This window comes from Cellulosimicrobium sp. Marseille-Q4280, assembly GCF_943181405.1.
Classification (GTDB): Bacteria; Actinomycetota; Actinomycetes; order Actinomycetales; family Cellulomonadaceae; genus Cellulosimicrobium.
The window spans coordinates 573043-630500 of record NZ_CALPBY010000001.1; the positions used below are offsets into that span (position 1 = coordinate 573043).

General features: G+C 74.7%; 47 protein-coding genes, 1 tRNA gene and 1 pseudogene (2 of these 49 only partly in view). 34 read left to right on the forward strand and 15 right to left on the reverse strand.

Annotated elements, in window-relative coordinates:
* The 3 genes from NFS20_RS02550 to NFS20_RS02560 form a co-directional block, all read left to right on the forward strand.
* Positions 1–97, forward strand: partial view of a hypothetical protein gene (locus tag NFS20_RS02550; RefSeq protein ID WP_251150163.1) — the 3' portion only. 482 nt of this gene lie to the left of the window's left edge; only the last 97 of its 579 coding nucleotides appear in the window; its start codon lies off the left edge, out of view; its stop codon occupies positions 95–97.
* Between the two features lie 87 nt (positions 98–184).
* Entirely contained in the window at positions 185–1042 is an 858-nt protein-coding gene (locus NFS20_RS02555) for a DsbA family protein (RefSeq protein WP_251150164.1), read from the forward strand.
* A gap of 63 nt (positions 1043–1105) precedes the next feature.
* Positions 1106–1178: transfer RNA gene (locus NFS20_RS02560), tRNA-Thr, on the forward strand.
* 45 nt (positions 1179–1223) lie between these two features.
* Here the strand turns inward: NFS20_RS02560 and NFS20_RS02565 are convergent.
* Both NFS20_RS02565 and NFS20_RS02570 read right to left on the reverse strand, forming a co-directional pair.
* Positions 1224–2081 (reverse strand): SGNH/GDSL hydrolase family protein, encoded by an 858-nt coding sequence (locus NFS20_RS02565; protein ID WP_251150165.1) that lies wholly within the window; start codon positions 2079–2081, stop codon positions 1224–1226.
* Between the two features lie 235 nt (positions 2082–2316).
* Positions 2317–3018, reverse strand: a complete 702-nt coding sequence (locus NFS20_RS02570) for a uracil-DNA glycosylase (RefSeq protein WP_285821093.1) — start codon at positions 3016–3018, stop codon at positions 2317–2319.
* Between the two features lie 141 nt (positions 3019–3159).
* Here NFS20_RS02570 and NFS20_RS02575 point away from each other — a divergent pair, with 141 nt between their 5' ends.
* The 4 genes from NFS20_RS02575 to NFS20_RS02590 all read left to right on the forward strand — a co-directional run bounded on the left by NFS20_RS02575 (position 3160) and on the right by NFS20_RS02590 (position 6051).
* The gene (locus NFS20_RS02575) at positions 3160–3477 is read left to right on the forward strand and encodes a DUF3263 domain-containing protein (protein WP_251150166.1); all 318 of its coding nucleotides are present in this window, start codon (positions 3160–3162) and stop codon (positions 3475–3477) included.
* A 72-nt stretch (positions 3478–3549) separates the two neighbouring features.
* Positions 3550–4197, forward strand: coding sequence for a LytR C-terminal domain-containing protein (locus NFS20_RS02580; RefSeq protein ID WP_251150167.1), 648 nt, complete (start codon positions 3550–3552; stop codon positions 4195–4197).
* 102 nt (positions 4198–4299) lie between these two features.
* Positions 4300–4503: a cold-shock protein gene (locus NFS20_RS02585; RefSeq protein WP_251150168.1), complete on the forward strand. Its 204-nt coding sequence runs from the start codon at positions 4300–4302 to the stop codon at positions 4501–4503.
* A 45-nt stretch (positions 4504–4548) separates the two neighbouring features.
* On the forward strand, positions 4549–6051 hold the full coding sequence (locus NFS20_RS02590; protein ID WP_251150169.1) for a phytoene desaturase family protein: 1503 nt from the start codon (positions 4549–4551) through the stop codon (positions 6049–6051).
* 17 nt (positions 6052–6068) lie between these two features.
* Here NFS20_RS02590 and NFS20_RS02595 read toward each other — a convergent pair whose 3' ends face one another.
* Complete coding sequence (locus tag NFS20_RS02595) at positions 6069–7643, reverse strand: glycoside hydrolase family 15 (protein WP_251150170.1); 1575 nt, start codon at positions 7641–7643, stop codon at positions 6069–6071.
* Between the two features lie 313 nt (positions 7644–7956).
* Here NFS20_RS02595 and groL point away from each other — a divergent pair, with 313 nt between their 5' ends.
* From groL to uca, 16 genes are all read left to right on the forward strand, one after another.
* A complete protein-coding gene (gene groL / locus NFS20_RS02600) occupies positions 7957–9582 on the forward strand; it encodes a chaperonin GroEL (RefSeq protein WP_251150171.1) in 1626 nt (541 codons plus the stop codon).
* A 300-nt stretch (positions 9583–9882) separates the two neighbouring features.
* Positions 9883–10185 (forward strand): urease subunit gamma, encoded by a 303-nt coding sequence (locus NFS20_RS02605; RefSeq protein WP_251150172.1) that lies wholly within the window; start codon positions 9883–9885, stop codon positions 10183–10185.
* 41 nt (positions 10186–10226) lie between these two features.
* The gene (gene ureB / locus NFS20_RS02610; RefSeq protein ID WP_251150173.1) at positions 10227–10601 is read left to right on the forward strand and encodes an urease subunit beta; all 375 of its coding nucleotides are present in this window, start codon (positions 10227–10229) and stop codon (positions 10599–10601) included.
* Positions 10602–10604: 3 nt separating this feature from the next.
* On the forward strand, positions 10605–12323 hold the full coding sequence (locus tag NFS20_RS02615) for an urease subunit alpha (protein WP_251150174.1): 1719 nt from the start codon (positions 10605–10607) through the stop codon (positions 12321–12323).
* Positions 12324–12326: 3 nt separating this feature from the next.
* The gene (locus NFS20_RS02620) at positions 12327–13229 is read left to right on the forward strand and encodes an urease accessory UreF family protein (protein ID WP_251150175.1); all 903 of its coding nucleotides are present in this window, start codon (positions 12327–12329) and stop codon (positions 13227–13229) included.
* Positions 13222–14025, forward strand: coding sequence for an urease accessory protein UreG (gene ureG / locus NFS20_RS02625; RefSeq protein WP_251150176.1), 804 nt, complete (start codon positions 13222–13224; stop codon positions 14023–14025). The genes NFS20_RS02620 and ureG overlap by 8 nt, the downstream gene beginning before the upstream one ends.
* A 35-nt stretch (positions 14026–14060) precedes the next feature.
* A complete protein-coding gene (locus tag NFS20_RS02630) occupies positions 14061–14969 on the forward strand; it encodes an urease accessory protein UreD (RefSeq protein ID WP_251150177.1) in 909 nt (302 codons plus the stop codon).
* A gap of 1 nt (position 14970) precedes the next feature.
* Positions 14971–16008, forward strand: a complete 1038-nt coding sequence (locus NFS20_RS02635; protein ID WP_251150178.1) for an energy-coupling factor ABC transporter permease — start codon at positions 14971–14973, stop codon at positions 16006–16008.
* Positions 16009–16206: 198 nt separating this feature from the next.
* Positions 16207–19398 (forward strand): hypothetical protein, encoded by a 3192-nt coding sequence (locus NFS20_RS02640; protein ID WP_251150179.1) that lies wholly within the window; start codon positions 16207–16209, stop codon positions 19396–19398.
* A 217-nt stretch (positions 19399–19615) separates the two neighbouring features.
* Positions 19616–20878, forward strand: a complete 1263-nt coding sequence (urtA, locus tag NFS20_RS02645; protein WP_251150180.1) for an urea ABC transporter substrate-binding protein — start codon at positions 19616–19618, stop codon at positions 20876–20878.
* 203 nt (positions 20879–21081) lie between these two features.
* Positions 21082–21966, forward strand: coding sequence for an urea ABC transporter permease subunit UrtB (gene urtB / locus NFS20_RS02650; protein WP_251150181.1), 885 nt, complete (start codon positions 21082–21084; stop codon positions 21964–21966).
* A complete protein-coding gene (urtC, locus tag NFS20_RS02655) occupies positions 21963–23147 on the forward strand; it encodes an urea ABC transporter permease subunit UrtC (RefSeq protein WP_251150182.1) in 1185 nt (394 codons plus the stop codon). The genes urtB and urtC overlap by 4 nt, the downstream gene beginning before the upstream one ends.
* Positions 23144–24097: an urea ABC transporter ATP-binding protein UrtD gene (gene urtD, locus NFS20_RS02660; RefSeq protein WP_251150183.1), complete on the forward strand. Its 954-nt coding sequence runs from the start codon at positions 23144–23146 to the stop codon at positions 24095–24097. Before urtC ends, urtD begins: the two co-directional genes overlap by 4 nt.
* A complete protein-coding gene (gene urtE / locus NFS20_RS02665; RefSeq protein WP_251150184.1) occupies positions 24097–24789 on the forward strand; it encodes an urea ABC transporter ATP-binding subunit UrtE in 693 nt (230 codons plus the stop codon). The genes urtD and urtE overlap by 1 nt, the downstream gene beginning before the upstream one ends.
* Before the next feature lie 74 nt (positions 24790–24863).
* Positions 24864–25565, forward strand: a complete 702-nt coding sequence (locus NFS20_RS02670; RefSeq protein ID WP_251150185.1) for a GntR family transcriptional regulator — start codon at positions 24864–24866, stop codon at positions 25563–25565.
* A 98-nt stretch (positions 25566–25663) separates the two neighbouring features.
* Positions 25664–29440: an urea carboxylase gene (uca, locus tag NFS20_RS02675; RefSeq protein WP_251150186.1), complete on the forward strand. Its 3777-nt coding sequence runs from the start codon at positions 25664–25666 to the stop codon at positions 29438–29440.
* 26 nt (positions 29441–29466) lie between these two features.
* Here the strand turns inward: uca and NFS20_RS02680 are convergent, their stop codons facing one another.
* The 4 genes from NFS20_RS02680 to NFS20_RS02695 form a co-directional block, all read right to left on the reverse strand.
* Complete coding sequence (locus NFS20_RS02680; protein WP_251150187.1) at positions 29467–29760, reverse strand: WXG100 family type VII secretion target; 294 nt, start codon at positions 29758–29760, stop codon at positions 29467–29469.
* A 130-nt stretch (positions 29761–29890) separates the two neighbouring features.
* The gene (locus NFS20_RS02685) at positions 29891–30622 is read right to left on the reverse strand and encodes an HD domain-containing protein (protein ID WP_251150188.1); all 732 of its coding nucleotides are present in this window, start codon (positions 30620–30622) and stop codon (positions 29891–29893) included.
* 271 nt (positions 30623–30893) lie between these two features.
* Entirely contained in the window at positions 30894–32579 is a 1686-nt protein-coding gene (locus tag NFS20_RS02690; protein WP_251150189.1) for a sensor histidine kinase, read from the reverse strand.
* Positions 32576–33319, reverse strand: a complete 744-nt coding sequence (locus NFS20_RS02695; protein WP_251150190.1) for a response regulator transcription factor — start codon at positions 33317–33319, stop codon at positions 32576–32578. The genes NFS20_RS02690 and NFS20_RS02695 overlap by 4 nt, the downstream gene beginning before the upstream one ends.
* A gap of 93 nt (positions 33320–33412) precedes the next feature.
* On the opposite strand from NFS20_RS02695, the gene NFS20_RS02700 reads away from it, so the two are divergent.
* On the forward strand, positions 33413–34660 hold the full coding sequence (locus tag NFS20_RS02700; RefSeq protein ID WP_251150191.1) for a winged helix DNA-binding domain-containing protein: 1248 nt from the start codon (positions 33413–33415) through the stop codon (positions 34658–34660).
* Between the two features lie 21 nt (positions 34661–34681).
* Here NFS20_RS02700 and NFS20_RS02705 read toward each other — a convergent pair whose 3' ends face one another.
* Positions 34682–35284 (reverse strand): NYN domain-containing protein, encoded by a 603-nt coding sequence (locus tag NFS20_RS02705; RefSeq protein WP_251150192.1) that lies wholly within the window; start codon positions 35282–35284, stop codon positions 34682–34684.
* A 101-nt stretch (positions 35285–35385) separates the two neighbouring features.
* On the opposite strand from NFS20_RS02705, the gene NFS20_RS02710 reads away from it, so the two are divergent.
* Positions 35386–36189, forward strand: a complete 804-nt coding sequence (locus NFS20_RS02710; protein ID WP_251150193.1) for a type 1 glutamine amidotransferase — start codon at positions 35386–35388, stop codon at positions 36187–36189.
* A gap of 505 nt (positions 36190–36694) precedes the next feature.
* On the opposite strand, the gene NFS20_RS02715 is transcribed toward NFS20_RS02710, so the two are convergent.
* A complete protein-coding gene (locus NFS20_RS02715; protein WP_251150194.1) occupies positions 36695–37501 on the reverse strand; it encodes a PspA/IM30 family protein in 807 nt (268 codons plus the stop codon).
* A gap of 646 nt (positions 37502–38147) precedes the next feature.
* Between NFS20_RS02715 and NFS20_RS02720 the strand changes: the two genes are divergently transcribed.
* Positions 38148–38342 carry a hypothetical protein gene (locus tag NFS20_RS02720; protein ID WP_251150195.1) on the forward strand — a complete coding sequence of 65 codons (195 nt, stop codon included), beginning with the start codon at positions 38148–38150 and terminating at the stop codon, positions 38340–38342.
* 993 nt (positions 38343–39335) lie between these two features.
* On the opposite strand, the pseudogene NFS20_RS22235 reads toward NFS20_RS02720, so the two are convergent.
* From NFS20_RS22235 to NFS20_RS02745, 5 genes and pseudogenes are all read right to left on the reverse strand, one after another.
* A pseudogene (locus NFS20_RS22235) lies at positions 39336–39902 on the reverse strand (TPM domain-containing protein); the annotation flags it as partial.
* A gap of 191 nt (positions 39903–40093) precedes the next feature.
* Positions 40094–41773: a DNA repair helicase XPB gene (locus NFS20_RS02730; protein ID WP_251150196.1), complete on the reverse strand. Its 1680-nt coding sequence runs from the start codon at positions 41771–41773 to the stop codon at positions 40094–40096.
* Positions 41774–41824: 51 nt separating this feature from the next.
* Positions 41825–44380, reverse strand: a complete 2556-nt coding sequence (locus tag NFS20_RS02735; RefSeq protein WP_251150197.1) for a helicase-associated domain-containing protein — start codon at positions 44378–44380, stop codon at positions 41825–41827.
* Positions 44381–44611: 231 nt separating this feature from the next.
* Entirely contained in the window at positions 44612–45589 is a 978-nt protein-coding gene (locus tag NFS20_RS02740; RefSeq protein WP_251150198.1) for a type IV toxin-antitoxin system AbiEi family antitoxin domain-containing protein, read from the reverse strand.
* Positions 45590–45857: 268 nt separating this feature from the next.
* The gene (locus NFS20_RS02745) at positions 45858–46790 is read right to left on the reverse strand and encodes an NAD-dependent epimerase/dehydratase family protein (RefSeq protein ID WP_251150199.1); all 933 of its coding nucleotides are present in this window, start codon (positions 46788–46790) and stop codon (positions 45858–45860) included.
* Positions 46791–46910: 120 nt separating this feature from the next.
* Between NFS20_RS02745 and NFS20_RS02750 the strand changes: the two genes are divergently transcribed.
* The 4 genes from NFS20_RS02750 to NFS20_RS02765 all read left to right on the forward strand — a co-directional run bounded on the left by NFS20_RS02750 (position 46911) and on the right by NFS20_RS02765 (position 52215).
* The gene (locus tag NFS20_RS02750; RefSeq protein WP_251150200.1) at positions 46911–47654 is read left to right on the forward strand and encodes a TetR/AcrR family transcriptional regulator; all 744 of its coding nucleotides are present in this window, start codon (positions 46911–46913) and stop codon (positions 47652–47654) included.
* A 93-nt stretch (positions 47655–47747) separates the two neighbouring features.
* Entirely contained in the window at positions 47748–48131 is a 384-nt protein-coding gene (locus NFS20_RS02755; protein ID WP_251150583.1) for a cold-shock protein, read from the forward strand.
* Positions 48132–48133: 2 nt separating this feature from the next.
* Positions 48134–49030 carry a DUF3027 domain-containing protein gene (locus tag NFS20_RS02760; protein ID WP_251150201.1) on the forward strand — a complete coding sequence of 299 codons (897 nt, stop codon included), beginning with the start codon at positions 48134–48136 and terminating at the stop codon, positions 49028–49030.
* Positions 49027–52215 carry a sacsin N-terminal ATP-binding-like domain-containing protein gene (locus NFS20_RS02765; RefSeq protein WP_251150202.1) on the forward strand — a complete coding sequence of 1063 codons (3189 nt, stop codon included), beginning with the start codon at positions 49027–49029 and terminating at the stop codon, positions 52213–52215. Before NFS20_RS02760 ends, NFS20_RS02765 begins: the two co-directional genes overlap by 4 nt.
* A gap of 22 nt (positions 52216–52237) precedes the next feature.
* Here NFS20_RS02765 and NFS20_RS02770 read toward each other — a convergent pair whose 3' ends face one another.
* Complete coding sequence (locus NFS20_RS02770) at positions 52238–52546, reverse strand: DUF2530 domain-containing protein (protein WP_251150203.1); 309 nt, start codon at positions 52544–52546, stop codon at positions 52238–52240.
* A gap of 379 nt (positions 52547–52925) precedes the next feature.
* Here NFS20_RS02770 and NFS20_RS02775 point away from each other — a divergent pair, with 379 nt between their 5' ends.
* From NFS20_RS02775 to NFS20_RS02790, 4 genes are all read left to right on the forward strand, one after another.
* Positions 52926–54443: a sugar transferase gene (locus tag NFS20_RS02775; protein WP_251150204.1), complete on the forward strand. Its 1518-nt coding sequence runs from the start codon at positions 52926–52928 to the stop codon at positions 54441–54443.
* Positions 54444–54460: 17 nt separating this feature from the next.
* Positions 54461–55144, forward strand: coding sequence for a hypothetical protein (locus NFS20_RS02780; RefSeq protein WP_251150205.1), 684 nt, complete (start codon positions 54461–54463; stop codon positions 55142–55144).
* A gap of 67 nt (positions 55145–55211) precedes the next feature.
* Positions 55212–56687, forward strand: a complete 1476-nt coding sequence (locus NFS20_RS02785) for an NCS2 family permease (RefSeq protein WP_251150206.1) — start codon at positions 55212–55214, stop codon at positions 56685–56687.
* A 503-nt stretch (positions 56688–57190) separates the two neighbouring features.
* On the forward strand, positions 57191–57458 hold the 5' portion of the coding sequence (locus NFS20_RS02790) for a MarR family winged helix-turn-helix transcriptional regulator (protein WP_251150207.1). The gene runs 191 nt beyond the window's last position; only the first 268 of its 459 coding nucleotides appear in the window; it begins with the start codon at positions 57191–57193; the stop codon falls past the right edge of the window.

Here is a 57458-nt window from a genome sequence, read left to right on the forward strand (position 1 = left end):
GCTGCCGCGGCCCGACGTCGTCCCCGCCGCGCTGCACCACCTCGCCGACGCCGTGGTGCGCACCCGGCGCGGACCCCCCGTGGCCGCCCTCGCCTGACGGCTCCCGCACGCCGAGCCCGACGGCGGCACGCCCCGCCCTCCGTCGTCCCCGCACGACGACCGCACCGCACCCGAAGGACCCACCATGCCCAGCAACGAACCCCAGACCAAGGCCCAGCGCCGCGACGCCGCGCGCGCCGAGGCCCTCGCGCTCCGCGAGGCGCAGGCCAAGCGCGACCGCCGCAACCGGCTCATCACGATCGGCGCGCTCGTCGCCGGTCTGGCCGTCCTCATCGGCGTGTTCCTCTACTTCTTCATCCCCGCGCTGAACGACCAGAACGAGACCATCGACGCCGTCACCGCGGGGAACCTCAGCGAGGTCACGAACCCCGAGAACTCCACCGACGGCGGCATCCCGATGGGGGCCGACGGCGCGGCCGGCACCGACAACGGAGCGGACGCCGTCGAGGTCGCGGTCTACCTCGACTACATGTGCCCCATCTGCGGCGACTTCGAGGAGGCGAACGGCGCGCAGCTCGACGCGCTGCGCGAGTCCGGCGACATCACCGTCGTGCTGCACCCCGTGTCGATCCTCGACCGCTACTCGCAGGGCTCGCAGTTCTCCACGCGTGCGGCGGCTGCCGCCGGCTTCGTCGCCGACCAGGCCCCCGAGGCCATGAACGAGTTCAACAGCATCCTGTTCGCCAACCAGCCCGCCGAGGGCTCCGAGGGCCTGACCGACGAGCAGATCGCGGACCTCGCCGAGCAGGCCGGCGTCCCCGCCGACGTCGCGGCACAGATCGCCGACGGCACGGCCACCGAGGAGTTCGCCGACTGGGCCGCGACGGCCACGAACCTCGTCACCCAGGACGAGTCGCTCGCCAACCCGCAGTCCGGCGGGTTCGGCACACCGACGATCGCGATCGACGGTGAGCGCTGGGACGGCAACTGGTCCGACCCGAGCGCGCTGCCCGCCGCGGTCGAGGCCGCACAGCAGGGCTGACGTCCGACCGGGTCGCGCCGGACGAGCGGGTATCCTGCTCTCTCGTCCGGCGCGAGCCGGTGCGCCGCCTTAGCTCAGCTGGTAGAGCACTCGCCTTGTAAGCGAAAGGTCGTCGGTTCGAACCCGACAGGCGGCTCCGCGCGAGCCCCCGACCTCCACGAGGTCGGGGGCTTCGTCGTCCTCAGCCCTCCGCGAGCGGGACCGGCTGGAGCTCGGGTGCCTTCGGCAGCCTCCCGTCGCCCGACGACGTCCCCGTGAGGCGGCGCTGCACCCACGGCCCGACGTGCGCGCGCACCCACTGCCCGTGCTGCCGCGCGCGGTCGATCGCGGGCGACGGCGGCAGGGGGGTCAGCGGGTCGTCCCAGGCCGCGTCGTCGGGCGCCTGGCCCAGCCCGACGAGCGCCGCCTGCGCGACGCGCCGGTGCCCCTCGGGCGTGAGGTGGATCCGGTCGTCGGACCACATGCGCCAGTCCTGCAGCGCGCGCAGACCCCAGAGGTCCACGACGTACGCGCCCTGCCGCCGCGCGATGGCCCAGATGTGCGCGTTGTAGACCCCGACGCGCGATCGCGTCAGCCCGACGAGCGGCGAGTGCGACGCGTCGAAGCCCGTGCCCATCAGCACGTCGATCCCCGCGGCCCGCAGTCGGGCGACCGCGTGCTCGAGGTTGCGCGCGAGGCGGTCGACGTCGGCGTTCGGACGCAGGATGTCGTTCCCGCCACCGATGACGCTCACGAGGTCCGGCTGCAGGGCGAGGGCCGCGGGCACCTGCTCCGTGAGGATCGACCGGAGCTTGCGGCCGCGGATCGCGAGGTTGGCGTACCGCAGCGGCTCGTCGCCCGCGGCGACACGGCGCACCGCGAGGTGCTGCGCGAGGAGGTCGGCCCAGCCGCGCTGGTGGTCGTCCTGGCCGGGGTACGGGTCCCACAGCCCTTCGCTGAACGAGTCACCGACCGCGACGTAGCTGTTCCAGCGCGGTGGGGCGGTCTCGGGGGCGGGCGTTCCGGCGGACGGGGAGGTCGTCGGGTTCGGCGTCGTCACCCGACCATTCTGCTCCTACCGCTCGCGTGGTCCCGGCAGCTCAAGGGGTCGCGGTGAGGGGCAGTTCCGCGGTGGTTCCCGGGACGCGCGCGCGGTCTACCATCCGCCGCTCGTTCCTCGCGGCTCCCGCCAGACCCACCACGACCGCGCGCGCGTCCCGTCCACCACCGCTCGTCCGTCGCCTCGCCACGACCTGCGGTACGGCCAAGACCCAGGACTCTCGCGGTCCAGGCCCCTAGGTGGTCGGCAGGTGCCAGTCGACGGGGGCGGCGCCTTGCGCGACGAGGAGCTCGTTGACGCGCGAGAACGGGCGGGAGCCGAAGAAGCCGCGGCGGGCCGAGAGCGGACTCGGGTGCGCGCTGGCGACGACGGGGGTGTCGCCGAGCATCGGGCGCAGCGTCGCGGCGTCGCGGCCCCAGAGGATCGCGACCAGGGGGGCGTCGCGCGCGACGAGCGCCCGGATCGCGGCCTCGGTGAAGGCCTCCCAGCCCTGGCCGCGGTGCGATCCCGGCTCGCCGGGACGCACGGTCAGGACCCTGTTGAGCAGCATGACGCCCTGGTCGCTCCACGCCGACAGGTCGCCCGTCGCGGGGGTCGGGGCCCCGACGTCGTCCGCGAGCTCCGCGAAGATGTTCTGCAGGGAGCGCGGCACGGGGCGCACGTGGGGCTGCACCGAGAAGGACAGGCCCATCGGGTGGCCGGGCGTGGGGTACGGGTCCTGCCCGACGACGAGCACGCGCACCTCCGCGAGCGGGCGCGAGAACGCGTTGAGGATGGCCGACGGCGCGGGCAGGTACTCGCGGCCGGCGGCGACCTCCGCACGGAGGAAGTCGCCCGTCGCGTGCAGCTGCGCCTCGAGGGGCGCGAGCGCCTCGGCCCAGTCGGGAGCCATGACGCTCGCGAGCGGGGGACGGGTCGTTCCGGGTGCGCTCTCCACGAGCACCGAGCGTAGCCCGCGCCCGGCGAGGACGAATGACACCGGTGTGGTTCGCTGCGTACCCTGGGGACGGTCCGACGGTCGCGACGCGATCGGGGCGGACGGTTTCGGTGACGAGAACGTGCACGACGGGAGGGAACCATGAGCGAGGCGGCACACGTCCTCGAGGGGCCCGGCGCGACCGCGCCCGACGGCAGCGACGACGCGGCGTCGGGACTGAGCGCGCGCGACCGGGAGATCCTCGACTTCGAGCGGCAGTGGTGGAAGTACGCGGGCGCCAAGGAGCAGGCGGTGCGCGAGCTGTTCGACCTGTCCGCCACCCGGTACTACCAGGTGCTCAACGCGCTCATCGACTCGCCGGCCGCGCTCGCGCACGACCCGATGCTCGTGAAGCGCCTGCGGCGCATGCGGTCCACGCGCCAGCGCGCCCGGACCGCGCGCCGTCTCGAAGGTCTCTGAGGCGGGGCGAGCCGTGGAGAACCGGCGAACCGGACGTTTAGCCATCGGCCTCGACCGGGCTACCCTGTCGCCGTGACGAAGAGCCGCTACCCCTACGCGCCCGACGAGTTCGACGCTCCCGCGCCGCAGGGTGCGCCCGTCGGCGTGCACCGCTCACCCCGCACCCGGTGGAGCAAGACCTGGCCGTTCCTCCTCGTGGCCGTGGTCTTCGCCGGGCTCGCGTACGGCGGCTTCACGCTGCTGTCGGACGGGAACGGCGAGGCGCCGCCCCAGGCGGAGTCCACCGATCCCGCCGGGGAGTCCACGGAGACGCCGGGCGACGGCGAGACCGAGGCGCCCGCCGAGACGGAGGAGCCCCCGGCCGAGACCGAGGAGCCCCCGGTCGAGGAGACCCCGGCCGCTCCGGACATCGACGGTCTCATGGCGGTCGCCGACCCGAGCGCGCTCGTCCGCGTGATGAACGACGGCGGTCCGACCGGCTCCGCGGGGACCGGCAAGGACGCCCTCGACGGGCGCGGCTTCACGAACACCACCGCCGAGGACTTCCCCGGAGAGTCGGGCGCGACGGGCAACGTGGTCTGGTACACCGAGAACCGCAGCGACACGGCGGCCGCCGTGGCGGCCATCCTCGGCATCCCCGCGGAGCAGGTGACCCAGGAGACGCTGCGTTCCGGCGACGTCATGGTCGTCATCACGACCGAGCTCACGCCCGCGGGCTGACCGGGCCCGCGTTCTCCTTCCGCCGGCCCGCCGTCGCCGCTAGGCTCGCCGTACCACGAGGCGGCGGTCGCCCCGTGGGTGACGACGCACGAGGAGATCTCGATGGCTCAGGGCACCGTGAAGTGGTTCAACGCCGAGAAGGGCTACGGGTTCATCACCCCGGCCAGCGGTGGTCAGGACCTGTTCGTCCACTTCAGCGCCATCCAGTCCGACGGCTACCGCTCCCTCGAGGAGGGGCAGCAGGTCGAGTTCGAGCTCGGCCAGGGCACGAAGGGACCGCAGGCCGAGGCGGTGCGGCCGCTCTGACCGTGCTGACGACGGTGCGGCCGAGGGACTGAGCAGGCGGGCGCGGTGGAGAACCTCGACGCGGTCGTCGTGGGCTCGGGCCCGAACGGTCTCGCGGCAGCGGTGACGCTCGCCCGTGCCGGGCTGACGGTCCGCGTGCTGGAGGCGCAGCCGACGGTCGGCGGCGGTGCGCGGACGCTCGACCTGGGCCTGGCCGACGGGGTCGTCCACGACGTGTGCTCGGCCGTCCACCCCATGGCCTGGGCGTCGCCCTTCTTCGAGGCGTTCGACCTCGGCGGGCGCGGGGTCGACCTCCTCGTCCCGGAGGTCTCGTACGCCCAGCCGCTCGACGGCGGTCGGGCCGGCATCGCCTACCGCGACCTCGACCGCACGGCCGAGCGGCTCGGCGGTCCCGACGGCGCGGCCTGGCGTGCGCTGCTCGGGCCCCTCGCGCACGGGTGGCGGGACGTCGTCGCGCTCGCGCTGAGCGACAAGCGCTCGGTGCCGGCCCGCGTGCTGCGGCCGAAGGGCGCCGCTGTCGCGGCCCGGTTCGGCGCGGCGGTGCTCGAGCAGGGCAGCCGTGCATGGGACCGTCGCTTCTCGACCGAGGAGGCCGCGGCGCTGCTCACGGGCGTCGCCGCGCACGCCATCACCCCGCTGCCCTCGCTCGCCGGTGCCGGGACCGCGCTGCTCCTCGCGGGGCTCGGCCACGCCCCGGGCGGCTGGCCGATCCCGCGCGGCGGGTCCGGTGCGATCGTCGCGGCGCTCGTCGAGGACCTGCGCGCGCACGGGGGTGACGTCGTGACCGGTCACCGGGTGGCGTCCCGCGCCGACCTGCCCCGGGCCCGGGCCTACGTGTTCGACACCGTGCCGCGCGTCGTCGCGGACGTCTTCGCCGACCGACTGAACCCGCATGCCGCGGCCTCGTTGCGGCGGTTCCGGCACGGCGACGCCGCGGCGAAGGTCGACCTCGTGCTCTCGGGGCCGGTCCCGTGGGCGGACGCGGAGGTCGGCCGGGCGGGCACGGTGCACGTCGGGGGATCGCGCGCCGACATGGCTTTCGCCGAGTCGGAGGTCGCGGCCGGCCGCCACGCGGAGCGCCCGATGCTGCTCGTGAGCGACCCGACCGTCGTCGACCCCGGGCGCGGGGCCGGCGGGCTCCGGCCGCTGTGGACGTACGCGCACGTGCCCGCCGGGTCGACGCGCGACGTCACGGAGGACGTCGTGGCCCAGATCGAGCGCTTCGCCCCGGGTTTCCGCGACGTGGTCGTGGCGTCGCGCTGCGTACCGGCCGCGGAGATGAGCCGGCACGACGAGAGCTACGTCGACGGCGACATCGCGGGCGGCGCGGTGACGATGTGGCAGATGGTCGCGCGCCCCAGCCTCCGCCCGGACCCGTACGCGGTCGGGCTGGAGGGCGTGTACCTCTGCTCCGCGTCGACGCCGCCCGGACCGGGCGTGCACGGCCTCGGCGGCTGGTACGCCGCGCGCCGGGTGCTGCGCCGCGAGTTCGACGTGCGCGACGCCCCGGACCTCGCGCCGCGGGAGGACCGCAGTCCGGCGACGTAGTGCCGCAGCTCAGCGAGTCAGCCAGCGGCGTCGAGCTCGACGAGTGCGAGGACGACGAGCGCGGAGCTCCACGACAACGGTGCGACCGCCGCGGGGGACCCGTCGGCCAGCACCTTCTCCGGGATCGCGCCGGACGCCGTGCGGTGCTCGTCGACCCAGCGCAGCCACTCGCGGGCGTCCGCACGGTCCTCGGCGTCGGACGACGACGCGGCGGTCAGGGCGTAGAGCGACGTCTGCGGCGTCCACGAGATGCCGTCCTCGCGCCACCCCGCACCGGGGGCGAGCCCACCGGCCGGCCGCAGCATCTCGGTGACCGAGGCCTGCCAGGCCTGTTGCGCGCCGTCGAGCGGCTCCGGCTGGAACGGCGGGAGGACGAACGCCGTCGAGGCGTCCCGTGGGCCACCGGTGACGTGCCGCGGGTACCCCTGGCTGCCGAACGCGTCCTCGACGGCGGTACGCAGACGCTCCGCGGCGCGCGACGTCTGCACCACGCGGGTCCACGGGCCCGCCGTGGCGCTCGCGTCGAGCACGACCTCCGCCGTGCTGCCTGCCGTGCTCTCGGCCGTGCCGGCTGCCTCCGCCGTCGTCGCCGGCCGGGGGACCCTGCCGAGTCCCGCGCCGTACACCGTCGCGCGGCGCGGGTGCTCGAGCGTCGCCGCGGTCCGGTAGAAGTCGGACGCCGCCTCGAGGCCCGCGAGGAGAGGCCCTGCGGTGCCGAGCGTGAGCGACGTCGGCTCGACCTCCCAGTAGTCGCTCGACGCCGGCGGCAGCGCGCCGGCTCCGGCGACGAGCGACAGCGCGTGGGCGGTGGACGCGTCGACGAGGGGACGCAGGCGGGCGACGACGTCGGCCCGGTCCGCCTCGGGAGCCTCGGCGACCACGACGGCCGCCGCCCACAGCGCCCAGCCGGTCCCGTCGGACTGGAGCCCGCGGTCGTCGGGGACGCCGGTGCCGTCCGGCAGGTACCGCGCGTGGAAGGACCCGTCCTCCTCCTGCACCTGGCCCAGGAACCCGAGCACGTCGAGGGCCTCGTCGACGTGACCCGTGCGGGCGAGCGCCGCCGCGGTGAACGACGCGTCGCGTGGCCACACGTACCGCCACTTGGGCGAGGGCGCGGCGAGCGACGCCCCGTTGTCGAGCACGAGGGCACGCAGGTCGAGCAGCGCGTCCTCGCCCAGGTCCGCGTACGGCCCGCCCGCCCCGGGGACCGTGCCTGCTGCGAGCCAGGCGCGCGAGGCGGCGGCGGCGTCGGCCGCGGCGGACGCGTCGAGGAGTGCGGCGGCGTCGATGGGTGCGCCCGCGACCTGCGCGAGGCGGTTCGCCTCGCCGTCGGCGGGGTCGACCCCCGCGGCGAGCACGGCGGCGTCCAGGCTCGCCGGGTCGAGGACGCGGCTCCCCTCGAGATAGGTCGCGGCGGTCCCGGACGGCAGGCGCAGGAGCGCGCCGGAGGTGACGGCGACACCGTCCTGGTAGAGGTCGATGTGCTCGCCCACCGGTTCGGCGGAGGCGGTCGCCGCGCTGAGCCCCAGGCTCGGGACCAGCACGAAGCCGGCCACCGCACCGAGGCGCCACGTCGCTGTTGCGCGGATCACACCGCGCATCCTAGGGGAGCGCGACCACGGCGGGGACCGGGCGCCGGATTCCGCCCGGCGCGATACCGCGAGGACGGGGGCGGCACTGTCTTGCACTCGCAGGGTGAGAGTGCCAATAATGGCGTTAGCACTCTCCTCGTGAGAGTGACAGAAGTGACCAGCGCAGGCAGCCGTCCAGGCGGGTGCCGCGCAACAACACCAGGTCGACAGGTGAGGCCCGCCCCGGCGGCGTGACATGAACGCCGCCCGACGCGGGTCGTCCGTCGCGGGCGCCCGCCGACCGCCGAAAGCCACCAGCGGAGGATCATTCCCCATGGCAAAGATCATCGCCTTCAACGAGGAGGCCCGTCGCGGGATGGAGCGCGGGCTCAACGTCCTCGCCGACACCGTGAAGGTCACCCTCGGCCCCAAGGGCCGCAACGTCGTGCTCGACAAGAAGTGGGGCGCGCCGACGATCACGAACGACGGCGTCTCCATCGCCAAGGAGATCGAGCTCGAGGACCCGTACGAGAAGATCGGTGCGGAGCTCGTCAAGGAGGTCGCCAAGAAGACGGACGACGTCGCGGGTGACGGCACCACCACCGCGACTGTGCTCGCCCAGGCGCTCGTGCGCGAGGGTCTGCGCAACGTCGCCGCCGGCTCGAACCCGATCGCTCTCAAGCGCGGCATCGAGAAGGCCGTCGACGCGGTGACCGAGCAGCTGCTCAACGCCGCCAAGGAGATCGAGACCAAGGAGGAGATCGCCGCCACGGCCGCCATCTCCGCCGGCGACCCCGCGATCGGCGAGCTCATCGCCGAGGCCCTCGACAAGGTGGGCAAGGAGGGCGTCATCACGGTCGAGGAGTCGAACACGTTCGGCCTCGAGCTCGAGCTCACCGAGGGCATGCGCTTCGACAAGGGCTTCCTCGCGCGCTACTTCGAGACGGACCCCGAGCGCCAGGAGGCCGTGCTCGAGGACCCGTACGTCCTCATCGTCGAGTCCAAGATCTCGAACGTGAAGGACCTGCTCCCCGTCCTCGACCAGGTCATGAAGCAGGGGCGCTCGCTCCTCATCATCGCCGAGGACGTCGAGGGCGAGGCCCTCGCGACGCTGGTGCTCAACAAGATCCGTGGCACGTTCAAGTCCGTCGCCGTCAAGGCCCCGGGCTTCGGCGACCGCCGCAAGGCCATGCTCCAGGACATCGCGATCCTCACCGGCGGCCAGGTCATCACCGAGACGGTGGGCCTCAAGCTCGAGAACGCGACGCTGGACCTGCTCGGCCAGGCGCGCAAGGTCGTCGTCACCAAGGACGAGACCACGATCGTCGAGGGTGCGGGCGACGCCGACCTCATCGCGGGTCGCGTGAACCAGATCCGTGGCGAGATCGAGAAGTCGGACTCCGACTACGACCGCGAGAAGCTCCAGGAGCGTCTCGCGAAGCTCGCGGGCGGCGTGGCGGTCATCAAGGCCGGCGCGGCGACCGAGGTCGAGCTCAAGGAGCGCAAGCACCGCATCGAGGACGCCGTGCGCAACGCGAAGGCTGCCGTCGAGGAGGGCATCGTCGCCGGTGGTGGCGTCGCGCTCATCCAGGCCGGTGCCGTGGCGTTCGAGAAGCTCGAGCTCGAGGGTGACGAGGCGACCGGTGCCGCGATCGTGCGCGCCGCGATCGACGCCCCGCTCAAGCAGATCGCGATCAACGCCGGTCTCGAGGGCGGCGTCGTGGCCGAGAAGGTCCGCAACCTCCCGTCGGGTCACGGCCTCAACGCCGCGACCGGTGTCTACGAGGACCTCCTCGCCGCCGGCGTGAACGACCCGGTCAAGGTCACGCGCTCCGCGCTGCAGAACGCCGCCTCCATCGCGGCGCTCTTCCTCACGACCGAGGCCGTCGTGGCGGACAAGCCGGAGAAGAACGCGCCGGCGCCGGGTGGCGACGGCGGCATGGGCGGCATGGACTTCTGATCCACGCCTGACCCGTCCGGCCCGTCCGGACGCACCAGCAGCACCGAAGGCCGTCGGCCGGGTTCGCCCGGTCGGCGGCCTTCGTCGTGCCGTCCCTGCGCCGAGCCCGGGGTTGCGGGCCGATGCTGGCCGCTGGTGGCGCACAACCCGGGGTTCGGCGGCATCCTGGGAGCGTGGTGGCCGCGTGTGGCCCGCGAAGGCTCGGTCCCGGCACGTGGACGACGCCGTCAAGGGTGCGGTACACACGCGTATAACGCCGCGTATACACATCGGACACATGCGACGGGCAGGATCACCGCCATGCACCTGACACCTGGTGACACCGAGAAGCTGCTGCTCGCCGTCGCGGGCATGGTCGCCCGCGACCGGCGCGAGCGCGGCGTGCTCCTCAACTATCCCGAGACGGTCGCGCTCCTCACCACGTGGGTGATCGAGCGGGCGCGCGAAGGCGTGAGCGTCGCCGAGCTCATGGTCTCCGGCCGCGAGGTCCTGGGCCGCGACGAGGTCATGGAGGGCGTCGCCGAGATGCTCCCCGACGTGCAGGTCGAGGCGACGTTCCCCGATGGTCGCAAGCTCGTCACCATCCACCAGCCGATCGCCTGACCGGCGACCCGTACGACCAGCAGCGCAGGACGGAGCCGACGATGGCGGGTATCAGCACGAGCGGGCCGGGCGCGATCCGGCTCAAGCAGGGCGCGGAGGACGTCCCGGTCGTCCTCAACGCCGACCGCACCGACGACGAGCGGATCACGCTCGTGGTGACGAACACCGGGGACCGGCCCGTGCAGATCGGGTCGCACCTGCACCTGCCTGACGCCAACGCCGCGCTCGACCTCGACAGGACCGCAGCGCACGGCTTCCGGCTCGACGTCCCGTCGGGAACGTCCCGCCGGTTCGAGCCGGGCGCGTCCGCCGAGGTCGAGGCCGTCGCTCTCCGCGGCCGACGCCGCGTGCCCGGCCTCCAGCGCGGCAAGCCCGACGGCGGTCGGCTCGACACCACGACGACCCCGGAGGACTGAGCGATGGTCGCGATCTCGCGCGAGCGCTACGTGGCGCTCTACGGGCCCACGAAGGGCGACCAGGTGCGCCTGGGCGACACCGACCTCTGGATCGAGGTCGAGGAGGACCGAACGTTCGGCGGCGAGGAGGTCGTCTTCGGCGGCGGCAAGTCGATCCGCGAGTCGATGGCGCAGGGGTCGACTACCCGTGCCGAGGGCGCGCTCGACACCGTGATCACCAACGCCGTCGTGCTCGACTGGTGGGGGATCGTCAAGGCGGACGTCGGGATCCGCGACGGCAGGATCGTCGCGCTCGGCCGGGCCGGCAACCCCGACGTCGCGGACGGCGTGCACCCGGACCTGCACATCGGGCCGTCCACCGACGTCGTCTCGGGCGAGGGAAAGATCCTCACCGCGGGCGGGATCGACTCGCACGTGCACCTCATCTCGCCGTCGCAGATCCACGAGGCGCTCGCCACGGGCATCACGACGGTCGCGGGGGGCGGTACCGGGCCCAGCGAGGGCACGAAGGCGACGACCGTCACGCCGGGTGCGTGGCACCTCGAGGCGATCCACCGCTCGCTCGACCGGCTGCCCGTCAACGTGCTCCTGCTCGGCAAGGGCAACACCGTGAGCGCCGAAGGGCTGCGCGAGCAGGCGATGGCGGGCGCAGGCGGCTACAAGGTGCACGAGGACTGGGGCTCGACGCCCGCCGCGATCGACGCGGCGCTGCGCGCGGCCGAGGACTGGGGACTGCAGGTCGCGCTGCACTCGGACTCGCTCAACGAGGCCGGGTACGTCGACTCGACGCTGCGCGCGATCGGCGGCCGGTCGATCCACGCGTTCCACGCCGAGGGCGCGGGCGGCGGGCACGCACCCGACATCCTCACGGTGGCGAGCCACCCGAACGTCATCCCGGGGTCGACCAACCCCACGCTGCCGCACACCGTGAACACCGTGGCCGAGCACCTCGACATGCTCATGGTGTGCCACCACCTCAACCCCGCCGTCCCGGAGGACCTCGCGTTCGCCGAGTCGCGCATCCGCGGCACGACGATCGCCGCCGAGGACGTGCTGCACGACCTCGGGGCGATCTCCATCACGTCGTCGGACGCGCAGGCGATGGGCCGTATCGGCGAGGTCGTGACGCGCACGTGGCAGGTCGCGCACGTCATGAAGGCCCGCCGCGGCGCCGATCCGGGCGGCGGCCGAGGCCCCGCGCTGCCGGCCGACAACCTGCGCGCGCGCCGCTATGTCGCGAAGTACACGATCAACCCGGCCGTCGCGCACGGCATCGACGGCTACGTCGGCTCCGTCGAGCCGGGCAAGGCGGCAGACCTCGTCCTGTGGGAGCCCAAGCTGTTCGGCGTCCGGCCGAGCGTCGTCATGAAGGGCGGCGCGCTCGTGTGGGGCGCGCTCGGAGACCCGAACGCGTCGATCCCGTCGCCCCAGCCCGTGCTCATGCGCCCGGCGCTCGCGGACGCGATCGGCGCGGACGTGTCGATGTCGTTCGTGTCGCCCGCCGCGCTGGACGACGGTCTCGAGGAACGGCTCGGTCTCGCGCGCCAGCTCCTGCCCGTCGCCGACACGCGCGGTGTCGGCAAGGCCCAGATGAGGCTCAACGACTACCTGCCGCAGATCCAGATCGACCCGGAGACGTTCGCGATCGAGGTCGACGGCGAGCTCGTCGTCCCCGCGCCCGCCGAGCGGCTGCCCCTCGCGCAGCTCTACTCGCTGTTCTGAGCCATGAGCGACACGGGAGAACCGGCACGCCGTGGACGCGGCGTCGAGGGCGGTGACACGGGGGGTGACGAGGGGGGTGGCCGGGCCGAGCTCATGCTCGCGCTGCTCGCGGACGCACGCCTCCCGACCGGCGGGCACACGCAGTCGGCCGGGCTCGAGCCCGCGCTGCGAGCGGACATGGACCCGACGCGTGCGCCCGACTACGTGCGAGCGCGCCTCGCGACCGTGACGCGCGTCGAGGCGGCGACGGCCGTCGTCGCGCGGCACGCGGTGCTCGCGGGTCTGCCCGACGCCGCGTGTGCGCCCCGCCGGCCCGCCTCGCCGTCGTCCGGGCCCGACGACGCGTGGTCGCCCACGTCCCGCGCCCTCGCCGACGCATGGCGCGCCTGGGCGGCGCGGACGCCGTCGCCCGCGCTGCGCGAGACCTCGCAGCGGCTCGGCCGCGGCTACCTGCGGCTCCTGCGCCGGCTCTGGTCTGGGCACCCGGGCGTCGTCGGGCTCGACGACGCGTCCCGCCTCCTCGCGGGCGACCGGGCGACGTCGGGCATGCCCGCAGGAGAGGACGTCCGGGCGACGTCGGGCCGGACGATGCGCGCGCCGTCGCCACCGCGCCCCGTCGTGCTGGGCGTGACGGCCGCGTGTGCAGGCCTGTCCGCGCTGCAGGTCGCGCGCCTCGTCGGCTACGAGGACGTGCAGACCGTCGCTGCGGCGACGCTCAAGCTCGCTCCGGTCGACCCGGTCGACGCGACCGGCTGGGTCGTCGCCGCACAGCCCGCGATCGACGCGCTCGCCCGCGACGTCGCCCACCTGACCGACCCCCGCGCGATCCCCGCGCACGGCGCACCGCTCGTCGAGCAGTGGGCCGAGATCCACGCCCGCACCACCGAGAGGCTGTTCAGTGCCTGACAACCTGACCGACCCGAGCACCGCCCCCGTCGCGACGTCCACGAGGTCCCTGCGCCTCGGCGTCGCCGGCCCTGTCGGCACGGGCAAGAGCTCGCTCATCGCGCTGCTGTGCCGCGAGCTGTCCGGAGTGCTGCAGCTCGGCGTCATCACCAACGACATCTACACCGACGAGGACGCGCGCTTCCTGCGGTCCGCCGGCGTTCTCGACCCCGAGCGCATCCGCGCGGTCGAGACGGGCGCGTGCCCGCACACCGCGATCCGCGACGACGTCACGGCGAACCTGCTCGCCGTCGAGGACCTCGAGGAGGACTTCGCGCCGCTCGACGTCGTGCTCGTCGAGTCCGGCGGCGACAACCTCACCGCGACGTTCTCGCCCGCGCTCGTCGACGCGCAGATCTTCGTGCTCGACGTCGCGGGCGGCGGTGACGTCGCGCGCAAGGGCGGCCCGGGGATCGCGCGCGCGGACCTCCTCGTCGTGAACAAGACCGACCTCGCGCCGTACGTCGGCGTCGACGTGCCGCAGATGGTCGCCGACGCGACGGCCGCGCGCGACGGCGGCCCCGTCCTCGCGCTCTCGCGGCTCGACCAGGACTCGATCGACGCTCTCACCGGGTGGCTCCACGGCCTGCTCGCCGAGCACCGGGCCGGCAGCCACGTGCCGCAGGACCCGGGGCCGATGGCGCCGCACTTCCACGCGGACGAGGACGCCGAGAACGGGATCGGGTTCCTCCACACGCACGAGGACGGCGACGCCGGTCACGACCACGACCACGCGCCGACCGGCGCGCGCGGCTGAGCTCGGCACGACAGCAGAGGACCGGAGAGGACCGGATGGACGGCACGACGCGGGTCGGGGTGACCCGGGCGGCAGGGCGCGTACGATGCGACCTGCGCCCCGGGGCGCTCAGCGCGCGCGTGCTCTCGACCGGCCCGGGCGTCGCGCGGGTCGCGCTCGTCGCCACGCGTGCCCTCCTCCTCGGCGGCGACCACGTGCGCGTCGAGGTGCACGTCGGGGAGGGCGTGGAGCTCGAGCTCGTCGAGGTCTCGGGCACCGTCGCCTACACGGGGCGCGGCCGGGCGGCGTCGTGGACGGTGGACGTCGTCGTGGGGGACGGCGGCCTCCTCGTCTGGGACGCGCTGCCGTTCGTCGTCGCGGAAGGGGCGGACGTCACGCGAAGCACCGACGTGCGGCTCGGTGCGGGAGCCGTCGCGCTGCTGCGCGAGACGCTCGTCCTCGGCCGGACGGGGGAGACCGGCGGTCGACTGCGGTCGAGCACACGCGCCGAGCACGTGTCAGGACGACAGGTCACCGGGGTGATCCATGACCCTGACACGGCGACACCGCTTCACCGCGTGTCAGGGTCACCGACCACCGGGGTGATCCCTGACCCTGACCCGTTGCGCGAGCTGTTCGTCGAGGACCTCGACCTCGGTGCGCACCGCGCGCTGCCCGGGATCCTCGGGACGGCGCGCGTCGTCGACTCGGTGCTCCTCCTCGGCACGCGGCCTCCGGCCGCCCGCCCGGACGACGCCGTCGCCACCGTGCGGCACCCGTTGCGCCTCGACCTCGACGGGCCGGGCGCCGTAGCGCGCCACCTCGGGGCGAGCACGCACGACGCCGGCCTCGACGCCGTCGTCGCCACGTGGGCCGCGGCGGCGCGTGCCGCCCGAGCGGCCGTCGTCCCGGACCCCGGCAACGACCCCGATCAGAGCATCATGCTGCAGACGACAGGAGCCTGACATGCACGTCCCCGACCACTTCCTGAACGACCCCACGTCGGCGACGACCGCCGTCGTCTCCCTCGCGGCCGTCGGGTACGCCGCGTACCGGGCGCGGGCCGACCTCACACCCGGCCGCGTCGCGCTGACCGCCGCGACGACGGGCTTCGTGTTCGCCGTGCAGATGCTGAACTACCCGGTCGCGGCGGGCACGAGCGGGCACCTCATGGGTGGGGCGCTCGCGGCGGCGCTCGTCGGGCCGTGGCTCGGCATGCTGTCCGTGACCCTCGTCCTGCTCGTGCAGGCGCTCGTGTTCGCCGACGGCGGGCTCAGCGCCCTCGGGACGAACGTGCTGCTCATGGCCGTGGTCGGCACGCTGGTCGGCTGGGCCGTCACGCGCGGCGTCCTGCACCTGACCCGCGGGCGCTGGTCGCCCGCCGCCGCGGGAGCGGGTGCGCTCGCGAGCGTCCCCGTGTCGGCGGCGGTGTTCGCCGGCCTCTTCGCCGTCGGCGGGACCGTTCCGGTGCCGGTCGGCGAGCTCGTCGGGCAGATGCTCTCCGTGCACGTGCTCATCGGGCTCGGCGAGGCCCTCATCACCGCCGGGGTCGTAGGCCTCGTGCTCGCGGTCGCACCGGGCGTCGCGGCGATCGAGCAGGTCTCCCGCGCCGCGCGCGGTGTCGGCGTGCCCGACGGCGCAGGGTCGGCCTCTCCGGCCCTGTCGCCGTCGGGTGTCGCGACCGCCGCTCCGGCGGGTGGCGTCCGCCGGGCCGTCGCCGCGCTCGGCAGCGGCGCGCTGCTCGCCGCCGTCGTGGTCTCGTCGTTCGCGGCGGCGACGCCCGACGGGCTCGAGGCGACCGCCGAGGCCGTCGGGTTCGCCGGCGCCGCGCGCGACCACGCCTTCGCCGAGATGCCGCTCGCGGACTACGGCGAGGTCGGCGGGATCTTCGTGGGCGTCGCCGGGTTCGTGGGCGTCGTGCTCGCCGTCGTGGTGACGTGGGCGCTGCTCGCGGGTGCCCGTCGGGCGCTCGGTGCGCGGGCGGTCGCCGCACCTGCTGCCTGACGCCGGTCGACGACGGCCCGTCGCACCCGGAGGGTGTGCGGCGGGCCGTGGCCGTCGGGGCGGGCAGGTCGGAGCAGCACGTGCGCGAGCGTGCTGCCGGTCCGTCGCCCGCCCCGGCACGGCCGTCGCCCGTCGTTGCCCGGGGCCGGGGACGACGCTCCGTTCAGCGCGGCAAAGCCGGGGGCCTACGCTGTCGCCGTGCACGACGACGTCACGTCTACCCGCCGTCCCTGGTACGCCGGCGCCGCCCTCGCGGTGCTCCTCGCCCTCGGGCTCGGGGTCGCGGCGGGTCTCGACGATGTGCTCGCCGTCGAGGCGACGCCGTCGGTCGCGGCGCCGGAGCACGCCGTCGCGGCCCCCGCCACAGCCGCCGCCGCTGCGCCCGCGGTCACGACCGTCGTCGTCCCCGACGACTCGCTGCGGCTCTCGCTCGCGGCCGACGCCGTCGTGGACGCGCTCGCCGCGCGCGGTGCCGCGACGACGGTCCGGGTGGACCCCGCCGGGACAGACCCCGCCACGCCCGCCCCCGCACCGGGCGAGCTGCGTGTGGACACCGACGCCGACCTCGGCTCCGACGACCTGGAGGCATACCGCGTCGTGGCGCTCGGGGACCCGACGGGTGCCGGCGCCTGGCGGCTCGACGCGGCCGACGTCGCGGGCGCGGCGCACGGGCTCTACGAGGTGGCGGACCGCATCCGCACCGGTCGTGACGCCCTGCCCGCCAGACCCGGCGAGCCGGGCGAGGGCGTCGTGCAGGAGCCCGCGCTCGGCATGCGGCTCGTCGACAAGGGCGCGACCGGCATCGAGCCCGACGCGCAGGAGTGGCGCGCGGGCGACCCGTACTCGCACAACGGCGGGTCGTTCGCCGACGCGATCCTGTCCGACGCCCCGTACGTGGACCAGGCCGAGCTGGCCGACGACGACGCGGACTTCCGGGGCTACGTCGCCTCGCAGCTCGCGCAGGGCTTCACGGGCGTCGTGATCCCGGGCTTCCTCGAGTACGTGACGTTCGACGAGGTGGGCGACGGTCAGGAGGTGTACGCGGGCGACGACGAGCACGTCGCGCGCGCGGAGGCGATGCGCTCCGGGTTCGGCCCGATGTGGGAGTACGCCGACGACGCCGGTATGGACGTCTACCTCCAGACCGACATGCTCATGCTCAGCACGCCGCTGGAGGAGCACCTGGCTGCGCGGGACCTCGACGTGCACGACCCCGAGCTGTGGGACGTGTACGCCGCAGGTCTCGACGAGCTCTTCACGGCGATGCCCGCGGTCGACGGCCTGATGGTCCGGATCGGCGAGGCAGGGCGCATCTACGACCTGCCGGGCTGGGACTACTGGTCCGAGCTCGCGGTCACGGACGACGCCGCGGTGCAGGCCATGCTCGCGGCCTTCACGCGCGTGGCGGAGGAGCACGGCAAGGACGTGATCTTCCGGTCGTGGTCGGTCGGGGTGGGCGCGGTCGGCGACATGCACACGAACCCTGATTCCTACGAAGCCGTGCTCGCCGGGATCGACTCGCCGTCGCTCGTCGTGTCGACCAAGCACGTCGCCGGGGACTTCTACTCGTGGCTGCCGCTCAACCCCACGCTCGAGGTGGGGGACCAGCGGCGCCTCGTCGAGCTGCAGTCACGGCGGGAGTTCGAGGGCTTCGGGGCGCTGCCGAACGATCTCGGCCCCGCGTACGCCGGCGCGCTCGAGCACTACCTGGCCGCCAACCCGCACGTCGAGGGCGTGTGGGCGTGGGCGCAGGACGGCGGACCGTGGAAGGCCGGCCCGATGAGCCTGTACCGCAAGTCCGGGTTCTGGCAGCTCTACGACCTCAACACGTACGCCGCGGCGCGCCTCGCCGTCGACCCGGCCACCGACCCGGGCGAGATCACCGCGTCGTGGGCGCGCGCCACGTTCTCCGACGACCCGGCGACGGTCGCGGCGGTCGGCGAGGCGATGGCGCTCTCGCGCGACGCGGTGACCCACGGCCTGTACATCGGCGCGTTCGCCCGGAACCAGGTGAAGGCCCTCGGTCTCGAGCCGCCGCCCATGATGTGGATCTTCGAGTGGGACATCGTCTCCGGCGACGCCGCCGCGCTCGACTCGATCACCTCGATCGTGGGGGACCGGCCCGAGGACGTCGAGGCCGCCGTCGCGGAGGGCCGCGACGCCGTGCGGACCGTCGGCCGGATGCGCGACGCGATCGCCGGGACCGACCCGGCGACGTGGCGCGACCCCGCGCTGCGCGAGCAGCTCCTCGACGCGATCGACTACGAGGCGGACCTGCTCACGGTGCTCGCGGACTATCGCGAGGTCGTGCTGCAGCACGGCCGCTGGCTCGCGACCGACGACGGCGCGGCCCGGGCGGCGTGGGCGGACGCCCGGGACCGTTTCGAGAGCTCGCGGTCCGCGCACGTCGCCACCTACGGGGACGACCTCTACCTGCCCGCCTACACGTTCACGGCCGCCGACCTCGGGCTCCAGCGTGCGGAGCGCGACCTTCCCGTCGCGTGGGCCGCCCGCGTGCTGGGGCTCGTGCTCGTCCTCGCCCTGGTCCTGGGCACGGCGCCGGGGCAGCGTCTTCTCGGGCGGGCCGCCCGCACCCGCACCCGCGTCGGTGCCGGCGACGGTGCCGGCGACCGCGACGCGCCGAGCAGGCAGGTGCCCGGTGCCCTCGCCCTGCGCGCGCTGTGGCTCGGCGCCACGCGGCCCTGGCGCGTCGCCTCTCTCGCAGGGGACGCCGGTCGCGCCGACCGCGTGCTCGTCTGGGCGCTCCCGGTGGGCGCCGTCGTGCTCAGCCGGGTCGCGTACACGTGGGCGCTCTCCTGGGTGCACCTCGTCGTCGTGCTCGGAGCATGGGCGCTGTTCGTCGGGGTGCTGCGGCTGACGGTCGGGCGTGCCGGGTCGTTCGGCCTCGCGGGCGCGGTGGGCGGCGCCGCGATGCTGCGAACGGTGGTCCTGCTCGCCGCGCTCTCGCCGACCGGGCCGGGCGGCTACTGGTACGGGCTGTGGGCGGAGCCGGGTGCGCGGACGGCGTACGTCGTGCTCGCGTTCGCCGGCTTCGCGTGGGTCGGCGTCGCGTCGTGGTTCGCGCTGCGGTCACTCGGCGCCGGCGTGCTCGGCGCGACGGGGCGGGTGCTGGTCGCCGCCGCGGCGCCGCTCGTCGTCGGCGGGCTGGCCGTCGCCGCCGTCGGGCTCGAGACGACGCTCACCGCCTGGAACGACCAGATGATGGTCCTGCCGTGGGGGTTGTCCCGGATCCTCGGGCTCACGGTGCACCTGGGCGTCCCGGCGGCTCTCCCGCTCGCGGTGGCGGTGCTCGGTGCCGTCGTCGGCGTGCTCGGTGCCGCGGCGTGGTGGTCCGGTCGCGCGCGGAGAGCGACGGGTCCGCCTCGCTGAGACCTCGGATCGCAGGCGGGAGTCGGCGTGACCGGATCGTGACCCTCCGACACGCAGCGTTAACACGAGGGTGAAACCGCCCGAAACACGGCCTCTCTAGCGTCGACACCAGTGGGCACGGTTGCGGACACGCTCTCGTATACATCCGCGTACACCTGCCCGCGGCACGCGGTCCTCCCGCCCCGGAGGCCGCGCCGACCCGCTGAAAGGACCTCCGGTGACACCTTCACGCGCCACGACCCGCCTCGCCCCGGCAGCCGCCCTCGTCGCCCTCACGCTCGTGCTCACCGCGTGCGGCGCGCGGACCGAGAGCGGCGACACCACCGGCGAGACCACCGCCGCCGAGAGCTGCGTCGACACCTCGGGCGACACCGTCAAGATCGGCTTCCTCAACTCGCTGTCCGGCACCATGGCCATCTCCGAGCAGACCGTCGCCGACTCGCTCGCCCTCGCGGCCGACGAGATCAACGCCGACGGCGGCGTCCTCGGCAAGCAGCTCGAGATCGTCCAGGAGGACGGCCAGTCCGAGCCCACGGTCTTCGCCGAGAAGGCCGAGAAGCTCATCACGAGCGACTGCGTCGCCGCCGTGTTCGGCGGCTGGACCTCGGCGTCGCGCAAGGCCATGCTCCCCGTGTTCGAGGCGCAGGACTCGCTGCTGTTCTACCCCGTCCAGTACGAGGGCCTCGAGTCGTCGCCGAACATCTTCTACACCGGCGCGACGACCAACCAGCAGATCGTCCCCGCGCTCGACTACCTCAAGGAGCAGGGCACCGAGTCGATCTTCCTCGTCGGCTCCGACTACGTCTTCCCGCGCACCGCGAACAAGATCATCAACGCCTACGCCGAGGCCAACGGCATGGAGGTCCTGGGCGAGGAGTACGCGCCGCTCGGACACACCGACTTCTCGACGATCGTCAACAAGGTGAAGTCCGCCGGCGCCGACGCGGTGTTCAACACGCTCAACGGCGACTCCAACGTCGCGTTCTTCAAGGAGTACAAGAACGCGGGCCTCGGCCCGGACGCGATGCCGGTCGTGTCCGTGTCCATCGCGGAGGAGGAGGTCGGCGGCATCGGCGTCGAGAACGTCGAGGGCCAGCTCACCGCCTGGAACTACTACCAGACCATCGACAGCCCCGAGAACGCCACGTTCGTCGAGGCCTTCCAGGCCGAGTACGGCGACGACCGCGTGACGTCCGACCCGATGGAGGCCGCGTACACGTCGCTGCACCTCTGGAAGGGCATGGTCGAGAAGGCCGAGTCGTTCGACGTCGCCGACGTCCAGGAGGCAGCGGGCGGCGTCACGTTCGACGCGCCGGAGGGCTCGGTGACCGTGAACGGCGACAACCACCACATCGCCAAGACCGCGCTCATCGGGAAGATCGGCGCCGACGGCCTCATCCACACCGAGTGGAGCTCCGAGGAGCCCATCGAGCCCGACCCGTTCCTCGAGGGCTACGACTGGGCCGAGGGCCTCTCCTGACGGTTCCGCTCGTCCCGCCCTGCTGAGTCCGGCGGGGGCCGGGGGTGCGCGCGCCGGGTCTACCATCCGCCCGCTCGTTCCTCGCGGGCTCCCGCCAGACCCACCACGACCCGGCGCACGCACCCCCGGCCCCCACCTCGTCTGGCCGGTCGCCTCAGCCCTCGTCCACCTCCCGCACGCACCCACCGGAAGGCGCGCCGCCCATGGATGTGCTGTTCTCCCAGCTGTTCGCGGGACTGAGCCTCGGCTCCGTCCTGCTCCTCGCCGCCCTCGGGCTGGCGCTCACGTTCGGCCAGATGGGCGTCATCAACATGGCGCACGGCGAGTTCATGATGGCGGGCGCCTACACGGCGTTCGTCGTGCAGGGGGTCGTCGGGAGCGCCGGCGTCTCGCTGCTCGTGGCGCTGCCGCTCGGGTTCCTCGTCGGCGGGCTGCTCGGTCTGCTGCTCGAGGCCACGCTGATCCACAGGATGTACAAGCGGCCCCTGGACACGCTGCTCGTCACGTGGGGCGTCGCGCTCGTGCTGCAGCAGGTCGCGCGCGACGTGTTCGGCGCGCCGAACGTCGACGTGCGGGCACCGTCCTGGCTGAGCGGGGCCTTCGACCTGTTCGGCCTCGCGGTGCCGAAGACGCGCCTGTTCATCCTCGCGCTGGCCGTCGTCGCCGTCGTGGCGCTCGCGGTCGTGCTCAAGGCGACGCCGCTCGGGCGCCGGATCCGCGCCGTCGTGCAGAACCGCGACCTGGCCGAGGCGAGCGGCGTGTCCACCCGTGCCACCGACCGGCTGTCGTTCTTCATCGGCTCCGGTCTCGCCGGCATCGCGGGCGTCGCGCTCACGCTGCTCGGGTCCGTCGGCCCGACGCTCGGCACGAGCTACATCGTCGACGCGTTCCTCGTGGTCGTCGTCGGCGGCATCGGGCAGATCAAGGGCACCGTCATCGCGGCGTTCGCGCTCGGGCTGCTCCAGGCCACCTTCGAGTACTCGACGACCGCGAGCATCGCCAAGGTGCTCGTGTTCGTCGCGATCGTCGCCTTCCTCCAGGTGCGACCCCAGGGCCTCGTGTCGGTCCGGACGAGGAGCCTCGCATGACCGCCGTCACCGAACGGGCTCAGACCCTGTTCCGCTCGTCGCGCGCCCGCGTGATCATCGGGTTCGCCATCGCCGCCGTGCTGCTCTTCGCGGTGGCACCCGCCACGCTCTCGACGTTCCGCCTCGGGCTGCTCGGCAAGTTCCTGTGCCTCGCGATGGTCGCGGTCGGCATCGGGCTCGCCTGGGGCCGCGGCGGGATGCTCACGCTCGGGCAGGGCGTGTTCTTCGGCCTCGGCGCGTACATGATGGCGATGCACCTCAAGCTCGCCGACGCCGCGCAGGTCGAGGGGTCGGGCGGCGTGCCCGACTTCATGATGCTCTACGGCTCCGGCGTGGTGCCGGGGTGGTGGGAGCCGTTCCGGTCGCCGGTCGTGACGATCCTCGCGATCCTCGTCGTCCCGGCCGGGGTCGCCGCGCTGCTCGGCTGGGCCGTGTTCACGCGGCGGGTCCGCGGCGCGTACTTCGCGATCCTGTCCCAGGCGCTCGCGGCCGCGTTCGCGATCCTGCTCATCGGTCAGCAGGCGACGACGGGCGGCACCAACGGCCTCAACGGCTTCCGGTCGTTCTTCGGCTACGACCTCGCCGACCCGGTGAACAAGCGCATGCTCTTCTTCATCGCCGCCGGGGCGCTGCTCGTCATGGTCGCGATCGCGCGCCAGCTCATGGTCTCCCGGTTCGGCGAGCTGCTCGTCGCCGTGCGGGACCAGGAGAACCGTGTGCGGTTCCTCGGCTACGACCCGGCGAAGGTCAAGGTCGTCGCCTACGCGGTCGCCGCGCTCATGGCGTCCGTCGGCGGGGCGCTGTTCGTTCCGATCGTCGGCATCGTCTCGCCCGCGGACGTCGGCGTCGTCCCGTCGATCGGGTTCCTCATCGGCGTCGCGATCGGCGGCCGCGCGACGCTCCTCGGGCCGGTGCTCGGGTCGATCGCCGTGAGCTGGGCGCAGACCACGCTGTCCGAGCAGTTCCCGTCCGGGTGGATCTACGCCCAGGGGGCCCTGTTCATCGTCGTCGTCGCGTTCCTCCCGGGCGGTCTGGCAGAGCTGTTCACCCGGTGGCGCCGCTCGCGCGGAGCTCCGGAGCCCGACGCCGGTCCCGCCCCGGGCGGCGACGTCACCTCCGGCGCCGGTCCCGACGAGACCGAGCGCACCGCCGTCGACGCACCCTCGGGGAGGGCCTCATGACCGAGCAGCACACCGCACCCGAGGCCCTCGAGGAGGGGGTCGCGGGAGACGGCCTCGACCTGGAGGCGGCCCAGGCCGTCCTCGGCGTCGACGACTCCCGGTTCCGGCACGACTATCTCGAGATCCGCGGCCTTCGCGTCGAGTTCGACGGTTTCGTCGCGGTCCAGGGCGTCGACCTCACGGTGACGGCGGGCGACCTGCGCTTCCTCATCGGGCCGAACGGTGCCGGGAAGACGACGATCGTCGACGCGATCACCGGACTCGCGAAGGCGTCGGGCTCCGTCCAGTTCGGCGGCGTCGAGCTGCTGGGGAAGAAGACGCACCGGGTCGCCCGCGCAGGAGTCGGGCGCACGTTCCAGACCGCGAGCGTGTTCGAGGAGCTCAGCGTCCTGCAGAACCTCGACATCGCCGCAGGTTCCCGGCGCGGGCCGCTCACGCTCCTGCGCCGGCGCGGACAGGTGCCCGAGTCCGTCGAGCAGGCGCTGGAGACCGTCGGCCTGACCCACCTGCGCGACACGCAGGCAGGGATCCTCGCGCACGGGCAGAAGCAGTGGCTCGAGATCGGCATGCTCCTCGTCCAGGACGCGCGCCTGCTCCTGCTCGACGAGCCCGTCGCGGGCATGAGCCAGGCCGAGCGCGAGCAGACGGGCGAGCTCCTGCAGCGCATCGGCGCCAAGAGGACGGTCGTCGTCGTCGAGCACGACATGGAGTTCCTGCGGGCGTTCGCCTCCTCGGTGACGGTGCTGCACCTCGGCCAGGTGCTCGCCGAGGGCACGTACGCCGAGGTCCAGGCCGATCCGCGCGTCCAGGAGGTCTATCTCGGCAGCGCCGGGGCGACCCGCGGCGCGCGACGACCCGGGCGGGACGCACCGGAGGGCGGGCCCGCGGCGTCGGGCACGCGGCCGACGGCGGGGCCGCAGGGCGCCGCGAGACACGAGGAGGAGGCGTGATGCTCGAGCTCACGGGACTGCACGCCGGCTACGGCCGGACCATGGTGCTGCACGGCGTGGACGTCACGGTGCCCGCGGGCGGCGTGGCCGCCGTGCTCGGCCACAACGGCGCGGGGAAGACGACGCTCCTGCGGACGGCCCTCGGCCTCCTCAAGCCGCGCTCGGGCACGGTCGTGCTCGACGGCGAGGACGTCACCCGGCTGCCGACGTACCAGCGGGTGCGGCGCGGGCTCGCGTACGTGCCGCAGGGCCAGCAGTCGTTCGGGGACCTCACGGCCCGCGAGAACCTGCAGCTCGTCGCCGACACGTCGCGCGAGGGGTCGCGCCGGCTCGACGAGGCGCTCGACCTGTTCCCGGCGCTGCGCGGCCTGCTCGGGCGACGCGCGGGACTGCTCTCGGGCGGGCAGCGCCAGCAGCTCGCGATCGCCCGCGCGCTCATCACCGGGCCGCGCGTCCTCGTGCTCGACGAGCCGACCGAGGGCATCCAGCCGTCGGTCGTCACCGAGATCGAGGACGCGATCCTCACGCTGACGGACGCGGGGGGGCTGTCGGTGCTGCTCGTCGAGCAGCACGTCGGGTTCGCGCTCGGCGCGGCGAGCGACTACGTGGTCCTGCAGTCGGGACGCGTCACGAGCCGCGGAACCGGCGGCGAGGACGCCGAGGCCGGGGTCCGTGCGGCGATGGCGGTCTGACGGCGTACGGCGGGCGCACGGTGCGGGAGGATGGGGCAGGGGACGCAGTGGCCGGACGAGCCGGGAGAGCCAGCATGGACATCGTGACCGCGACGCCCGGCTCGGCCGCGCGCTCCCTCCGGGACACCGTCTACACCCGGCTGCGCGCCGAGATACTCAACGGGCGCGTCGACCCGCGCGAACGGCTCACCGAGCCCAAGCTGAGCAAGCTCTTCGACGTCTCCCGCACCCCGGTGCGCGAGGCCCTGTCCCGCCTCCTCTCCGACGGGCTCATCGAGCGGACCGACTTCGGCTACGCCGTCGTCGTGCCGAGCCTGCCCGAGCTGCGCGACCTCTACGAGCTGCGCGTCACGCTCGAGCTGCGCGGGGTCGAGCGGATCATCGAGAACCCCGAGCTCCGCTACGACACGGGCGCGCTGTCCGCCGAGCTCGAGCACTGGCTCGGGCTGCGCGCCGACGTGCCCGAGCCCGACCCGAGCTTCGTCATGCTCGACGAGCGCTTCCACACGGTGCTGTCGCGCGCGGCGGGCAACGAGCGGCTCACCGAGGCCCTCGTCGCGGTCAACGAGAAGGTCCGCGCGGTGCGGATGTACGACTTCGTCGAGCCGGAGCGCATCCGCATCACGATCGACGAGCACGTCGAGATCCTCGAGCTCGCGCTCGCGGACCGGCTCCCCGAGGCCCGCACGGCCCTGCACAAGCATGTCGGGGAGTCGCTCGCCGTCGTCATGGAGCGCGCGGCCCGGGCGCTGTCACGCATGGCTCTCGCCGTCTGAGACCCGCGTCCGGCGGGGGCTCGGCGGGCCTAGAGTGGCGTCGTTCGACCCGACGGCGAGGCGCGCTCTCGCCCGCCCGCACGGCACCCGGGAGGGCGATGACCGCCACGCTCCTCGTCGCGAACCGCGGCGAGATCGCCTGTCGCATCCTCCGCAGCGCCCGTGACCTGGGGTTGCGGACGGTCGCCGTGCACTCCGACGCCGACCGCGGGGCGCGTCACGTCGGCCTCGCCGACCAGGCGGTGCGCATCGGGCCGGCGCCCGTCGCCGCGTCCTACGACGCGGCGGACCGGCTGCTCGCCGCGGCGGCGTCCGTCGGCGCCGACCTCCTCCACCCCGGGTACGGGTTCCGCTCCGAGGACGCCGTGTTCGCCGCAGCCGTCGAGGCCGCGGGCGTCGCGTTCGTTGGCCCGACCCCCGAGCACCTGCGCGCGCTGGGCGACAAGGCCCGGGCCCGAGAGCTCGCCGCGGCCTGCGGGCTCCCCGTGCTCCCCGGGTCGCCGCTGCTCACGGGCCCCGAGGACGCCGCCGCGCACGCCGCGGCGGTCGGCTATCCCGTCGTCCTCAAGGACGCGGCCGGGGGCGGCGGCACCGGGGTCCACGTGTGCCAGGACCCCGACGAGCTCGCGGCCGCGTGGCGGCGCGAGTCGTCCCGGCCCGGAGCCTCCGGCCGGCTGTTCGTCGAGCGCCACGTCGCCCGCGCGCGTCACCTGGAGGTCCAGGTGTTCGGTGACGGCGCGGGACGCGTCGTCACGCTGGGCGACCGCGACTGCTCGGTGCAGCGCCGTCACCAGAAGGTGGTCGAGGCCGCACCCGCGCCTGGGCTCGCCCCGGAGGTCCGGGCCGCGCTGCACGACGGCGCTCGCCGTCTCGCGGAGGCCGTCGCGTACCGGTCGGCCGGGACCGTCGAGATGCTCCTCGACGTCGACACCGGCGAGACGTGGTTCTGCGAGGTGAACCCCCGCATCCAGGTGGAGCACACCGTCACCGAGGAGGTCACGGGCGTCGACCTCGTGTCGTGGATGCTCCGGCTCTCCCTCGGCGACGCGAACGTCCTGGACGGGGTGGCAGCGTCCGGACCGTTGCCGGTCGGCGTCGCGGTGCAGGCCCGCGTGTACGCGGAGGACACCCGGCACGGACGACCCGCCGCGGGCACGCTCACGCGGCTCGAGCTGCCCGACGGCGTGCGGGTCGAGACCGGCGCGCGGGCAGGCGACGAGCTCGGCGGCCACGCCGACGCGCTCGTCGCGAAGCTCGTCGCGCACGCACCGACCCACACCGGGGCCCTGGACGCCCTCGGCACGGCCCTCGCGGCGACGCGCGTCGAGGGCGTGCCGACGAACCTCTCGCTCCTGCGGGCCGCGGTCGTCGACCCGGCCGTCCGTGGCGGGACCGCGACGACGAGCACGCTCGCCGGGCTGCAGGACCCGACGCCGTGGGTCGACGTGCTCGACCCCGGCGTGCTCACCACGGTCCAGGACTGGCCCGGTCGCACCGGGTACTGGGCGGTGGGCGTGCCGCCGTCGGGACCGATGGACGACCTCTCGTTCCGTGCGGGCAACCGCGCGCTGGGCAACCCCGAGGGCGCGGCTGGGCTGGAGTGCACGCTCTCGGGCCCGACCCTGCGGTTCTCGCACGCCGCGACGGTGTGCGTGACCGGTGCGCCGGCGCCGGTCACCGTGGACGGCGAGCCGGTGCGCCAGTGGGAACCGGTCGAGGTCCCGCCCGGGGGCGTGCTCGCGGTGGGCGCGCCGCACGCCGTCGGGCTCCGGACCTACGTGCTGGTGCGCGGCGGGCTCGACGTCCCGGCGTACCTCGGGTCGTCCGCGACGTTCCTCCTCGGGGGTGTCGGAGGCTACGCCGGCAGGGCCCTCGCCAGGGGCGACGTGCTGCACCCGCGTCGACCCGCGGACGCCGGTGCCGACGCCGACGACGAGGGCGTGGGCCTGGGCGACGGGTGGCCGAGGCCGCGGGCCGTGCCCTCCGACGAGCGCCCGCGCATGGGTCACTCCTGGGAGATCGCCGTCGCGACCGGGCCGCAGCCGACGCACCTCACGGCAGCTGCGCTGCGCCGGCTGCGCACCGCGTGGTGGCGTGTTCTGCCGCACGCCGACCGCACCGGGATACGGCTCTCCGGGCCGCCCCTCACGTGGGTGCGAGCCGACGGCGGCGACGCCGGGCTGCACCCCTCGAACGTGCACGACAACCCGTACTCCGTCGGCGCGCTCAACGTCAGCGGCGACACCCCGATCCTGCTCGGCCCGGACGGTCCGAGCCTGGGCGGGTTCGTGTGCCCGCTGACCGTCGTCGTCGGTGCGCGCTGGAAGCTCGGACAGCTTCGACCGGGCGACGTCGTCCGGTTCGTCCTCCTGGACGCCGACGAGGCGCGTGTCCTGCGCACCCGTGCCGCGGCGCGTGCCGTGGCGCGGGTCCCCGCCTCGCGGCGTACGGTCCCGGACGACGGGGTGCTCGCGCGCCGCCACGGGAGCGGGCCCGCCGGACGGCCCGCGGTGCGGTACCTTCGCGGCGCCGAGGACAACGTGCTCGTCGCGTACGGCGACGACGAGGGTGACGGGAGCAGCGGCGACCCGCTCCTCCTGCGGCTGCGCGTGCACGCCCTGGCGCAGGCGCTCGCGGCGCACGCCCCGCGCGGCGTCGTCGACGTGACGCCGGGCGTGCGGACGCTCCACGTCCACGTCGACCCGGACGAGCTGCCCGTCCGGCGCCTCGTGGGGCTGCTCGGCGAGCTCGAGGACGACCTCCCGCCCGCCGCGGAGATCGAGGTCCCGAGCCGCGAGCTCCACCTCCCGCTGAGCTGGGACGACCCCGCGATCCACGAGGCCGTCGAGCGGTACGCGGCGGCCGTCCGGGAGGACGCGCCGTGGCTCCCGTCCAACGTCGACTTCGTGCGGCGTGTGAACGGGCTCGGTTCGGTGGACGACGTGCGCCGCACCGTGCTCGACGCGCAGTACCTCGTGCTCGGTCTGGGCGACGTGTACCTCGGCGCGCCGCTCGCCCTGCCCGTCGACCCGCGGCACCGCCTCCTCACCACGAAGTACACGCCCGCGCGGACCTGGACGCCCGCGGACACCGTGGGCCTCGGTGGCACGTACCTGTGCGTCTACGGGATGGACAGCCCCGGGGGATACCAGCTCGTCGGCCGCACGGTGCCGATCTGGGCGCCCCACGCCCAGCGCGGCCCGTTCGAGCCGGGCGTCCCGTGGCTGTTCCGTGCGTTCGACCGCATCGTGTGGGACCCGGTCGACGCGACGGAGCTCGCGGAGCGGCGGGCCGCCGCACGGGCAGGGGTCCTCGACGTGCCGGTGACCCCGGGAACCTTCTCCGGGCGCGCGCATCTCGACCTGCTCGCGGAGCACGCCGACGAGATCGCGACCGTCGCCCGGTCGCGCCGTGCCGCGTTCGACCGCGAGCTCGAGGCGTGGACGGGCGCGGGCGAGCTCGTCGGTGCCCCCGGGCGCCGTGACCGACGGCGCCGCGGCGCCACCACGGACCCACCGCCTCCTGACCGGGCCGTGGAACGACGGGCCGCTGCCCGCACCACGGAAGGCAGCCCGAGTATCGTCGTGGAAGCGTCCCGCCACGCCGACGCGTCCGAGCCCGGAACGGGCCCGGACGGACGACCCGGCCGGGGACGGACAGTGCTCCGGGCCCCCCTCGGCGGCGTCGTCTGGCGGGTCGAGGCGCAGGCGGGTGACCGGGTGCCCGCGGGAGGCGCCGTCGTCGTGCTCGAGGCGATGAAGCTGGAGCTGCCCGTGACGACGACCGTGCCGGGGCGGGTGACCGAGGTCCTGGTCCGCCCCGGCGACCACGTCGCACCCGGGGAGGGGCTCGCCGTCGTCGTCACCGACGCGTGAGCCGCAGCCCACCGCGACCGCCGCCGCTAGCGGGCCACGAACAGGCGCGACGCCTGGGCCTCGGCGTCCGCGTACGTCTGCGCGGCCGACCCGAGGGCGGCCGTGATCGCGTCGAGCGCGGACTCGACCTGGACCTGCGTGCCCTGCCACTGGGCCATCACGCCCGTGAAGGCGTCCGCGGCGCCGCCGCGCCACGACGCCTGCAGGTCCGTGAGGTGCCGCATCATCGCTGCGACCTCCGTGCGGATCGCCGTCACCGACCCGCTCACGGCCGTGCTGGCCTGCGCGACGCGCGCGCTGTCGACCTCGTACCTGCTCATCGTCGTCCTCCGTCGTGTCCGGCGGCTCGTCAGGGCCGCGTGGCCCGGGCGTCCGCCGGGCTCGTCGAGGACGCTAGGGGAGCTGGTCGGTGGCCGGGCTCGAGGAGGCGGTGCGCCTGTGGACGGCCGCTCAGGCCGTGGAGGGTGTGGACGGCGCGGACCGTTGCGCCAGCTTGATCTGCTCCTTGCGCAAGCGCTGGAGCTCGGCATCGAGGTTCTGCCGAGCGGGCTCCTCCCAGGCCGTGCCGAGCGGGCTGGAGAACAGCGACCGCCGCTCGAGCAGCTTGGTGAGGATGGCCATGCGCGCCCGGACGTAGTCCTCGGGCGGGATGTGCGCGTACTCGTCGCGCACGTCCTTGAGGTATTCCTTGTAGCGCTGGGGCTCCGCGGCCAGCACCGCCAGGTCGGCGTCGCACAGCACGGCGCAGTCGAAGTCCGTGGGGTCGGGTGCGTGCCGCACGAGGGCGTTGACGAGGTGGGCGACGCGGCGCGCCGCGTCGTCGGGGACGCCGAGCTCCGTCAGCTCGGCCAGCGCGAGCGCCGCGCTCGCCGTCTCGTCCTCGCCGCCCTTGTTCGCGTACGTCGCGCGGCCCTTCGCGTCGAAGACCGCGCCGTGGTACCAGGCGGCGAGCCGGACGAGGTCGGGGTCGTGGGTCTCCTGGGAGAGCTCGTCGACCCGTCCGAGCACGTCCGCGAGGTGGCGCAGGTTGTGGAAGTTGCGACCCGGGGTGTCCCAGCGGTCGAGGAGTCCTTGCCCGACGCCGCGGATCGCATCGTCCGACGCGGTCGCTCCGGCGCCCCTGGCGCTGCGGACGAACGAGGAGAGGAACCACTGCGGTGCGTCGATGCTCGTGACGCCCATGGAATCAGCCTTCTTCGACGACGAGGGAGGAGCGGCACCGGTCGGGGAGAGCCGACCGGCAGACCCGACGTCGGCAGCGTCCTTGCCGGGCCTTCGGTCCCAGCCTAGGTCGATCCACCGACGACGACGCGCCATCGTAGCCCGTGCCCGACGGCGCGGTGTCAGGACGAGAGGTCACCGGGGTGACCTCTCGTCCTGACACGAGGCGACGGGGCGCCGTGTGTCAGGGGCACAGGTCACCCGGGTGACCCGTCGCGCTGACAGGGTGTGGTCAGGACGCGAGCGGGAGCTCCACACGGACGGTCAGCCCGCCGTCGTCGTCGGTCGAGCGCACCGAGACGTGGCCGCGGTGCGCGGCGACGATCGCCGCCACGATCGCGAGCCCGAGGCCCGAGCCGCCCGACGCACGGTTGCGGGACGAGTCCGCCCGGTAGAAGCGCTCGAACACGCGGTCCTCCTGCCCGGCGGGCACACCGGGGCCGTGGTCGCGGACCTCGAGCACCGCCGTCGCACCGCGAGCCGTGCCGTGCGGAGCGCGCTGGACGGTGCCGTCCGTCGGGAGCGGGGGCGCCTCGACGACGCCGAGGGCGATCTGCGCGGCCGTGCCGCGCGGCGTGTGCCGCGCGACGTTCCCGACGAGGTTGGCCAGCACCTGTCGCAGCCGGTCCTCGTCGCCGACGACGCGCAGCGGCTCCGGCGCGACCGACCCCGCCGCGAGCCCCACGACCTGCACGTCCCGCGACGGGTCGAGCGCGTGCAGGTCCTGCGCGGAGTCCTTGGCGAGCGCGGCGAGGTCGACGGGCTCGTGCCGCAGGGGCCGCCCCTCGTCGAGCCGCGCGAGCGCGAGCAGGTCGTTGACCAGCGCCCCCATGCGCGTCGCCGAGTCCTCGATGCGGCCCATCGTGTCGTCGACCTTCTCGGGCGTGTCGAGCGCTCCCATGCGGTACAGCTCGCCGTACCCGCGGATCGTCGCGAGCGGCGTGCGCAGCTCGTGGCTCGCGTCGGACACGAACGTCCGCATGCGCGCCTCCGACGCCTCCTGCACGGCGAAGGCCTCCTCGATCTGCGACAGCATCGCGTTGAGCGACGTCGCGAGCGAGCCGACCTCGGTCGTGGGCGGTGCCGGCCGCACGCGTCGGGCGAGGTCGCCCCCCGCGATCCCGGCGGCGGTCTCCTCGATCTCCCGCAGCGGACGCAGCGCGCGCTGCACCGCCATGTACGCGACCGCTCCGCCGATGAGCGCGATCCCGAGCGCGGACAGCGCGAGCGTGCGGCCCAGCACCTTGACCGTCTCGTGGATCCCCGTGAGAGGGAGCGCGACGAACGCGGTTCCCTGGACCTCGCCCGTCAGCTCGCTGCGGATGAAGAAGGGGACGACCCGCCACTTCGCGGGGTCGGACCCGCCGCTCGACGACACGGTGAACGGATCACCGGCGCGATCCCTCACCTCGGGGTCGGACATCGCCGGGATGTCCGGCTCGCCGTACCGCGAGACGGTCTGCGGCCAGCCGAGCGCGCTGCTGTTCCCGTCCCGGTCCCGGGCGACCACGTAGTAGTCGCTCGGGAGGACGCTGCGGACCGGCCCCTGGTTGAGGGTGGACTCGGCGACCTCGCTGGCCGAGCGCTCGAGCTGGTCGTCCACCTGGTCGACGAGGTACTGCGACACGACGGTGGTCGTCAGGAGCGCGGCGATCCCCTGCCCGGCGGCGAGCAGCAGCACGATGATCCCGACGAGCCGCGCCCGCAGCGGCACGCGTGCGAGCCAGCTCCAGCCCTCGGTAGGGACGCGCCGGCCGAACGGCCGCTGCGCCGTCGGGCCCGGGTCGCTCGTGCCCCCGGCCGCCGCGTCGCCGGACGTGCCCGACGCCGTGTCACCGGCAGGGCGCACGGCGTCGCCCGGGGGAGAGGGCGGCACCGCGCGCGCGTCGGTCGCCGTGCGGTCGGACCCTGCGCTCATGAGGACGACGGCGCGCCCGGCGGCTGCCGCAGCAGGTATCCGACGCCGCGCTTGGTGTGGATGAGCGGAGGCAGGGCGACGGGCGCTCCGTCGGGGCCGGGGACGGTGAGGTTGTCGATCTTGCGCCGCAGGTAGGAGATGTAGGACTCGACGATGTTCGCGTCGCCACCCCAGTCGTACTGCCACACGTGGTCGAGGATCTGCGCCTTGGAGAGCACGCGGCCGGCGTTGAGCATGAGGTAGCGCAGGAGCTTGAACTCGGTGGGGGACAGGTCGACGTCGATCCCGGCGCGGCGGACCTCGTGCGAGTCCTCGTCCATCTCCAGGTCGGCGAAGCGCAGCACGGCGTCGTCGACGGGCTCGGCGTGGGTCCGGCGCAGGACCGCGCGGATCCGCGCCACGACCTCCTCGAGGCTGAACGGCTTCGTCACGTAGTCGTCGCCGCCGACCGTCAGGCCGGTCACCTTGTCGCGCGTGTCGTCCTTCGCGGTGAGGAACACGACGGGCGTGCGCTGGCCCTTCTCGCGCATGCGGCGCGTGACCGTGAAGCCGTCCATGTCGGGGAGCATCACGTCGAGCACCACGAGGTCGGGCTCGACGTCGCGTACGAGCTTGAGCGCGCTCTGGCCGTCCGCGGCGGCGTGCACCTCGAACCCCGCGAACCGCAGGGACGTGGCCAGGAGCTCGCGGATGTTCGGCTCGTCGTCGACGACGACGAGGCGTGCCTCGGGAGTGCTCATGGATCCAGTGTGCGCGCGTCCTCTGGGAGCTGCCTGGGAGACCCCTCCACCGGTGCCGGCGCGGTCGTGGGCGGTGGCGTGCAGGATGGCGGGGTGCGCATCACCGTGGAGCAGCGGCGTCGTCTGCTCGTGGCCCGTCAGCTCGCCCTCGGCGTCGACCACCCCGGCCTGCCCGCCGCGCGCTCGGTCGAGGACGTGGTCGGGCGGGTCCTCGCGCTGCACGCCACCGACGCGCCGAGCGTGTACCTGTCGGTCCTCGCGCGCGTGCCCGACCTCGTGCTCGCGGACGTCCGCGACGCGCTGTTCGGGCGCCGCACCCTCGTCAAGGTGCTCGCGATGCGTCGGACGATGTTCGTCGTACGGCGCGAGCTGGTCCCGGTGGTGCACGCCGCAGCGGGGGCGGCCGTCGGGCGGCGGCTGCGGACCCGCCTGCTCAAGGAGCTCGCGACCCTGCCGACCGACCCGCCCGTCGAGGACGCCGACGCGTTCCTCGCGGAGGCCGAGCGTCAGGTGCACGCCGCGCTCGCGGAGCACGGGCCGCTGGACGGCGCGAGCCTCTCCCGGGCCGCGCCCGCGCTCCGCACCGCGTTCCTGCCGACCACCACGAAGTCGTGGGACGTGCGCCGGACGGCGACGAGCCAGCTCCTGTCGATGCTCTCTGCCGAGGGCGTGGTCGTGCGCGGCGAGCCGCGCGGCTCGTGGTCGTCGAACCGGCACGTGTGGACGCCGATGGACGACTGGTTCCCCGGCGGTATGCCCGAGCTCGACGAGCCGACGGCGCGCGTCGAGCTCGCGCGCGCCTGGCTCGCCGTGTTCGGGCCGGCGACCGAGAAGGACCTGCAGTGGTGGACGGGGTGGAACCTGCGGGACACGCGCGCGGCGCTCGGCGCTCTCGACGTGCGCGAGGTCGACCTCGAGGTGGGCGCGCGCGGCGCGACGGGAGAGGCGGCGGTCGCGCGCGGCGTCGTGCTCGCGCAGGCGCTCGACGACGGGTCGCTGGACCTGCCGGAGGACACGGCCGAGGGCGTCGTGTCGCTCGTGCCCTCGCTCGACCCGACGACGATGGGGTGGTACGTGCGCGACTGGTACCTCGGGCCGCACCGCGACCAGCTCTTCGACACGATCGGCAACGCGGGCGCGACCGTCTGGTGGGAGGGGCGGATCGTCGGCGCGTGGACCGTGCGGCGCGGCGGGGAGCCCGCGTACCGCCTGCTCGAGGACGTCGGAGCGGACGCGGAGGCTGCCGTCCAGGCCGAGGCGGCACGCATCGCCGCCCTCCTCGGCGGGGACGGCACGACCGCGTCGTTCCCCACGCCTCTGTACCGCGAGCTGCAGGCCTGAGCGCGCAGCCCGCGGCACGCGTCAGAGGTAGCGCAGCGGGTCGAAGTCGGCGAGCGGGATGATCCGCACGCGGGGCAGCATCGTCGTGAACGCGCCGGCGTGGTCCTCGAGGTCGAACACCTCGAGCCCGCGCGCGGTGAGCTCCGAGAGCCGCACGTTGACGAACTCGCGGAACGCGAGCACGCCCACGCGCCGGTCGGGGTCGCCCAGGAGGTTCTCGACCTGCGGCAGGAAGTCGCCGTCGTGGCTCGCGAGGAGGACGTCGCCCGGCCGGTCGCGCAGGGCGTCGAGCGTGCGCTGGATGCCGATGTCCACGACCTTCTCGCTGCCCGACCCCGCGAGCGGGATGGGCCGGTAGCCCATCGCGAGCAGCGCCTGCACGAACGACATCGGCATCTGCCCGGATGACGCGTTGAGGAAGAACAGCGGCGTGACGTCCTGACCCCACGCCTGACGCGCGAAGTCGACGATCCGGTCCCAGCGCGGACGCTCCTCGGGCGCCGGGCGGTGCCCGAGGACGTTCATGCCGAGCGTCGCGTCGATGTTCTCGCCGTCCACGACGAGGTACGTGCGGCGCGGCTGCTCGACGACGGGCGGGGGCGCGACGATCTGGGGGTCGGACATGCGGTCAGCCTAGCCGTGACCTGCGTGCCAGGTCCCGGCGGGCGGCCGTGCGACGTCGCGGTTTGCGTCCTCCGGGGGGCCACTGGGTACGGTCGTCCTTCGTGACCACGTTCGACACCTCGCCCGGCTCCGCCGGAGCGCCGTCCGGCACCGCCGGAGCCCCGCTCGACCTCGAGCGCCCCGCCGTGCGCGTGACGGTCGTCCAGAGCTCGCCGGACGTCACGCTCGACACCTACGCCGACCACCTCGACGCGGACCTGCACGTCGTGCGCGCCTACGACGGCGAGCCCGTCCCCACGGCGAGCGAGGTCGGTGACGGGCTGGTCGTGCTCGGCGGCCACATGTCGGCGTACGACGACGCCCGCGCACCCTGGCTCCCCGCGGTGCGGGAGCTGCTGCTCGGGGCGGCGACGTCCGGGGTCCCCACGCTCGGCATCTGCCTCGGCGCCCAGCTCCTCGCCGTCGCCGGTGGCGGACGGGTCGAGGTGGCCGCGCCCCCGGGCCGCGAGGTCGGCGCGACGCGCGTGTTCTGGCGGCACGGCGCCGAGGCCGACCCCGTCCTCGGGGCCCTCGCCGCCGGCGGCGCGCCGGTCCGCTGGGCTGCGAGCGCGCACGGCGACGCCGTCGTCGACCTGCCGGCCGACGCGGTGTGGCTCGCGTCGTCGAACATGTATCCCTACCAGGCGTTCCGCCTCGGCTCGGCGCTCGGCGTCCAGTTCCACCCCGAGGTCTCCTGGGCGAGCCTCGCCGGGTGGTGCGACCGCTACGACGACGTCGACACCGCGGCCGTGCTCGCTGGGTTCGACGAGCACGCCACCGAGATCGCGGACGGCGGACGCCGCCTCGCTGCCGCGTTCGTCGCCGAGGTGCGTACCGCCGTCGAGCGGCGGTTCGTCACCGCCTGAGGGTGAGCCGCTGAGGCGCTGAGCCGCTGAGCCGCTGGGGCGCTGAGGCGCTGAGGCGCTGAGGCGGGGCGGCGTCGGTCCGCGGTCGACGGCTCCACGAGGAAGGGGCCGGGTCTACGATCCGCCCGCTCGTCCCTCGCGGGCTCCCGCCAGCCCCGCCACGACCCGGCCCCTTCCTCGCTCCGCCGTCGACCGCTCGGCGGGGTGGCGCGCCGACAGGCTGTGACATGGCGGACCAGCGGTCGCGCGGTGGACGAGCGGTGAGACGGCGGACCAGCGGTCGCGCGGCGGACGAGCGGTGAGACGACGGACCAGCGGTCGCGCGGCGGACGAGCGGTGAGACGACGGACGAGCGGTGGGGGCGACGTCGGATGCGAAGGGCGTAGACGCCGCGCTCCGGAGACCGGAAGCCGACGGGCCGAGGCGACGGCGCGGCAGCCCGAGCACCGACGGCGCCCCCACCGCGGACCGGACGAGCGCCGATCTGCGGCGGGGACGCGCGTTCTCACCAGCCCGACGTCGGCGCGTCCTGGGTGCTCGTGCCGGACCCGATCTCCGGGGTGACCTGGGTGGGCGCGACCTGGGGCGCCGTCGACGCCGTGCCGCCCTTGAGCGCCGCGAGCCGCGCCTCGATCTCGATCGTCTCGCCCGACGACTCGAGCTCGGCGAACTGGGCGTCGATGCTCGACGCCGCGACCTCTGCCTGGCCCATGGCCATCGCCTCCTCGCGCCGCACCATCTCCTCGTAGCGCGAGATCTCGCTCGTCGGGTCGAGGACGTTGATCGAGCTGATGGCGCCCTGCACGGTCTGCTGCGCCTGGGCGCTCTTCTGGCGCGCGACGAGCGAGTCGCGCTTCGAGCGCAGCTCGCCGAGCTTGTCCTTCATGAGCGCGAGTCCGGTCTTGAGCTTGTCGACCGTCTCGCGCTGGGAGGCGATGAGCGGTTCCGCCTGCCGGACCTCGCCCTCGGCGGCGATCTGCTTGCCGAGCGCGAGCTTGGCGAGGTTGTCGAACTTGTCGGCGTTCGCGGAGTCGCCGGCCTGGCGGTAGCGGTCCGCCTGCGCGGACGCGGCGACGGCCTTCTGCCCCCACTCCTGCACCGCCGCGACGTCCTCGTTGTAGTCCTGCTCGGCGAGGCGCAGGTTCCCGATCGTCTGCGCGACGGCCTGCTCGGCCTCGGCGATGTTGTTCGTGTAGTCCCGCACGAGCTGGTCCAGCATCTTCTGCGGGTCCTCGGCGCTGTCGATCAGCGCGTTGATGTTGGCCCTCGTGAGCTGGGCGATGCGCCCGAAGATGCTCTGCTTCTCCGCCATGGTGCGTCTCCTGTCGATGCGTCGTGCCGTGACCGGGTCGTGATGCCTGCTGTCTCGTGCCGTGCCGTCTTGCCGTCGTGCCGAGCCCTGCCGAGCCCTGCCGTGCTGTGCCGTGCTCTGCCGTGCTCTGCCGTGACGCGGGTGCCGTGCGAGCCAGGTGCCCGACCGGGAGCACCAGCTCGTCAGAACCGCCCGCCGCGCCCCGAGCGGCCGCCCGACGACCTGCCGCCGGACCGCCCGCCCGAGCGTCCACCCCCGAATCCTCCGCCCCCGGACCCCCGCCGAAGCTGCCGCCGCCGAAGCCCCCGCTGCGACCACCCCGTCCGCCGCCCCCGCGCAGGATCGAGTCGAGCAGGATGCCGCCGAGCACCATCCCGCCGACGTTGCTCCCTCCACCCGACCCATAGCCGCCGCCACCGCCGAAGCCGCCGAGCCCACCGCCCTGCGAGGCGTCCCACCGGGACGCGTCCTGCTGGGCCAGCTGCGCGGCGGCCTGCGCCTGGGCGTCGGCCTGCTGGGCACGCTGCAGGGCCGACACGGGGTCGGTCGGCTGGAGGGAGCGCGCCTCGCCGAGCAGGCGGATGGCCTCCGAGAGCCTGGTCCGCGCCTCGGGGCCGACGGCGCCGCGCCGGGTCTCGATGAAGTCGTGGGTCGCCCGGACCTGGGAGTCCACGCGCGAGAGCGTCTCGCGCAGCAGCGCGTTCGCGCGGGCAACCTGCTCCGCGCGCTCCCGGAACGGGGCGAGCACGGTGTCGAGGGCGGCCTCCGCGTCGGTGAGGCGACGCAGGGCGGCGAGGGGGTCGCCGCCGTCGTGCACCGTCGCGGCAGCCTCGGCCGCTGACTGCGCCTCGGCGAGCGCGGGTGCCACGGTGGCGTCCTGCGGCGCGAGCCGACCGGCGTCCGCCACGTCCGCGCGGATCGAGGCGAGTCCCTTGTCCAGGCGGGCACCGGCCTGCGCGAGGTCGGTCCCGGCGCGGTCGACCGCGTCGAGGAGCGTGACCGCCTGGCCGACCGCGTTCTGGGCCGCACGCGCCAGCGCGACGGCAGCCGCCCGGTCCTTGCGGGCCAGCGACTCGCGGCCCCGCGCCACCGAGTCCTGCGCCCCCGCGACGAGCGCCTCCGCCTGGTCCGGGTTCTGCGCGACCGATGCGAGCGCCGTCGCGGGATAGGTGCGGGCGAGGGTGTCGAGCGTCGTGCGGGACGCCGGTACACGCGCCAGCACCTCGGTCGCGCGCTGGTCCGTCTCGTCGAGCACCTGCGGCGCGCGGGCCTGCAGGTCGCGCAGCTCGTCGAACGTCGCGGACTGGGCGTCGAGCTCGTCGGCCACGTCGTCGCACAGCGTGACGATCCGCGCGAGGAGGGCGCGCGCCTCGGGCTCCGTCTCCGGGATCGAGTCGTCGAGGCGCCGGCGCAGCGCGAACGCCTCGGTCACCTTCTGCTTGCCCGAGGCCAGGACCGCGGAGAACTGCTGCGTCGCCTCGAGCCCGAACTGGGCCTGCGCGAAGCCGAGCTCCTGCTCTGAGGTCTTCAGCGCGTCGTCGATCGCGACCAGCGCCGAGCTCGCCCGACGGTCCAGCTCGTCGGTCGGCAACGACTCCAGGCTGCCAGGGGCAGGCCCGCCCGCGGCGCCACCGTGAGCGCCGCGCTCCTGGCGACGTCGGCGGTTCGCGACGGCGCGTACCACGAGCACCACGACCAGCACCAGCAGCCCGCCCACCGCGAGCACGAGGAACCAGCTCACCCCGCCGCCGTCGCCGCCGGTCGCCGACTCCCGCGCGGTGTCCGCGGCGGCGATCGCCGCGCCCGCCCAGTCGTCCTCGCGCAGGTGGTCCTCGACGGTGGACGTGATCCGGTCGATGCCGGCGTCGCTCAGCGCGATGTTGTTGTCGTACGACAGCCCGTACCGCCGGTCCTGCGTCCCGACCGCGAGCAGGAGGTCGTCGACGCCGAGCCCCGACGCGTTCGCCGTCGCGTTCGCCCAGTCGATGCCGTCCATGCCGCCGAGGTCGGGCACGTACACCACGAAGAGCTGGAGGTCGGTGTCCGCCGCGAGCCGGTCGAGGGCCTCCTCGACCTCGCCCGTGCGGTCGCCGAGCACGCCCTCGGGGTCCGTGATCTCGCCCTCGACGTCGAGCGGCGCCTCGGCACGGACCGGTGGCCCGGCGGGGAGCGCCGAGGCGAACGTCGGGCCAGCCGTGAGCAGCACACCCGTCAGCAGCGTCAGGACGACGGCGACGCCGCGCCGGAACCCGTCGCTCGCCGTCGTGACGGGGGCAGGGGCGGTCGTGCGCACGAGCGGTCTCACGCGCCCGATCCTTTCCCAGCGGCTCCCTGCCTGCAATCGCTGGCACGACCTGCCGTTCCGTGCCGGGCGGGGACCGTGCTGCGCTGCGGTCCCCACCCTCTACTGCACGACGCCCAGGTCCTCGTTCTCGTGGTCGGACCTGGGCACCGTTCCGTGCCGGGCGGGGACCTTGCTGCGCTGCGGTCCCCACCCTCTACTGCACGACGCCCAGGTCCTCGTTCTCGTGGTCGGACCTGGGCGCCGTTCCGTGCCGGGCGGGGACCGTGCTGCGCTGCGGTCCCCACCCTCTACTGCACGACGCCCAGGTCCTCGGCGTCGACGATGCGGTAGGCGTACCCCTGCTCCGCCAGGAACCGCTGGCGGTGCGCCGCGAAGTCCTGGTCGACGGTGTCGCGCGCGACGACGGCGTAGAAGTGCGCCGTCCGGCCGTCGGCCTTGGGGCGCATGACGCGGCCGAGGCGCTGCGCCTCCTCCTGGCGGGACCCGAACGAGCCCGACACCTGGATCGCCACCGACGCCTCCGGGAGGTCGATGGAGAAGTTCGCGACCTTCGACACCACGAGCCGCGAGATCTCGCCGGAGCGGAAAGCCTCGAACAGGCGCTGGCGCTCGCGGACCGTCGTCGCGCCGGTGATGAGCGGAGCGTCGAGGTGGTTGCTCAGCTCCTCGAGCTGGTCGAGGTACTGGCCGATGACGAGCACCTGGTCGTCCGGGTGCTGCGCGACGATCTGCTCGACGACCCGGTTCTTGCCCGTCGCCGTGGCCGCGAGACGGTACTTGTCCTCGGGCTCCGCCACCGCGTAGGTCATGCGGTCGGACTCGGGCAGCGTGAGCCGCACCTCGACGCAGTCGGCGGGCGCGATGTAGCCCTGCGCCTCGATGTCCTTCCACGGCGCGTCGTAGCGCTTCGGCCCGATGAGCGAGAACACCTCGTCCTCGCGGCCGTCCTCCCGCACGAGCGTCGCCGTCAGCCCGAGCCGGCGCCGCGCCTGCAGGTCCGCGGTCATGCGGAAGATGGGCGCGGGCAGGAGGTGCACCTCGTCGTAGACGACGAGGCCCCAATCGCGCGCGTCGAGCAGCTCGAGGTGCGTGTAGACGCCCTTCCGCTTCGTCGTGAGCACCTGGTACGTCGCGATCGTGACCGGCTTGATCTCCTTGCGGGCGCCCGAGTACTCGCCGATCTCGTCCTCCGTGAGGCTCGTGCGCCGCACCAGCTCGTCACGCCACTGCCGCGCGCTCACGGTGTTCGTCACGAGGATCAGGGTCGTCGTCCCGGACCTCGCCATCGCACCGGCCCCGACGATCGTCTTGCCCGCGCCGCACGGCAGCACGACGACGCCGCTCCCGCCGTGCCAGAACCCGTCCACGGCCTGGGCCTGGTAGGGACGCATCTCCCACGGCTTCGGCGCGTCGCCCTCGGTGCGCGGCGGCGTCGTCGGGCTGAGCGCGATGGCGTGCTTCTCGCCGTCGACGTAGCCCGCGAGGTCCTCGGCGGGCCAGCCGAGCTTCACGAGGACCTGCTTGAGGTGGCCGCGCTCGGAGGGGTGCACGACGACGGTCGTGTCGTCGACCCGCTCGCCCACGAGGCCCGCGGTCCGCTTCGACTTGAGCACTTCCGCGAGCACGGCGCGGTCGGTCGCCTCGAGCACGAGCCCGTGCACCGGGTGCTGCGCGAGCGTGAGGCGCCCGTAGCGCGACATCGTCTCGGCGATGTCGATGAGCAGCGCGTGCGGCACCGGGTAACGCGAGTACTCGATGAGCGTGTTCACGACCTGCTCGGCGTCGTGGCCCGCGGCGCGCGCGTTCCAGAGCCCCAGCGGGGTGAGCCGGTACGTGTGGACGTGCTCGGGGGCGCGCTCGAGCTCGGCGAAGGGCGCGATGGCGCGCCGCGCGTCGCCGCCGCGCGGGTGGTCGACCTCGAGGAGCAGCGACTTGTCGCTCTGGACGATGAGGGGGCCGTCGGTCATGCGTCTCCTTGCCGAGGTAGGACCGGGGTCGTGCGAGGCAGGACCGGGGTCCTACCTCGCCGGGTCGTGGTCACCCGCGCGGGCGGGGGTGACGGAGGCGATGCGGTGCACCGCGACGGTGAGCTCGGCGTCGCGCGCAGGGTCCTGCGCGCGCAGCCGCCCGGCGTCCAGCGTCAACGGTCGCACGAGCCGTCGGGTCGGGGACCCGACGACCTCGAGCCACACCGACGCGCCGTCGGCGATCGCCTCGCGCAGGAGACCCAACGCGGCCGCCGGGTCCGTTGTTCCATCGTCCCCGGCCTGCCGGACCGCGCCCCGCACCGCTGATCCCTCCGCGTCCCCGAGCGCACTGTCCGCGTCACCCGCGGGCGCCGTGCCCGTGCCCGACGACGCCCGCGCGCCACCGCGACCCGTCGCGCCTCCCGGGGCGCCGGGCAGGGCGGAGCCGCTCTGCGACCGCCGGGAGGAGGAGGCACCGGGACGGCCCGACGGCCTGCCGTCGTCCTGCCCTCGGGCCGCCGCGTCGTCGGCCGCGCGCAGCCGCGCGACGAGCGCCGCGTACCTCTCGCGAGCCGGCCCGGGGCGCCCGTCCCCGGCCCCCGGCCCGTCGTCGTCGGCGCCGGGACCGAACCCCGCCGCCGCGGCGCGGGCGCGTCGTCGGCCGACCACGTGTCGACCGCCACCCGGCGGACCGGTGCGCCGGCCGCCGTCGGCCACCAGCACCCGCCCGTCCGGGCCCTCGACCGCCGAGACCACGCCGCGGTCGCGCAGCGCAGCCTGGAGCTCGCCCGCCGGGACGGCCGCGACGAGCACGGTCGGCGCGATCCGCACGAGCCCGAGGTGCCGGAGCGCGGGCGCCTCGACCATGCCGGCGAGCAGGGCCGGGTCCTCCGCGCGGACGTAGCTCGACGCCGATCCCACCCGCACGCGCCCGTGCCGGCGCGCGGCGTCGCGCACGAGGTACTCGAGCGGCTGGGGGACCGGCGTGCGGGAGTGCGCGGCGAGGTCGTCGAGCAGGTCGTCCGCCGTGCGCCCGTGGTCGAGCGCACGTACGACCGACTCGGCGGAGAACCGGACCGTCGTCGCGGCGCCGCGCGACTCGACGTCGGCCGCGATCTCCACGAGCCGGCTCAGCGCGCCCGACGGTCGCCCCGGCACGATGCCCGTGAGGTCGCCCTGCAGCAGCAGCTCGTCGACCTCGGGCGGCAGGACGGCCTCGAACGCGGCGGGGAGCGCCGGAGCGCTCTCCTCGCCCTGGCCGAGCAGCGCGCGCCCCGGCGCCGACAGCGCCCCCGCTCCCGTGACGCCCAGCAGCGCGGCCTCGCGCAGCAGCCCGGCGACGGCCTGCTCCGGCGGGACAGCGCGCGGCGTGCGCCAGCGCAGCACCTCGACGACCTCGGGCGCGCCCGGCCCGCGCCCGGGGAGGTCCGCGAGGACGTCCAGCACGGTGCTCCGCAGCCGCGGCACCCACGGACGCCACAGCTCCGGGTCGAGCGCGCCGCGCAGCGCACCCTTCTCGTCGCGGCTGCCCACGAGCCACGGCGTGCGTCGGGAGCGCCACCAGCCGCGCGCGAGCGCGGCCCAGCGATCGCCGAGGTCGTCGTCCAGCCAGTCCTCGGCCGCAGCGGTCGCGGTGAACGACGGCGGGTCGTCGCCGTCGTCCGCGACCAGCCCTGCGGCGGCGGCGAGCTCGACGACCGCTGCCGCCGTCGCGTCGTCGACCTCGAGCGTCGTGGCGGCGCGGCGCAGCTCCCGCACGCCGAGCCCGCCGGAGCGCAGCACGCCGGGCGGGTCCTGCCACGCCGTGACGAGCCGGGCCACGAGCCGCACGGCCTCGATCCCGGCGCTCGCGGACTCGGCGTCGACGGTCGTCGCCGGGACCTCGCGGACGTCCGGCACCGATGGGCTCGTGCGCACGTCACGGTGGGTGCGGCCGCCGCGCAGCGCGAGCCCGACCTCGCGCGGCAGGACGACGTGCCGGTCGTCGGTGGCGTGCAGGTACCCGCGGTCGACGAGCCATCCCACGGCGCGCCGGGCCGCCGGGTCGGTACGCGGTGCGACGCCGACGGGTGGCCCCCACGTGAGCGCGTCGAGGATGGCCGTCGCACCGGGCGGGGCGTCGGCGGGGAGCGGGACCGCCGGGACGTCGTCGGGCGCGACGCCCGCCGCAGGGCCGAGGCCGGCGGGGTAGGGCCCGAGGATCTCGGCCAGGCCGGGAGCGGGGCGACGGCTCGCGGGCCGCGCAGGGTCGGGGGACCAGACGAGCGCGGCCTCGGCGAGGTGCGCCAGAGCCTCCGTGGTCGACCGGACGCCTGCCGTGCCACGCGTGCCGAGCGCGGCGGCGACGTCGCGCGCCGTCGTCGGACCGGTCACCGGGTCCAGCAGCAGCACGGACTCGAGCACGTGCAGCTCGAACGCGCTCAGCCCGGCGAGAGCCCGCTCCAGGCTCGTGCGGCTCGACGCGCGGGCAGCGAGCGACAGGAGCGTCGACGGCGAGGGCGTGGCCAGGTCAGGGCGTCTGGTCAGGAGCGCGACGAGGCGCGCGTCGTCGCTCGAGCGCAGCGTGTCGCTGAACGTCGCGGACCGCCCGGACGTGGAGATGGCCATCCGTTCGATGCTACGCGGACGGAGCGCACGCGACGGCACGGGCCGTGGCGTCGTCGTCCGACATCGCGAGATCGCGAGATCGGCAGGAACGCGCGAGACCGGTCCTAGCAAGGACCGATCTCACGTGGAGGGACCGATCTCGCGTGGAGGGACCGATCTCGCGTGGAGGGACCGATCTCGCGTCGACGGACCGGTCTCGCGTCGACGGACCGGTCTCGCGTGGACCACCTGCTAGCGGCCGTGGGCGGTGACCCGAGGGAGCGGCGGCAGCAACCGGTCCGGGCGTAACGACCGGACGACCTCGGGCGGCAGCGCCGCCAGGACGCGGTGCTCGACGGACGCCGCCGAGTCCGACGCCATGAAGCGCAGCATCCGCCACCGGGCACGCTCGGCGGCTTCCTGACGGCGCTTCTCCTGGACAAGGACGCGACCCGGGTCGTCTAGCGGCGCGAGACCGTCGCCGGAGGTCCGGTACTTGACCAGCCCGTCGAACTCGAGCAGCAGCCGCCACTGCTCCCAGCCGGCGTCAGCGCGGACCCGGCCGATCGACGTACGGATCTCGAGCTGCGTCGTCGGACGCGGCAGGCCGAGACGGAGCACCACGTACCGCAGCCACGACTCCCACGCGGACTCGGCACCGGCGTCGGCGAGCTCGAGGACGTGCCTCGCCCGGCGGACGCCGCGCGCTCCGGGAACCTGGCGGTCCAGCACGGCGGCGACGTCCTCGCGTCGTATGCCGGACGCCAGCGCCGAGTCGGCGACGACGAGACCGTCGAGCGGGGGCGACGTGCGCAGGCAGTCCGCCACGGTGCGAGCGGGCGACGTCACCGGCAGACCGCCGAGGATCACACGCTCGCCCGCGCCGAGCGGAAGACGGTGCCGTGTCACGTCGTCCGCCGAGACGCTCGACGCGTTGTACGCCTGGACCACGTGCGTCGTCCGCGGTGGTGTCCACAGGCGGAAGCCGTGGAGGAGCGCGGCCGTCGTGTGACTCAGCGTGTGCTCGGCCGAGAGCTGGAGGTGGAGCGCCCGGGCGCGGTCGGCGGCGAGCTCGCGCTCCGCGACGTGTCGGGAAGAGGGCGGCGGGGACTGCGGGCGGTACGCGCCGCGTCGCACCCGTTCCCACGCGCCGTCGTGCACGGCCTGGGCCGCGGTGCCGGGCGGGTGCTCACGGGCGAGGAAGATCGGGCGGTCGTGGTCCGGGCTCATGGAGGGAGCGTGTCCCGCGCGCTCGCTCGTCGTCTCGAGCGAGCCGCGTGCCTGTGGACGGGCTCACCACCGCCGGGCCTCTGGACGGCCAGGACCCTGCCATCACGCCGTGACCCGTTGGCGCACGGGGGATGACCGTCGAGATCGGTCGGGCGGCGCGAGATCGGTCGGACGACGCGAGATCGGTCCTGCAGAGGACCGATCTCGCGCCAACCGGCCGATCTCGGTGCCGGGTCTTCGCACGCCGTCTCCCCGTACCCCGGGAGCGTCAGCCGCGCGCGGTGCGCCGGCACACCTCGTCCCATGGCGTCGGCTCGATGCCGAACCGCGCCCGAGCCGCCGAGTCGTCGAGGACGTACGGGCGCTCCCACTGGTAGATCAGCTCGCGCAGCTCGCGGAGCAGCGGCGAGAACAGCCCCGCGGCGGCGAGGCCCGGCCCGCGCAGCGACCGGACCCGCACGGGCGGCAGCCCGACGCTCGCGAGCACGTCCGTGAGCGCCTGCGCCTGGCTGCGAGGAGCGTTGCTCGGCGTGTGCCACGTGCGGCCGTGCGCGCCGGGGTCCTCTGCGGCCGCGACGAGGGTGCGCGCGGCGTCCTGCACGTCGGTGAAGGTGTGGGGCAGATCGGTGCGCCCCATCATCGTCACGCTCCTCCCGCGTGACGCCGCCGGGACGACGCGCGACACGTGGCCGTTCCCGCCGACACCCGGCCCCATGAAGTCGGAGCTGCGCACCTCGACGGCACGGACCCGGCCGGCCCGGTGCGCGGCGAGCGCGTCGGCCCACAGGCGGGCACGCAGCATGCCCTTGTGGTCGGTCGCGGCGTCGGGCAGGTCCCCCGTCATGGGGCCGTCGACGGGTCCGTACGGGTAGAGGTTGCCCGTGATCGCGTAGACCGCGCCGCTGTGCCCGGCGGCCGTGAGCATCGACGCGGCGAGAGGCGGCCAGACTCGTTCCCACTGCGTGTAGTCGCCGGGGTTCGCGCAGTTGTAGAGGACGTCCGAGCCCTCGGACAGGCGGCTGAGGGCGTCGGCGTCGGACGCGTCGAGCGCGACGTGGCGGACACCGGGGATCCCCGCGTCGCGCCCGCTGCGCGTCACGACGGTGACGGACGACCCGCGCGCGGCGAGCAGCTCCGCGACGTGGCGGCCGACCGGGCCCGCGCCGACGACGAGGTGGCGGTCGAGAGGGGTGCTGGGCATGACGGTCTCCGTTTCCGAGAGCGGTGCTCTCACTTCGAGGAGCCTGACACGGTCCGCCGGACAAATCAAGAGCAGTGCTCTCGTTGGTGGGCAGCGCTCTCGTCTGCCACGCTGGACCGCATGGCAGCACCCCGGAACGCCCGCGCCCTGGCCCGAGAGACCCTGACGCGCGAGATCCTCGACGCCGCGCGCGCACGGCTCGCGACCGACGGCCCAGGCGCCCTCTCGCTCCGGGCGGTCGCGCGCGACGTCGGCATGGTCTCGTCGGCCGTATACCGGTACTTCCCGAGCCGCGACGCGCTCCTCACGGCGCTGCTCGTCGAGTGCTACGACGAGCTCGGCGCCGCCGTCGAGGGCGCCGAGGCCGCCGTCGCGCGGGACGATCACCAGGGCCGCTGGCTCGCCGCGTCCCGGGCGCTGCGGGCGTGGTGCGTCGGGCGGCCCGGCGACTTCGCGCTGCTCTACGGCACGCCGGTGCCCGGCTACGCCGCGCCGCGCGACACCGTCGAGCCCGCGACGCGCGTCGTGCGGGTCCTCGTCCGGATCGTCGGCGACGCATGGGTGGCCGGGCGAGAACCCCTCCCGGCGCCGGAGGGCGCCGACGACGCCACCGCGCTCGTCGCCGACGCCCGCGCCTACGTCGCCGCGCGCGGGCTGGTCGGGCCGGACGCGCCGACGGAGAGTGTCGTGCGGACTCTCATCGCCTGGACGACCCTGTTCGGCACGGTCTCGTTCGAGCTGTTCGGGCACCTCGAGCGTACGGTCGGGGACCGCGCGTCGTGGTTCGACGCCGTCGCGCTCCGGCTGGGCGCGGACCTCGGCGTCGTCGGGCGCGCCGCCGACCCCGGGAGCGGTGCGCCCTGAGCTGCCGTCCGGCGGGCGGTATCGATGCGGCGACTGCCCGACGAGGCCGGTAGCCTGATGGCTCTGGTCCCTACGAGCACGAACGAGGTCTACGTGCCCACCGGCAAGGTCAAGTGGTTCGACACCGAGCGCGGCTTCGGCTTCATCGCCGACGACGACGGCGGCGAGGTCTTCCTGCACGCCTCCGCGCTCCCCGCGGGCGCGCCCGCCCCCAAGCCCGGAGCGCGCGTCGACTTCGGCGTCGCCGACGGCCGTCGTGGCCCCCAGGCCCTGGCCGTCAAGCTCCTCGACCCCGCGCCGTCGGTCGTCAAGGCGAAGCGCCGCTCGGCCGACGAGATGGCCGTGATCGTGGAGGACCTCATCAAGGAGCTCGACGGGATCGGCAACGGCCTGCGCCGCGGCCGCTACCCGGAGAAGGGCAAGGCGACGAAGGTCGCCGCCGTGCTGCGCGCGGTCGCGGACGAGATCGAGGCCTGAGCATGAGTGCCGTGGCAGCTGCCGAGGAGCGCGTACGCGGGGTGTCCGCGCGCGCCGCGCGCGACGCCGTCCTGACGGGCGCCGTCGACGTCGCCCGCGCCGCGGCCGAGGAGGTCGCGGAGAACCCTCAGGACGTCGGCGAGCACCTCGGCACGGTCGCGGAGGCCGACCGGCTCATCTCCCACCGGTTCGCGTGCACGATGCGCGGGTACTCCGGCTGGCACTGGACCGTGACCCTCGCACGCGTGCCGCGCGGGCGCGTCGCGACCGTGTGCGAGGTGGAGCTCTTGCCCGGCGACGGCGCGCTGCTCGCGCCCGCGTGGCTCCCGTGGTCGGAGCGCCTGCGGCCCGGCGACGTGGGCCCCGGCGACGTCCTGCCCTTCCGCGCGGACGACCCGCGCCTCGAGCCCGGCTACGTGCCGACCGGCGACGAGGAGGAGGACGCCGTCGCGATCGAGGAGCTCGCGCTCGCACGGGCGCGCGTGCTCTCGCCGGAGGGCCGGGACGAGGCCGCCGAGCGCTGGTACCGCGGCTCGCGCGGCCCGACGACGCGTGGCGCCGTCGCGTCGGCGGCCGAGTGCGGGTCGTGCGGCTTCCTCGTGCCCCTCCAGGGTGCGCTCGGCCAGGTGTTCGGCGTGTGCGCGAACGCGTGGTCGCCCGACGACGGCAAGGTCGTGAGCCTCGACCACGGTTGCGGCGCGCACTCCGAGACCGACGTCGACCCCCAGCCGAGCGACTGGCCCGACGCCGCGCCGCTCATCGACGAGATGCACGTCGAGCTCGTCTCGATGCTCGAGGCGGCGGCTCCGGCCGAGCCTCCGGCCGCGACGACCGACGTCGTGAGCGGGACCGGGTCGGCGGAGCCGTCGCGAACGGCCGAGGACGAGCCCGGGGCGTGAGCCACGACCCCCTCGGGACCGCGGCGCTGCGTCGCGCCGTCCTCGAGGCCTGGCGGTCCTCGCCGACCCGGCTGCGCGAGGACGCCAACACCGAGGAGGACCACGCGCACGGGTCCTACCGGGACCGCGTGGTCGTCGAGCTCGCGCAGAACGCCGCCGACGCCGCCGCTCGCGCCGGGGTGCCCGGCCGCCTGCTCCTCGCCCTGCGGCCGTCGGGCCGTCGGGGCACCCCCGGCGTGACCGGGGCCGGCCGCACCACCGGCAACGGCGGCACCACCGGCACCGGGGACGAGGCCTGGGTGCTGCGCGCGGCCAACACCGGGACGCCGCTGGACGCCGCGGGCGTGGCGTCGCTCGCCGCGCTGCGGGCGTCCGCCACGGGCGAGCAGCGCGCGGCGGGGGCGACCGTCGGCCGGTTCGGCGTCGGGTTCGCCGCGCTGCGCTCGGTGTCCGACGAGATCCGCATCGGCACCGGGGACCGCGCCGTCGGCTTCTCGCTGGACCGTACCCGCGTCGCGCTCCAGGAGGTCGTGCGCGACGATGCCGCGCTCGCGACCGAGGTCGCCCGGCGCGGCGACCGCCTTCCCGCGCTGCGGCTCCCGTTCCCTGCGACGGTCGTGGTGCCGGACGGCTACGACACGGTCGTCGAGGTCGTGCTGCGCGACGCGGCCGCGCTCGCCGCGGTGCGGGCGGAGCTGGCGACGGTCGGCGACCCGCTGCTGCTCGCGCTGCCCGCGCTGGAGGAGATCGTCGTCGACGACGACGACCGCCCGCCCCGACGGGTCGCGGACGTCGAGGAACGGTGGACGACGGTCCGCCGCGGCGGGTCGGTCGACCCGGAGCTGCTCGCCGGGAGGCCGGTCGAGGAGCGGTCGCGGAGCGGCTGGACGGTCACGTGGGCACTCCCGCACGACGCCGCACGTCCGGAGGGCGGGAACCTCCCGGAGCCGCCGCCGTCGGGCGCCGGCGACATGCTGCACGCGGCAGAGCCGTCGAGCGGTCGCGAGCTGCTGCGTGTCGTGCACGCTCCCACGCCCACCGACGAGCCTGCGACCTTCCCTGCGCTGCTGCTCGCGTCGTTCCCGCTCGACCCGTCGCGCCGGCACGTGTCCCCGGGAGCCCTGACCGAGCACGTGGCGCGCCGCGCGGGCGAGGCGTACGCGGAGCTGCTCGGGGCGGAGGCGACGCGACGCGGGGCCGACGTCCTCGGGCTCGTGCCGACGGGGCTGCCCGCGGGCGCCGTCGACGCACTCGTGCGTGACGCGGCCGCGGACGCCCTGCGACGCACGCCGCTCCTCCCCGTCGCGGGCTCACGTCACCTGGTCCGTCCCGCCGACGCGCGGGTGCTGAGCGGGGACGTCGGTGCCGACCCGGCCGTCCTCGGGGTGCTCGGCGTGCCCGACCTCGTCGCGGTGCCGCGGCACCTCGTGCCGGTCGCCCGTTCCCTCGGGGTGGAGGTGCTCGATCTCGCGGACGTCGTCGACGATCTCCGGACCCCGGTCGGCCGCGACGGCTGGCGCGCCCTCTACGACGCGCTCGCACCGCACTCCGCGGACCCGGCCGTGCGGGAGGCGCTCGGTGCTGTCCCCGTGCCCCTGGCCGACGGCCGCACCGTGCGCGGGGCGCGTGGGCTCGTCCTGCTCGACGCGCCCGAGGACCTCGACGCGCCTGGCGCCCTGCCCGCCCTCACCGCGCACGACGGCGCGGTGCTGGGCCTGCGCGTCGTCGACCCGGAGGCGGCGCACCCGCTCCTCGAGCGCCTCGGCGCCCGCCGGGCCTCTGTGCGCGACCTCGTCGCCGACGACGCGGTCCGCGCGCGCGTGCTCGCTGCGGCGGCTGCGTCCGACGACGGCGACGACGTCACGGCGGCGGTCGGGCCCCTGCTCGCGCTCGTCGCAGCGGCGGTGGCGACAGGTCTCGACGCCGCGCCGTTCTGGTGGGGGGAGCTGCCGCTCGCGACCGGGGACGGCGAGACGGCGGCGGCGCGGTCGCTCGTCCTGCCGGGCTCGTGGGCGAGCCGTGTCCTCGCCCTCGACCCGGTGGGTGCGGACGTGGTCGAGCGGTGGGGCGAGCCCGTGCTGCGGGCGGTGGGGGTCGTCGTCGGGCCGACCGTGCACCGGGTGCGCGACGTCCTCACCCCGTCGCCCGGCGAGGACCCGGTGCTCGCGCCGCACGGCGCGGAGGGCTGGCTGTCGGACTGGTCGGGATACCTGGAGCACCTGGCGCGCGCGCTCGGGGCCGGGGTGTTCGTGGGCGACGTCGCCGCCGTCGCGGACCTCGACGCGGTCGCCGACGACGCCTGGACCGAGGTCCTCGCGGCGATCGCCGCCGACCCTGCCACCCGGGCCGCGCTGCTCGAGCCGGTGCGGGCGCCGGGCGGGCGGGAAGCACCGTCGTACACGGCGTGGTGGCTGCGCGAGGAGCTGGGCGGGCCCTTCGCGCTCGGCGACGTCCCCCTCCTGCGCCGGGCCCCGCCTGAGCTCGCCGCGCTCGACGAGGAGGTCCTCGTCGCGCTCGGCGGTGTGCGACGCCTCGGCGGGCTCACGCCGGTCGAGTGGGTCGGGCTGCTGGACGCGCTGCCTGACGTCGGGTCACGGCTCGACGCCGACGACGCCGTCGCGGTGTGGCGCGCGCTCGCGGGGCTGGCGGGGCGCGGAGAGGAGCTGGACCCGGCCCCGGACCGGCTGCCGGCGATCGGTCCGCGGGGTGTGGAGGTCGCGGACGCGGCCGAGGTCGTGGTCGCGGCGGACCCGATGTGGTCTCCGCTGCGCCCGGTGGTCCCGGCGCCCGCGGACCTGGTGGGCGCCGTCGCCGACCTGCTCGACGTCGCCGTCGCGTCCCCGGCCCCACGACCCGACGGCGTGGGCCTGCCGCCTACCCCGCCGACCGACGGCGCGGCCGCGCCGCGCGAGGTCCCCGTGTCGGTGCGCCGGATCCTGCCCGACGCGCCAGGGACGTGGACCGAGCACGCGGACCTGCGGGTGCAGGGGGTCCGGGTGCCGTGGTGGGTCGTGGGCTCAGGGCCGGCGGTGGCCGTGCACGTCGGCGAGCCCCGTGCCCTCGCGCCCGCGCTCGCCGCGGCGGCGGGGAGGTTCGCCCTGCGGCACCTGGTCGAGGAGGTGCTGCGCGACCCGGAGAGCGCCGAGCGGGCCGTGGCGTCGTCGTTCTGGGACGACGCAGGGTGAGCGGCGCCGAGCTCTGCCGGGGTCAGCCGGTCGTGCGGTCCCGACGGTCGTCGCGCGGGACGACGGGGAGCTCGGCGGTGCCGGCACGGTAGCTCTCGCGGTGCCCGCGCTCCCACCACAGGCCGATGCCTCCGAGCGCGAGACCGACGACGCACGTCGCGACACCGCGGGCCGTGGGCATGCCCGTCGCGAGGAGCACGACGCACACCAGCAGGGCCGCCCCCCACAGCGCGACGCCCCACAGGATCACGGCGCGCAGGTCCACGCGCAGGGGCGCAGGCTCGGGCCGGCGGCGGTCGGGGTGGAGCAGGAGCGTGACGAACGTGGGCACGTCGCCATCGTACCGGCGGGCCTTTTCACCCGGTGATGCCCGTCACAGAGGGCGGTCTGGGATGTCTTACCTGGTGTGATGATCTCCAGCGTCGCCGACCGGCCCGCCGCGACGCTGCGGCGAGACGAGGCGACGTGCCTCCGCGCACGGCCGGGTATCTCGAGGCAGAACACCTGGACTGGACGACTGTCCAAACTCTTTCACTCCGACCCGGCGGCTGCAGGAAACGTTGCAATCCTGGGCCTGCGAGGTTCGAAGGATCGTGCAGCGCGGTGATCATCTCACCCGGGTGAAAGCCGATGAGAATTCGCTTTCTACTACTTCGACGAACCTAGGATGAGTCGCCATGCAGGGGTATCAGGAGTCAGGAGGTGGACACGTGTCCCACGACGTCGAGCACGACACACGACGCGGGCTGCGTTCCCTCCTCGGCGTCTCGCCCGCAGCGAGGGTCCGGGCGGCCCGGGCGGCGTTCACGGACCGGGACTGGCAGGTCGCCTACCGTCGCCGTCTCCTGCTCACCGACACCGTCGCCGTCGCCGTCGCCGTCCTCGTCGCCTACTTCATGCGGTGGGAGCAGTTCCTCTCGGACCCGGTCCGTAGCAACGTCCACGTCCCGTACGTCGTCCTCAGCGTCCTCATCGGCGTCGCGTGGTCCGTGTCGCTCGTCGCCACCCGCACCCGCGACCCGCGGGTGCTGGGCAGCGGGGCCACGGAGTACCACCGTGTCTTCGACGCGTCGTGGCGGCTCTTCGCCGTGCTGGCGGTCCTCGCCTTCCTCCTGCGATTCCAGGAGGCCCGCGGCTACCTCGCCTTCGCGTTCCCCATCGGTCTCGGCGGAGTCCTGCTCGGGCGCTACGCGTGGCGGCAGTGGCTCCACCGGCAGCGCGCCCACGGGCTCGCACGCTCCGCGGTCCTCGCCATCGGTCACCGCGAGCAGGCTCAGCGGCTCATCCGCGACCTCAACGGCCGGTCCGAGTCGGGCTACCGCGTCGTCGGGGTGTGCGTCCCGTCCGGGCGCATCGAGGAGGGGGAGACCGTCAGCGGGATCCCCGTGCTCGGTTCCCTGCGCGACGCCGGCGAGGTCGCCGCGAGGGTCGACGCCGACATCGTCGCGGTCTCCGGCTCCGACGCGATCACGGCCGACGTCGTGCGACGGCTCGGCTGGGAGCTCGAGCCCTACGGCGTGGACCTCATGCTGACCGCGGAGCTCGCCGACGTGGCCGGGCCGCGCATCACCATCACCCCTGCCGAGAGCGTCGCGCTCCTGCACGTCGACGCACCGCGCTTCACGGGGCCCCGGTTCGTCGTGAAGACGGCCACCGACTGGTTCGGCGCCGCGCTCATCACCCTCGTGCTGCTGCCCGTCCTCGTGGTCGTGGCGCTCGCCGTACGGCTGACGAGTCGCGGACCGGTCTTCTACCGCCAGGAGCGCGTGGGCCGCAACGGCCGCGTGTTCCCGATGTTCAAGTTCCGCTCCATGCGGACCGGTGCGGACCGCGAGATCGCCGCCCTCGTCCAGCAGAACGACGGCGCGGGCCCCCTGTTCAAGATGCGCGACGACCCGCGGGTCACGCGCGTGGGCAAGGTGCTGCGCCGGTACTCGCTCGACGAGCTCCCGCAGCTGCTCAACGTGCTGCGCGGCGACATGAGCCTCGTGGGCCCGCGCCCGCCGCTGCAGAGCGAGGTCCAGAAGTACGAGATGAAGGTGCGCCGTCGTCTGCTCGTCAAGCCCGGGCTCACCGGGCTGTGGCAGGTGGGCGGGCGCTCGGACCTGTCGTGGGAGGAGAGCGTGCGGCTCGACGTCTACTACGTCGAGAACTGGACCCTCTTCGGCGACTTCCTCATCCTCGCCCGCACGGCGCGAGCCGTGTTCGGCGGGCACGGCGCCTACTGAGGCGGAGGTGGTCCGTCGTGCGGGTCTCCGTCGTCGGGTGCGGCCGCCGAGGCGCGGTCCAGGCGGCGTGCCTCGCCGCAGCCGGTCACGACGTCGTCGCCCTGGAGACGGACCCGTCCGCCCGACGGCGGCTGCGTGCCGGGCTCCCCGCGACCGCCGAGCCGCGGCTGCGGCGGCTCCTCGCCCTCGCCCTGCTGAGCGGGCGGCTGCGGGTCACCGGTGACCGGACCGCCGTCGCCGGCGCTCGGGTCCACGTCCTGGCCGTGGGGACCGGTGCAGTCGCGGGAGGCCTGGCCGTCGGGGACGACGACGTGCGCGCGGGTGCCCGGACGGCGATGCTGCGCGACGCCGTCGAGCAGCTCGCCCCGCACCTGGGGCCCGGGGACCTCGTCGTCGGCCGCGCGAGCGTCCTGCCCGGGACCGCCGCGTGGCTCTCGGCGTCGCTCGCGGCCGACGGCGTGCACGCGGACGTCGTGTGGGTGCCGGACGAGCACCGGCCCGGCCACGCCGTCCTCGACACGCTGCGCCCCGCCCGCCTCGTGTACGGGGTGCCGGGCGGCACGCCGGGGGAGCGGGCTGTGGCGATCCTCGACGCGCTCCACGCCCTCCAGCTCGCCGCGGGAACGCCCCGTGAGACGGCCGGCCTCGAGCACGCGGAGCTCGTGGGAGGACCCGTCCCCGCCGTGCTCGGCGCGGCGTGAGGCGCGCCACGGCGGGCACCCTACCCCGGTTACGCCCTCGTAACCCGCGTCTGGCAGCATTCTCCCCATGTCTTCCCCCACCTCCGTCCGTGAGGACGAGCAGGCGCCCCCGCCTGCCCCCAGCTCGATCGACCGCTTCTTCAAGATCACCGAGCGCGGCTCGACGATCGGTACGGAGGTCCGCGGGGGCCTCGTGACGTTCTTCGCGATGGCGTACATCATCGTGCTCAACCCGCTCATCATCGGGACCGTGCAGGACGGCACGGGCCAGTTCCTCGGCGGCGGCGACGCCCCCGACTTCGGCAAGGTCGCCGCGGCGACGGCGCTCGTCGCCGGCGTCATGACCATCGCCATGGGCGTCTTCGCCAACTTCCCGCTGGGTCTGGCCGCGGGGCTGGGTCTCAACGCCGTCGTCGCGTACTCGATCGCGTCCCTGCCGGGCGTGACGTGGGCCGACGCCATGGGCCTCGTGGTGATCGAGGGCCTCATCATCCTGCTGCTCGTGCTCACCGGGTTCCGCGAGGCCGTGTTCCGCGCCGTCCCCGTCGAGCTCAAGACGGCGATCAGCGTCGGCATCGGCCTGTTCATCGCCCTCATCGGCCTCGTCAACGCCGGCTTCGTCACCGCGGGCAGCGGCACGCTCCTCGCGCTCGGGGACCTCGGCACGTGGCCGATCCTCGTGTTCGTCGTGGGTCTCGTCCTGACCATCGTGCTGTGGGTGCGCAAGGTCAAGGGCGCGCTGCTGATCGCGATCCTCACCGCCACCGCCCTCGCGGTCGTGCTCGAGAACACCCTGAACATCGGGGAGAAGGCACCCGACGGCTCGAACCCGGACGGCTTCAACCTCAACGCGCCGACGTTCGACGGCGTCGTGCAGGTCCCCGACTTCGGCCTCCTCGGGCAGTTCTCGCTGCTCGGCTCGTTCGAGAACATCGCGACGGTCACCGTCATCCTGCTGGTCTTCTCGCTGCTCCTCGCCGACTTCTTCGACACGATGGGCACGATGGTCGCCGTCGGTGCGGAGGCGAAGCTGCTCGACGCCGACGGCACCCCGCCGCGCTCGCGCGCCATCCTCGTCGTCGACTCCATCGCCGCGGCCGCGGGTGGCGCCGGGTCCGTGTCGTCGAACACGAGCTTCGTCGAGTCGACGACGGGTGCGGGCGAGGGTGCCCGGACCGGCCTCGCCTCGGTCGTCACAGGTGTCGCGTTCCTGCTCGCGACGTTCCTGTCGCCGCTCGTCGCGCTCGTCCCCTACGAGGCCGCGGCGCCGGCGCTCGTCTTCGTCGGGTTCCTCATGATGACCCAGATCGCGGGCATCTCCTGGAAGGACGTCGAGATCGCGATCCCGGCGTTCCTCACGATCATCGTCATGCCGTTCACCTACTCGATCGCGGACGGCATCGGTGCGGGCTTCCTCGCGTTCGTGCTCATCAAGCTCGCGCTGGGCAAGGTCCGGGCCATCCACCCGCTCATGTGGGTCTCGTCGGCGATGTTCGTCGTGTACTTCCTGCTCGGCCCGATCCGCGAGGCGCTCGGCCTGTAGGGCCGGTGCGTCGGACGGTGGTCGAGTCGCCGCTGGGGCGGTGAGCGCGGCGCGGGGGACGCTTGCGCCCTACCGGCTCGACCGCACCGTCCAGCGCGACGACCGGGGATCGCCGTCGGCCCTCCAGGACCTCCTGGGCCTGGAGGCCGACGGCCGACCCGCGGGCAGCCTGCTGGACCTCGTGCACAGGCACCCGGCCGGGTGCCTGTGGAGGTCATGGCGAGCCTCGACGACGTGCTGCGCGCCGGGCTCGCCACGCAGCGCGTCGATGTCGACGCGCTGCCCCTCGCCGCGCACGGTCAGCGAGCTGCCGCGCGCGGCACCGACACCCGGCCGACGCCGTGTCGGGGCTCTCGACGTACCGACCCCCGGTCACGCACGCGGTCGCGTACGTCCTCTGACCCGGGTCCCACCCGCTGACCCGGGTCCCACCCGCGCTCGCTCCTGCCGACGGCGACCCGGGTCTCTTTCATTACCCGAGGTAATGAGTTAGGGTAATGATCATGCCTGCTGCGGATCCCACTGCCCCGACCCGGAGCCAGTGCCGGCCCGCCACCCTCGGCGGCGAGCTCCGCGTCGCGCTGACGCGCATCTCCCGGCGGCTGCGCTCCCAGCGCGGCGAGGCCGACCTCCCCGAAGGGCAGTTCGGCGTCCTCACCGTCCTGCACAAGCACGGCGCCATGTCGCCCGGCGCGCTCGCCGAGCACGAGCGCGTCCGCCCGCCGTCCATGACGCGGGCCGTGAACCGGCTCGTCGAGCTCGGTCTCGTCG

Excerpts from the sequence above, each read along its gene's own strand:
- uca (WP_251150186.1), top strand. The coding sequence starts at position 25,664 with ATGACCGCCACGCTCCTCGTCGCGAACCGCGGCGAGATCGCCTGTCGC.
- NFS20_RS02680 (WP_251150187.1), bottom strand. The coding sequence starts at position 29,760 with ATGAGCAGGTACGAGGTCGACAGCGCGCGCGTCGCGCAGGCCAGCACG.
- groL (WP_251150171.1), top strand. The coding sequence starts at position 7,957 with ATGGCAAAGATCATCGCCTTCAACGAGGAGGCCCGTCGCGGGATGGAG.
- NFS20_RS02555 (WP_251150164.1), top strand. The coding sequence starts at position 185 with ATGCCCAGCAACGAACCCCAGACCAAGGCCCAGCGCCGCGACGCCGCG.
- NFS20_RS02750 (WP_251150200.1), top strand. The coding sequence starts at position 46,911 with ATGGCAGCACCCCGGAACGCCCGCGCCCTGGCCCGAGAGACCCTGACG.
- NFS20_RS02785 (WP_251150206.1), top strand. The coding sequence starts at position 55,212 with ATGTCTTCCCCCACCTCCGTCCGTGAGGACGAGCAGGCGCCCCCGCCT.
- NFS20_RS02605 (WP_251150172.1), top strand. The coding sequence starts at position 9,883 with ATGCACCTGACACCTGGTGACACCGAGAAGCTGCTGCTCGCCGTCGCG.
- NFS20_RS02620 (WP_251150175.1), top strand. The coding sequence starts at position 12,327 with ATGAGCGACACGGGAGAACCGGCACGCCGTGGACGCGGCGTCGAGGGC.
- NFS20_RS02730 (WP_251150196.1), bottom strand. The coding sequence starts at position 41,773 with ATGACCGACGGCCCCCTCATCGTCCAGAGCGACAAGTCGCTGCTCCTC.
- NFS20_RS02685 (WP_251150188.1), bottom strand. The coding sequence starts at position 30,622 with ATGGGCGTCACGAGCATCGACGCACCGCAGTGGTTCCTCTCCTCGTTC.
- ureB (WP_251150173.1), top strand. The coding sequence starts at position 10,227 with ATGGCGGGTATCAGCACGAGCGGGCCGGGCGCGATCCGGCTCAAGCAG.
- NFS20_RS02705 (WP_251150192.1), bottom strand. The coding sequence starts at position 35,284 with ATGTCCGACCCCCAGATCGTCGCGCCCCCGCCCGTCGTCGAGCAGCCG.
- NFS20_RS02575 (WP_251150166.1), top strand. The coding sequence starts at position 3,160 with ATGAGCGAGGCGGCACACGTCCTCGAGGGGCCCGGCGCGACCGCGCCC.
- NFS20_RS02715 (WP_251150194.1), bottom strand. The coding sequence starts at position 37,501 with ATGGCGGAGAAGCAGAGCATCTTCGGGCGCATCGCCCAGCTCACGAGG.
- NFS20_RS02670 (WP_251150185.1), top strand. The coding sequence starts at position 24,864 with ATGGACATCGTGACCGCGACGCCCGGCTCGGCCGCGCGCTCCCTCCGG.
- NFS20_RS02695 (WP_251150190.1), bottom strand. The coding sequence starts at position 33,319 with ATGAGCACTCCCGAGGCACGCCTCGTCGTCGTCGACGACGAGCCGAAC.
- NFS20_RS02615 (WP_251150174.1), top strand. The coding sequence starts at position 10,605 with ATGGTCGCGATCTCGCGCGAGCGCTACGTGGCGCTCTACGGGCCCACG.
- NFS20_RS02585 (WP_251150168.1), top strand. The coding sequence starts at position 4,300 with ATGGCTCAGGGCACCGTGAAGTGGTTCAACGCCGAGAAGGGCTACGGG.
- NFS20_RS02630 (WP_251150177.1), top strand. The coding sequence starts at position 14,061 with ATGGACGGCACGACGCGGGTCGGGGTGACCCGGGCGGCAGGGCGCGTA.
- NFS20_RS02635 (WP_251150178.1), top strand. The coding sequence starts at position 14,971 with ATGCACGTCCCCGACCACTTCCTGAACGACCCCACGTCGGCGACGACC.
- NFS20_RS02690 (WP_251150189.1), bottom strand. The coding sequence starts at position 32,579 with ATGAGCGCAGGGTCCGACCGCACGGCGACCGACGCGCGCGCGGTGCCG.
- NFS20_RS02760 (WP_251150201.1), top strand. The coding sequence starts at position 48,134 with ATGAGTGCCGTGGCAGCTGCCGAGGAGCGCGTACGCGGGGTGTCCGCG.
- urtC (WP_251150182.1), top strand. The coding sequence starts at position 21,963 with ATGACCGCCGTCACCGAACGGGCTCAGACCCTGTTCCGCTCGTCGCGC.
- NFS20_RS02745 (WP_251150199.1), bottom strand. The coding sequence starts at position 46,790 with ATGCCCAGCACCCCTCTCGACCGCCACCTCGTCGTCGGCGCGGGCCCG.
- urtD (WP_251150183.1), top strand. The coding sequence starts at position 23,144 with ATGACCGAGCAGCACACCGCACCCGAGGCCCTCGAGGAGGGGGTCGCG.
- urtB (WP_251150181.1), top strand. The coding sequence starts at position 21,082 with ATGGATGTGCTGTTCTCCCAGCTGTTCGCGGGACTGAGCCTCGGCTCC.
- NFS20_RS02740 (WP_251150198.1), bottom strand. The coding sequence starts at position 45,589 with ATGAGCCCGGACCACGACCGCCCGATCTTCCTCGCCCGTGAGCACCCG.
- urtE (WP_251150184.1), top strand. The coding sequence starts at position 24,097 with ATGCTCGAGCTCACGGGACTGCACGCCGGCTACGGCCGGACCATGGTG.
- NFS20_RS02735 (WP_251150197.1), bottom strand. The coding sequence starts at position 44,380 with ATGGCCATCTCCACGTCCGGGCGGTCCGCGACGTTCAGCGACACGCTG.